General features: G+C 60.7%; 54 protein-coding genes and 4 tRNA genes. 21 read left to right on the plus strand and 37 right to left on the minus strand.

Features of this window, described 5'->3' with window-relative positions:
* The 13 genes from BLU25_RS23640 to ccoN (BLU25_RS00065) form a co-directional block, all read right to left on the minus strand.
* Positions 1 to 1578 (minus strand): heavy metal translocating P-type ATPase (locus BLU25_RS23640; RefSeq protein WP_414860514.1); only part of this gene is annotated, 1578 nt, incomplete at its 3' end.
* A gap of 106 nt (positions 1579 to 1684) precedes the next feature.
* The gene (locus tag BLU25_RS00010; RefSeq protein ID WP_083369455.1) at positions 1685 to 2227 is read right to left on the minus strand and encodes a FixH family protein; all 543 of its coding nucleotides are present in this window, start codon (positions 2225 to 2227) and stop codon (positions 1685 to 1687) included.
* Positions 2228 to 2238: 11 nt separating this feature from the next.
* Entirely contained in the window at positions 2239 to 3654 is a 1416-nt protein-coding gene (gene ccoG / locus BLU25_RS00015; protein ID WP_016780300.1) for a cytochrome c oxidase accessory protein CcoG, read from the minus strand.
* 215 nt (positions 3655 to 3869) lie between these two features.
* The gene (locus BLU25_RS00020) at positions 3870 to 4280 is read right to left on the minus strand and encodes a type II toxin-antitoxin system VapC family toxin (RefSeq protein WP_016780301.1); all 411 of its coding nucleotides are present in this window, start codon (positions 4278 to 4280) and stop codon (positions 3870 to 3872) included.
* The gene (locus BLU25_RS00025; RefSeq protein WP_016780302.1) at positions 4280 to 4531 is read right to left on the minus strand and encodes a type II toxin-antitoxin system Phd/YefM family antitoxin; all 252 of its coding nucleotides are present in this window, start codon (positions 4529 to 4531) and stop codon (positions 4280 to 4282) included. Before BLU25_RS00025 ends, BLU25_RS00020 begins: the two co-directional genes overlap by 1 nt.
* A gap of 142 nt (positions 4532 to 4673) precedes the next feature.
* Positions 4674 to 5651 (minus strand): cytochrome-c oxidase, cbb3-type subunit III, encoded by a 978-nt coding sequence (ccoP, locus tag BLU25_RS00030; protein ID WP_016780303.1) that lies wholly within the window; start codon positions 5649 to 5651, stop codon positions 4674 to 4676.
* Entirely contained in the window at positions 5648 to 5839 is a 192-nt protein-coding gene (locus tag BLU25_RS00035; RefSeq protein WP_003447209.1) for a CcoQ/FixQ family Cbb3-type cytochrome c oxidase assembly chaperone, read from the minus strand. Before BLU25_RS00035 ends, ccoP (BLU25_RS00030) begins: the two co-directional genes overlap by 4 nt.
* A gap of 5 nt (positions 5840 to 5844) precedes the next feature.
* Positions 5845 to 6456 carry a cytochrome-c oxidase, cbb3-type subunit II gene (gene ccoO, locus BLU25_RS00040; RefSeq protein ID WP_016780305.1) on the minus strand — a complete coding sequence of 204 codons (612 nt, stop codon included), beginning with the start codon at positions 6454 to 6456 and terminating at the stop codon, positions 5845 to 5847.
* Positions 6456 to 7898: a cytochrome-c oxidase, cbb3-type subunit I gene (ccoN, locus tag BLU25_RS00045; RefSeq protein ID WP_016780306.1), complete on the minus strand. Its 1443-nt coding sequence runs from the start codon at positions 7896 to 7898 to the stop codon at positions 6456 to 6458. The genes ccoO (BLU25_RS00040) and ccoN (BLU25_RS00045) overlap by 1 nt, the downstream gene beginning before the upstream one ends.
* 468 nt (positions 7899 to 8366) lie before the next feature.
* Complete coding sequence (ccoP, locus tag BLU25_RS00050) at positions 8367 to 9305, minus strand: cytochrome-c oxidase, cbb3-type subunit III (protein WP_016780307.1); 939 nt, start codon at positions 9303 to 9305, stop codon at positions 8367 to 8369.
* Positions 9302 to 9493: a cbb3-type cytochrome oxidase subunit 3 gene (locus BLU25_RS00055; RefSeq protein ID WP_029611342.1), complete on the minus strand. Its 192-nt coding sequence runs from the start codon at positions 9491 to 9493 to the stop codon at positions 9302 to 9304. Before BLU25_RS00055 ends, ccoP (BLU25_RS00050) begins: the two co-directional genes overlap by 4 nt.
* A gap of 15 nt (positions 9494 to 9508) precedes the next feature.
* Positions 9509 to 10117, minus strand: coding sequence for a cytochrome-c oxidase, cbb3-type subunit II (gene ccoO, locus BLU25_RS00060; protein ID WP_083369456.1), 609 nt, complete (start codon positions 10115 to 10117; stop codon positions 9509 to 9511).
* Between the two features lie 10 nt (positions 10118 to 10127).
* Positions 10128 to 11552: a cytochrome-c oxidase, cbb3-type subunit I gene (ccoN, locus tag BLU25_RS00065; protein WP_016780310.1), complete on the minus strand. Its 1425-nt coding sequence runs from the start codon at positions 11550 to 11552 to the stop codon at positions 10128 to 10130.
* Positions 11553 to 11624: 72 nt separating this feature from the next.
* Here ccoN (BLU25_RS00065) and BLU25_RS00070 point away from each other — a divergent pair, with 72 nt between their 5' ends.
* Positions 11625 to 12311 (plus strand): alpha/beta family hydrolase, encoded by a 687-nt coding sequence (locus BLU25_RS00070; RefSeq protein ID WP_016780311.1) that lies wholly within the window; start codon positions 11625 to 11627, stop codon positions 12309 to 12311.
* A gap of 166 nt (positions 12312 to 12477) precedes the next feature.
* Here the strand turns inward: BLU25_RS00070 and BLU25_RS00075 are convergent, their stop codons facing one another.
* From BLU25_RS00075 to acnA, 3 genes are all read right to left on the minus strand, one after another.
* Positions 12478 to 14043, minus strand: coding sequence for a methyl-accepting chemotaxis protein (locus tag BLU25_RS00075; RefSeq protein WP_016780312.1), 1566 nt, complete (start codon positions 14041 to 14043; stop codon positions 12478 to 12480).
* 80 nt (positions 14044 to 14123) lie between these two features.
* Positions 14124 to 14915 (minus strand): CPBP family intramembrane glutamic endopeptidase, encoded by a 792-nt coding sequence (locus BLU25_RS00080; RefSeq protein WP_016780313.1) that lies wholly within the window; start codon positions 14913 to 14915, stop codon positions 14124 to 14126.
* A 239-nt stretch (positions 14916 to 15154) separates the two neighbouring features.
* Entirely contained in the window at positions 15155 to 17899 is a 2745-nt protein-coding gene (gene acnA, locus BLU25_RS00085) for an aconitate hydratase AcnA (protein ID WP_083369457.1), read from the minus strand.
* A 204-nt stretch (positions 17900 to 18103) separates the two neighbouring features.
* Between acnA and rlmM the strand changes: the two genes are divergently transcribed.
* Together rlmM and tusA are read left to right on the plus strand one after the other, a co-directional pair.
* A complete protein-coding gene (gene rlmM, locus BLU25_RS00090; protein WP_016780314.1) occupies positions 18104 to 19183 on the plus strand; it encodes a 23S rRNA (cytidine(2498)-2'-O)-methyltransferase RlmM in 1080 nt (359 codons plus the stop codon).
* 14 nt (positions 19184 to 19197) lie between these two features.
* Positions 19198 to 19446 (plus strand): sulfurtransferase TusA, encoded by a 249-nt coding sequence (gene tusA / locus BLU25_RS00095; protein WP_016780315.1) that lies wholly within the window; start codon positions 19198 to 19200, stop codon positions 19444 to 19446.
* A gap of 245 nt (positions 19447 to 19691) precedes the next feature.
* Here the strand turns inward: tusA and BLU25_RS00100 are convergent, their stop codons facing one another.
* Positions 19692 to 21092 (minus strand): MATE family efflux transporter, encoded by a 1401-nt coding sequence (locus BLU25_RS00100; protein ID WP_016780316.1) that lies wholly within the window; start codon positions 21090 to 21092, stop codon positions 19692 to 19694.
* A 174-nt stretch (positions 21093 to 21266) separates the two neighbouring features.
* On the opposite strand from BLU25_RS00100, the gene pdxB reads away from it, so the two are divergent.
* On the plus strand, positions 21267 to 22409 hold the full coding sequence (gene pdxB, locus BLU25_RS00105) for a 4-phosphoerythronate dehydrogenase PdxB (protein WP_016780317.1): 1143 nt from the start codon (positions 21267 to 21269) through the stop codon (positions 22407 to 22409).
* A 73-nt stretch (positions 22410 to 22482) separates the two neighbouring features.
* Here the strand turns inward: pdxB and BLU25_RS23510 are convergent, their stop codons facing one another.
* Entirely contained in the window at positions 22483 to 22659 is a 177-nt protein-coding gene (locus BLU25_RS23510; protein ID WP_016780318.1) for a PA1571 family protein, read from the minus strand.
* A 245-nt stretch (positions 22660 to 22904) separates the two neighbouring features.
* On the opposite strand from BLU25_RS23510, the gene BLU25_RS00110 reads away from it, so the two are divergent.
* Positions 22905 to 24668 (plus strand): ABC transporter transmembrane domain-containing protein, encoded by a 1764-nt coding sequence (locus tag BLU25_RS00110; RefSeq protein WP_169716030.1) that lies wholly within the window; start codon positions 22905 to 22907, stop codon positions 24666 to 24668.
* Between the two features lie 98 nt (positions 24669 to 24766).
* Here the strand turns inward: BLU25_RS00110 and ppnP are convergent, their stop codons facing one another.
* The gene (gene ppnP, locus BLU25_RS00115) at positions 24767 to 25048 is read right to left on the minus strand and encodes a pyrimidine/purine nucleoside phosphorylase (RefSeq protein ID WP_016780320.1); all 282 of its coding nucleotides are present in this window, start codon (positions 25046 to 25048) and stop codon (positions 24767 to 24769) included.
* A 78-nt stretch (positions 25049 to 25126) separates the two neighbouring features.
* Positions 25127 to 25669, minus strand: coding sequence for a 3'-5' exonuclease (locus BLU25_RS00120; RefSeq protein ID WP_016780321.1), 543 nt, complete (start codon positions 25667 to 25669; stop codon positions 25127 to 25129).
* A 188-nt stretch (positions 25670 to 25857) separates the two neighbouring features.
* Here BLU25_RS00120 and BLU25_RS00125 point away from each other — a divergent pair, with 188 nt between their 5' ends.
* Positions 25858 to 26649, plus strand: a complete 792-nt coding sequence (locus BLU25_RS00125; RefSeq protein WP_016780322.1) for a substrate-binding periplasmic protein — start codon at positions 25858 to 25860, stop codon at positions 26647 to 26649.
* Positions 26650 to 26735: 86 nt separating this feature from the next.
* Here BLU25_RS00125 and BLU25_RS00130 read toward each other — a convergent pair whose 3' ends face one another.
* From BLU25_RS00130 to BLU25_RS00150, 5 genes are all read right to left on the minus strand, one after another.
* Positions 26736 to 27284, minus strand: a complete 549-nt coding sequence (locus tag BLU25_RS00130; protein WP_016780323.1) for an RNA polymerase factor sigma-70 — start codon at positions 27282 to 27284, stop codon at positions 26736 to 26738.
* 204 nt (positions 27285 to 27488) lie between these two features.
* A complete protein-coding gene (gene dsbG / locus BLU25_RS00135) occupies positions 27489 to 28262 on the minus strand; it encodes a thiol:disulfide interchange protein DsbG (protein WP_016780324.1) in 774 nt (257 codons plus the stop codon).
* Entirely contained in the window at positions 28241 to 29113 is an 873-nt protein-coding gene (locus BLU25_RS00140; RefSeq protein ID WP_016780325.1) for a TlpA disulfide reductase family protein, read from the minus strand. The genes dsbG and BLU25_RS00140 overlap by 22 nt, the downstream gene beginning before the upstream one ends.
* Positions 29114 to 30856 carry a protein-disulfide reductase DsbD gene (gene dsbD / locus BLU25_RS00145; RefSeq protein ID WP_083369458.1) on the minus strand — a complete coding sequence of 581 codons (1743 nt, stop codon included), beginning with the start codon at positions 30854 to 30856 and terminating at the stop codon, positions 29114 to 29116.
* 92 nt (positions 30857 to 30948) lie between these two features.
* The gene (locus BLU25_RS00150) at positions 30949 to 31992 is read right to left on the minus strand and encodes an SEL1-like repeat protein (protein ID WP_016780327.1); all 1044 of its coding nucleotides are present in this window, start codon (positions 31990 to 31992) and stop codon (positions 30949 to 30951) included.
* 177 nt (positions 31993 to 32169) lie between these two features.
* On the opposite strand from BLU25_RS00150, the gene BLU25_RS00155 reads away from it, so the two are divergent.
* The 7 genes from BLU25_RS00155 to lipA all read left to right on the plus strand — a co-directional run bounded on the left by BLU25_RS00155 (position 32170) and on the right by lipA (position 40645).
* Positions 32170 to 32850 carry a response regulator gene (locus BLU25_RS00155; RefSeq protein WP_016780328.1) on the plus strand — a complete coding sequence of 227 codons (681 nt, stop codon included), beginning with the start codon at positions 32170 to 32172 and terminating at the stop codon, positions 32848 to 32850.
* Positions 32847 to 34175, plus strand: coding sequence for an ATP-binding protein (locus BLU25_RS00160; protein WP_029611344.1), 1329 nt, complete (start codon positions 32847 to 32849; stop codon positions 34173 to 34175). Before BLU25_RS00155 ends, BLU25_RS00160 begins: the two co-directional genes overlap by 4 nt.
* A 393-nt stretch (positions 34176 to 34568) precedes the next feature.
* Positions 34569 to 35978: a D-serine/D-alanine/glycine transporter gene (cycA, locus tag BLU25_RS00165; RefSeq protein ID WP_016780330.1), complete on the plus strand. Its 1410-nt coding sequence runs from the start codon at positions 34569 to 34571 to the stop codon at positions 35976 to 35978.
* Positions 35979 to 36062: 84 nt separating this feature from the next.
* Entirely contained in the window at positions 36063 to 37592 is a 1530-nt protein-coding gene (locus tag BLU25_RS00170) for a sigma-54-dependent transcriptional regulator (RefSeq protein WP_083369459.1), read from the plus strand.
* Positions 37593 to 37961: 369 nt separating this feature from the next.
* Complete coding sequence (gene gcvH, locus BLU25_RS00175) at positions 37962 to 38339, plus strand: glycine cleavage system protein GcvH (RefSeq protein ID WP_016780332.1); 378 nt, start codon at positions 37962 to 37964, stop codon at positions 38337 to 38339.
* Between the two features lie 49 nt (positions 38340 to 38388).
* Entirely contained in the window at positions 38389 to 39642 is a 1254-nt protein-coding gene (glyA, locus tag BLU25_RS00180) for a serine hydroxymethyltransferase (protein WP_016780333.1), read from the plus strand.
* A 25-nt stretch (positions 39643 to 39667) separates the two neighbouring features.
* Positions 39668 to 40645: a lipoyl synthase gene (gene lipA / locus BLU25_RS00185; protein WP_016780334.1), complete on the plus strand. Its 978-nt coding sequence runs from the start codon at positions 39668 to 39670 to the stop codon at positions 40643 to 40645.
* 114 nt (positions 40646 to 40759) lie between these two features.
* On the opposite strand, the gene BLU25_RS00190 is transcribed toward lipA, so the two are convergent.
* The 11 genes from BLU25_RS00190 to BLU25_RS00245 form a co-directional block, all read right to left on the minus strand.
* The gene (locus BLU25_RS00190; protein ID WP_016780335.1) at positions 40760 to 41647 is read right to left on the minus strand and encodes a metal ABC transporter solute-binding protein, Zn/Mn family; all 888 of its coding nucleotides are present in this window, start codon (positions 41645 to 41647) and stop codon (positions 40760 to 40762) included.
* Positions 41648 to 42547, minus strand: coding sequence for a metal ABC transporter permease (locus tag BLU25_RS00195; protein ID WP_016780336.1), 900 nt, complete (start codon positions 42545 to 42547; stop codon positions 41648 to 41650).
* Positions 42547 to 43299, minus strand: a complete 753-nt coding sequence (locus tag BLU25_RS00200) for a metal ABC transporter ATP-binding protein (protein ID WP_016780337.1) — start codon at positions 43297 to 43299, stop codon at positions 42547 to 42549. Before BLU25_RS00200 ends, BLU25_RS00195 begins: the two co-directional genes overlap by 1 nt.
* A complete protein-coding gene (locus tag BLU25_RS00205; RefSeq protein WP_016780338.1) occupies positions 43296 to 44234 on the minus strand; it encodes a metal ABC transporter substrate-binding protein in 939 nt (312 codons plus the stop codon). The genes BLU25_RS00200 and BLU25_RS00205 overlap by 4 nt, the downstream gene beginning before the upstream one ends.
* Before the next feature lie 34 nt (positions 44235 to 44268).
* Positions 44269 to 44823 carry a DUF6162 family protein gene (locus BLU25_RS00210; protein WP_083369460.1) on the minus strand — a complete coding sequence of 185 codons (555 nt, stop codon included), beginning with the start codon at positions 44821 to 44823 and terminating at the stop codon, positions 44269 to 44271.
* Complete coding sequence (locus tag BLU25_RS00215; RefSeq protein WP_016780340.1) at positions 44820 to 45143, minus strand: hypothetical protein; 324 nt, start codon at positions 45141 to 45143, stop codon at positions 44820 to 44822. Before BLU25_RS00215 ends, BLU25_RS00210 begins: the two co-directional genes overlap by 4 nt.
* The gene (locus BLU25_RS00220; RefSeq protein WP_016780341.1) at positions 45140 to 45682 is read right to left on the minus strand and encodes a hypothetical protein; all 543 of its coding nucleotides are present in this window, start codon (positions 45680 to 45682) and stop codon (positions 45140 to 45142) included. Before BLU25_RS00220 ends, BLU25_RS00215 begins: the two co-directional genes overlap by 4 nt.
* Complete coding sequence (locus tag BLU25_RS00225) at positions 45679 to 46878, minus strand: PepSY-associated TM helix domain-containing protein (RefSeq protein WP_083369461.1); 1200 nt, start codon at positions 46876 to 46878, stop codon at positions 45679 to 45681. The genes BLU25_RS00220 and BLU25_RS00225 overlap by 4 nt, the downstream gene beginning before the upstream one ends.
* A gap of 373 nt (positions 46879 to 47251) precedes the next feature.
* A complete protein-coding gene (locus BLU25_RS00235; protein WP_016780343.1) occupies positions 47252 to 48202 on the minus strand; it encodes a siderophore-interacting protein in 951 nt (316 codons plus the stop codon).
* A 69-nt stretch (positions 48203 to 48271) separates the two neighbouring features.
* Positions 48272 to 49597 (minus strand): Nramp family divalent metal transporter, encoded by a 1326-nt coding sequence (locus BLU25_RS00240; RefSeq protein WP_016780344.1) that lies wholly within the window; start codon positions 49595 to 49597, stop codon positions 48272 to 48274.
* Positions 49598 to 49612: 15 nt separating this feature from the next.
* Complete coding sequence (locus tag BLU25_RS00245; RefSeq protein WP_016780345.1) at positions 49613 to 50563, minus strand: 2-hydroxyacid dehydrogenase; 951 nt, start codon at positions 50561 to 50563, stop codon at positions 49613 to 49615.
* Between the two features lie 202 nt (positions 50564 to 50765).
* On the opposite strand from BLU25_RS00245, the gene gltX reads away from it, so the two are divergent.
* From gltX to BLU25_RS00285, 8 genes are all read left to right on the plus strand, one after another.
* Positions 50766 to 52247: a glutamate--tRNA ligase gene (gltX, locus tag BLU25_RS00250; RefSeq protein ID WP_016780346.1), complete on the plus strand. Its 1482-nt coding sequence runs from the start codon at positions 50766 to 50768 to the stop codon at positions 52245 to 52247.
* Between the two features lie 348 nt (positions 52248 to 52595).
* A tRNA-Ala gene (locus BLU25_RS00255) sits at positions 52596 to 52671 on the plus strand.
* Between the two features lie 76 nt (positions 52672 to 52747).
* Positions 52748 to 52823 (plus strand) — tRNA-Glu (locus tag BLU25_RS00260).
* A gap of 50 nt (positions 52824 to 52873) precedes the next feature.
* Positions 52874 to 52949 (plus strand) — tRNA-Ala (locus BLU25_RS00265).
* Between the two features lie 77 nt (positions 52950 to 53026).
* Positions 53027 to 53102: transfer RNA gene (locus BLU25_RS00270), tRNA-Glu, on the plus strand.
* Positions 53103 to 53253: 151 nt separating this feature from the next.
* A complete protein-coding gene (locus BLU25_RS00275; RefSeq protein WP_016780347.1) occupies positions 53254 to 53688 on the plus strand; it encodes an acyl-CoA thioesterase in 435 nt (144 codons plus the stop codon).
* A gap of 73 nt (positions 53689 to 53761) precedes the next feature.
* Positions 53762 to 54721, plus strand: a complete 960-nt coding sequence (locus BLU25_RS00280; protein ID WP_083369462.1) for a tRNA dihydrouridine synthase — start codon at positions 53762 to 53764, stop codon at positions 54719 to 54721.
* Between the two features lie 122 nt (positions 54722 to 54843).
* A complete protein-coding gene (locus BLU25_RS00285; RefSeq protein ID WP_016780349.1) occupies positions 54844 to 55296 on the plus strand; it encodes an Hsp20 family protein in 453 nt (150 codons plus the stop codon).
* Between the two features lie 140 nt (positions 55297 to 55436).
* Here the strand turns inward: BLU25_RS00285 and pbpG are convergent, their stop codons facing one another.
* Complete coding sequence (gene pbpG / locus BLU25_RS00290) at positions 55437 to 56375, minus strand: D-alanyl-D-alanine endopeptidase (RefSeq protein ID WP_016780350.1); 939 nt, start codon at positions 56373 to 56375, stop codon at positions 55437 to 55439.
* Positions 56376 to 56447 lie beyond the last annotated feature (72 nt).

Below are 56447 nucleotides of genomic sequence, written 5' to 3' on the forward strand. Positions count from 1 at the left end.
GCGAATGGCGCGCAGGGCCAGACGGCCTTCGGTCAGGGTGCCGGTCTTGTCGAAAATCACTGTATCAATCTGGTTCAGGCCTTCGATCACATGGCCGCGGGTCAGCAGCAAGCCCAGCTTGTGCAGGGTGCCGGTGGCAGCGGTGAGGGCGGTCGGGGTGGCGAGGGATAAGGCGCACGGGCAGGTGGCCACCAGCATCGCCAGGACAATCCAGAAGGCCCGTGATGGATCAAGTTGCCACCACAGCAGGCCGATCCCGGCAGCGGCTATCAACGAAAACAGCAGGAACCATTGCGCGGCCTTGTCGGCGATTTCCGCCAGGCGTGGTTTTTCGCTTTGCGCGCGATCGAGCAGGCGCACGATGGCGGACAGGCGTGTGTCCTGGCCCAGGGCCATGACCTCGACGGTCAACGCGCCTTCCACATTCAGGGTGCCCGCAGTGACAGCATCGCCAGTCCGGCGCGGCTGCGGCAGGTACTCGCCGGTCAGCAGGGACTCGTCGATGCTGGACTGGCCATCGAGGATCTTGCCGTCGGCCGGCAGGATTGCACCGGGGTGAACCAGTACGCGGTCGCCGACCTTCAGTTCGGTCAGCAGGATACGCTCGCTCTGGCCATCAGCGCTCAGGCGCAGGCACGAGGCGGGTAGCAGGTTGACCAGTTGCGCAGTGGCGGCGGCAGTGCGCTCCCGGGCGCGGCGCTCCAGATAGCGCCCGGCCAGCAAGAACAGGGCAAACATGCCCACGGCATCGAAATACAGTTCGCCAACACCGGTGATGGCGGTCCAGATCCCGGCGATATAGGCCCCGCCGATGGCCAGGGACACCGACACATCCATGGTCAGGTGGCGGGTGCGCAGGTCGCGCATGGCGCCTTTGAAAAACGGTGCGCAACTGTAAAACACGATAGGCGTTGTCAGAAACAACGCCACCCAGCGCAGGATGGTATGCATCTCGGGGCTGAGGTCGATATTGAATTCGGGCCAGGTGGCCATGGTTGCCATCATTGCCTGAAACCACAGCAGCCCGGCTACGCCGAGCTGGCGCAAGGCCAGGCGGTTTTCGCTGGCCAGTTGTTCGGTGGCTCGGTCAGCCTGGTAGGGGTGCGCGGCATAGCCGATATGGCGCAGTTCGCTGAGCACTTCACTCAATGGCAACTGGCTGTCATCCCAGCGCACCTGCAGACGGTGGTTGGACAGGTTGAGCCGGGCTTCGCTGACCGCAGGCAGATGGCGCAGGTGCTTTTCGATCAGCCAGCCACAGGCTGCGCAGCTGATGCCTTCGATCAGCAGGGTGGTTTCGGCTTGCTCGCCCTCATGTCTGACAAAGGGCTTTTGCACGTCGGGGCGGTCATACAACGCCAACTCTTCGACCAGTTGCACAGGCAACGCTTCGGGGTTGGCGGAGGCTTCACTGCGGTGCTGGTAGTAGCTTTCCAGGCCGCCGGCGACGATGGCTTCGGCCACGGCCTGGCAGCCCGGGCAGCAGAACTCGCGCACTTCGCCCAGGACAACGGCGGTAAACCGGCTGCCGGGCGGGACGGGCAGGGCGCAGTGATAGCAGGGAACGGGAGTGGTCATGGCGCTCTATCGCGATATGGTGTCGCCGGAAAATACCTCATCGCGGGCAAGCCCGCTCCCACAGGGTTCGCGCATCCCTGTGGGAGCGGGCTTGCCCGCGATGGGGTTATTTCGACGTGTGGTCTTCAGCGCCCTGGATAGGCTCGTCGCCCAGCAGCAGGTCCTTGTCGTGGCCGACCAGCTCTTCTTCAAACAGGCGCCAGGTCTTGCCGTCTTCGACACCCAGCAGCTCGACAAAACGGCGGCCTTCGATCTTGTCATCCAGTTGGCCGATATAGCGCCCCGGTTCTGACGCGCTCTGGCTCAGGCTGATCTTGCGGTCTTTTTCCGGCTGGGTCGGAGAGATCAGGTTCAGCTCCAGCACCTGTGGCTTGCTGTTGCCTTCCAGCAGCAGCACGACTTCACCGGTCATTTCGTCCAGGCGCAGTTTGGCTTTGAGCTGTAGGGTCTGGCCCAGCAGTTCGCGGTCCAGTGCACGGTTGATGCCTTTGCCTGCCTCGTAGTAATTGTCGTTGACCAGGTTGTCCGGGTTGTTCACGGCAATGGTGACCATCGACAGGGTCAGGGTCACCGAGCAGGCCAGGATGGCAATGATAATCCAGGGCCAAATGTGCTTGTACCAGGGGCTGGAAGCGTTTGCTGCGGGCATGTCGAATTCTCTTATCTGATTTGTGGGCCGATGAATCGGCTCTTGGCTTTAACGTTGACGTCGTTGTTGTCAGCGTCCTTGAGGATAAAGAACACCTCGTTGGTGCTTGACGGCAGTTTCTCGGGAGCAATCGACAGCTCGACCGGCAGGCTGACGATATCGCCGGCTGCGACCTTGATCTCGCGCTTGCCCTGCAGCTTGAGGTCCGGCAGGCCGGTGGCCTCCAGCACATACGTGTGGTCGTGCTGGTCCTTGTTCATGATCTTCAGGCTGTAGACGTTTTCGATCCGCCCTTCGGCGTTTTCGCGGTAAAGCACACGGTCCTTGCTGACATCGAAGCCCACCAGCGTACGGGTAAAGAACGCAGCGGCCAGCAGCCCCATCATGGTCAGCAAGACCAGTGCATAGCCAATCAGACGCGGGCGCAGCTTGTGGGTTTTCTGGCCTGAGAGGTTGTGCTCGGTGGTGTAGCTGATCAGGCCGCGGGGGTAGTTCATCTTGTCCATGATACTGTCGCAGGCATCGATGCAGGCGGCGCAGCCGATGCATTCGATCTGCAGGCCGTCGCGGATATCAATGCCGGTGGGGCATACCTGCACGCACATGGTGCAGTCGATGCAGTCGCCCAGGCCCATAGCCTTGTAGTCGGCGTCCTTTTTGCGCGGGCCACGGACTTCGCCGCGGCGCGGATCGTAGGAAACGATCAGGGTGTCCTTGTCGAACATCACGCTCTGGAAGCGCGCATACGGGCACATGTAGATGCACACCTGCTCGCGCAGCCAGCCGGCGTTGCCATAGGTGGCGAGGGTGAAGAAACCGACCCAGAAATACGCCCAGCCATCGGCCTGGCCGGTGAAGAAGTCGATCACCAACTCGCGGATGGGCGAGAAGTAGCCGACAAAGGTCATGCCGGTGACAAAGCCGATCAACAGCCAGAGTGTGTGTTTGCTGAATTTGCGCACAAACTTGTTGGCACTCATCGGTGCCTTGTCCAGCTTGATGCGCTGGTTGCGGTCGCCTTCAGTGACCTTTTCGCACCACATGAACACCCAGGTCCACACGCTTTGCGGGCAGGTATAGCCACACCACACGCGCCCGGCATATACGGTAATAAAGAACAGGCCAAAGGCTGCGACGATCAGCAGCCCCGACAGCAGGATGAAATCCTGTGGCCAGAAGGTGGCACCAAAAATAAAGAATTTACGCTCGGGAAGGTTCCACCACACAGCCTGGTGGCCGCCCCAGTTGAGCCACACCGTACCGAAATACAGCAGGAACAATATCGCCCCGCCGCCGATACGCAGGTTGCGGAAAAGTCCGGTAAAGGCGCGGGTGTAGATCTTTTCCCGGGCCGCGTAGAGATCGGTACTTTCAGCGGGTTTCTTGGCAGGCGGAGTGACGTTGTGTACTGGAATCTGATTGCTCATTAGTGCGTCCCACGGCAGTGGAAAATGCCTCGGTCAGTACGTGCCGACCGCGGTCAGAAGGTGTTGCGATAGCGTAATGATACCCCTGTGACTCTAGCTCAAGGGTGCGACCTTTGGTCGCGTTCCGGAAAATGGCAAGTTGGTATAGGAGTTGTAACAAGTCATGACATGGATCAATTGACTTACACTTGCAGGCAGGTTGCGTCCTGGCTGAGTCAAAGCTCCCAAGGGTTGAGCACAGGAGCGCCGCTAAAGGCAAAGTCCCGGGTATTGCGGGTAACCACGGTCATGTCATGCACCAGTGCAGTGGCCGCGATGAGGGCGTCGCACTCATTGCTGCGGTCAGGCACATGCAGGCGGGCGCAGCGCCTGGCAACGGCGCCATCGACTGACAGCACGCGCCCGGCAAAGGCAGCCATAACATGTACTTCAAGCCAGTTGCGCAAGGGGGCGGCCTGCCCTGGATCGCGGCGCTCCAGGCGCAAGATGCCAGTTTCGATTTCCAGCAGGGTAATGGCCGAGATATACAGTTTGTAAGCCGGGACGCTGCGGGCCCAGGCCACCACTGCAGGGTCGGCCTGGGTTTTGCGCAGTTCAGAAACAACGTTGGTATCGAGCAGGAACATTAGAAATCCACTGGGCGCGGCGTGATGACTGCGCGTTCGGGTTCGAATTCAACCGGCGTTGTGTCGGGCATCACCAGCAGGTCGACAATGCTGGTGTCCAGGCCGGTTAGCCGTTGGTACTCCTCCATGCATAGCAGTACATGGGCGGGGCGGCCACGGTCAGTGATGTAAACAGGGCCTTGTTGCGATGCTTTTTTGGCACCGCTTGTGTCCTGGTTGAATTCGCGGCTGGAAATGGTGGTGATGGTCATGGGCTGATCCTCCCAAAAATACAATGTAGAAACGTTACTACCTTGCGGGTGAGTACGGCAATAGCGGCTGCAGCCCTGAAACAAAATGGCCCCGGCAACTTTCGTTGGCGGGGCCATTTTTTGCAGCGTTCAAACTACCGCGTTACTCGTCTGCCTTGGCCTCATCGCCATGGGACAGGCTGTAAACATAGGCGGCCAGCAAGTGAACCTTGTCGTTGCCTTGCAGGTCAGCCTGGGCAGGCATCTGGCCCTGACGGCCGTAACGGATGGTCTGCTGCAGTTGAGCAAAGCTCGAACCGTAGATAAACGCCCCGGGGTGAGTCAGGTTGGGCGCGCCCATCAGCGGGTTGCCCTTGCCTTCAGGCCCGTGGCAAACCGCACAGTTGGTCGCATAGATTTCCTTGCCTTTGGCAGGGTCGGCTTTCGCGCCTTCCGGCAGCTTGCGCCCGTCGAGGCTGGTCAGCACATAGGCGGCAACGTCGCTGACGCCTTGCTCGCCGATCACTTCCGACCAGCCCGGCATGACCGCGTGACGGCCGGCCATGATGGTGGTCTTGATGTCGGCCGGTGTACCGCCCCAGCGCCAGTCGGCGTCGGTCAGGTTAGGAAAGCCGTAAGCGCCCTTGGCGTCGGAACCGTGGCACACCGAGCAGTTGGAGGCGAACAGGCGGCCACCCATTTTCAGTGCTTGCGGGTCCTTGGCCACTTCTTCAATGGGCATGGCTGCGAATTTGGCGAAGATCGGCCCAAACTTGGCGTCCGACTTGGCCATTTCCTTTTCCCACTCATGCACCCCGGTCCAGCCGGTCTGGCCATTGGCAAACGGCGTCTGCTCTTTGGTGTCCAGGTACTGATAGCCTGGCAGCAGGCCTTTCCAGTTGCCCAGGCCCGGGTACAGCACGAGGTAGCCGAGGGCGAAAATCACGGTGCCCACAAACAGCATGAACCACCATTTCGGCATTGGGTTGTCGTACTCTTCGATGCCGTCGAACGCGTGGCCGACTTTCTCGTCGGTCTGCTCGCTGCGCTGGCCCTTGCGGGTGGCCAGCAACAGCCAGGTCAGGGCGAAGATGGTACCCAGAGTGAGGACTGTAACGTACAGACTCCAGAACGTAGTCATTCTTTGTTACTCCTAGAAGCTTGCTCTTGCTCGACGTGCTTGATGGCTTCGGGATCATCCTTGAACGGCAACAGGGTCGCGTCGTCAAATTCTGACTTGCGTCGCGGGCTGAAGACCCACAATGCCAAACCGATAAAAGCCACCATCACGACGACAGTGCCCAGGCCACGAATCATCCCGATATCCATTCAGATCACCGTTTGCTTTTGATGATGGTGCCCAAGCCCTGGAGGTAAGCCACCAGTGCGTCCATTTCGGTTTTGCCCTTCACTGCATCCTTGGCGCCGGCGATGTCTTCGTCGGTGTAAGGGACGCCGAGCGTGCGCAAGACTTCCATTTTTTTCGCGGTGTCCTTGCCGTCCAGCTTGCGCTCAACGAGGAACGGGTACGCCGGCATGATCGACTCGGGCACGACGTTGCGCGGGTTGTACAAGTGCGCACGTTGCCAGTCATCGGAGTAACGCCCGCCAACACGGGCCAGGTCCGGGCCGGTGCGCTTGGAGCCCCACAGGAACGGGTGGTCCCATACGCTTTCACCGGCCACCGAGTAGTGACCATAACGTTCGGTTTCGGCGCGGAACGGACGAATCATCTGCGAGTGGCAACCCACACAGCCGTTGGCGATGTAGATATCGCGGCCTTCCAGCTCCAGCGCGCTGCGCGGCTTCATGCCCTCGACCGGGGTGTTGGTCACGTCCTGGAAGAACAGCGGAACGATTTGCGTCAGGCCGCCAATGCTCACGGCAATGACCATGAAGAAGGCCATCAGGCCGATATTCTTCTCGATTGTTTCGTGCTTGATCATCAGTGGGCTCCAACTACAGCGATCTTGCTCGCCGCTTCAGCTTCTACCGGGTTCGAGGCACGAACGGTACGGAACACGTTGTAGGCCATGAACAGCATGCCGCTGGCGAAAATGGCACCGCCAAGGGCGCGAACGATAAAGCCCGGGTGGCTGGCTTGCAGCGCTTCCACGAACGAGTAGGTCAGCGTGCCGTCGTCGTTGATCGCACGCCACATCAGGCCCTGGGTGATGCCGTTGACCCACATCGACGCGATGTAAAGCACGGTACCGATAGTCGCCAGCCAGAAGTGCACGTTGATCAGGCCGGTGCTGTACATCTGCTTCTGGCCGTAGACTTTGGGGATCATGTGGTACATGGCGCCGATCGAGATCATCGCCACCCAACCCAGAGCGCCGGCGTGTACGTGGCCGATGGTCCAGTCGGTGTAGTGCGACAGCGCGTTGACGGTCTTGATGGCCATCATCGGGCCTTCGAAGGTCGACATGCCGTAGAAGGCCAGGGACACCACGAGGAAGCGCAGGATCGGGTCGGTGCGCAGCTTATGCCAGGCGCCCGAGAGGGTCATCATGCCGTTGATCATGCCGCCCCAGCTTGGAGCCAGCAGGATGATCGACATCGCCATGCCCAAAGACTGGGCCCAGTCCGGCAGCGCGGTGTAGTGCAGGTGGTGAGGACCGGCCCAGATATACAGGGTGATCAGCGCCCAGAAGTGCACGATGGACAGGCGGTAGGAGTAGATCGGACGCTCGGCCTGCTTGGGCACGAAGTAGTACATCATCCCCAAAAAGCCGGTAGTCAGGAAGAAACCTACGGCGTTGTGGCCATACCACCACTGGATCATGGCGTCAGTCGCACCGGCGTAAGCCGAGTAGGACTTGAAGAAGCTCACCGGCAGGGACGCGTGGTTGACGATATGCAGCATTGCCGTCACGACAATGAACGCACCGTAGAACCAGTTACCCACATAAATGTGCTTGGTTTTGCGCTTGGTAATGGTGCCGAAGAACACAATGCCGTAGGTCACCCAGACAATCGCCAGCAAAATAGCCAGTGGCCATTCCAGCTCGGCGTATTCCTTGGTCGTGGTGTAACCCAGTGGCAGGGTGATGATCGCGCCGACGATTACCGCCTGCCAACCCCAGAAGGTAAACGAGGCCAGCGAATCGGAGATCAGTCGTGTCTGGCAGGTTCGCTGCACGACGTAGTAAGAGGTGCCAAACAATGCACAGCCACCAAAGGCAAAGATCACAAGGTTGGTATGCAGGGGGCGCAGACGGCCGAAGGTCGTCCACTCGAGGCCAAGGTTCAATTCAGGCCACACAAGCTGTGACGCGATGAAAACCCCGAGCCCCATGCCAAGGATCCCCCAGACCACCGTCATGATGGCGAACTGGCGGACTACCTTATAGTTATAAGCAGTCGGGCTGATTGCTGTGCTCATTCTAAGGTTCCACGGTTTAGGTATTTTATTAGGATAAAAATCGGTCGCAAGTATGTATAAAGCGTAGGGCTATTGCAACGAACCATGACCCCGGTCAATGCTTTCCAAGGCTTGTTCTGCGGCCTTTCCATGCGGGAAGTAAGGTCAAAGTGACCTCGCCAAAAACGCCGCATGCAGGGCAAAAGTGAAGGGGTCGAGGCGGGCGGGTTGAGGTGGGGGCAAGGCGCGGCAAACATCGTAATGCACGATAGCCGGTGCAAACCCACCATTGTGGCCCGTAACGCTGCCCTTCAACTTACCGGTTAGTTTCACTTGACGTGGCGCTGCACAGATCCGGCTCACACAAGCGTTGAGCTTAGTCTTGAATGGCGGGAGAGCAATGGCGGGGCAGAAAGAGGTGCGACACTTGGTCGCGCTTTGAGGCGGGAACTGCCGCACCAAAATGATGCGGCAGGAAATGTCCGGTAATTATTCGGCAGTTTTTTCCTCTTGATTACCGTGTGACAAGCTGAACACATAAGCCGCCAGCAACTGCACCTTGTCGTTGCCCAGCAACTCGTTTTGCGCCGGCATATGGCCCTGGCGGCCGTGGCGAATGGTTTGCTGCAATTGCGCCAGGCTGGTGCCGTAGATAAAACCGGCCGGTTGGGTCAGGTCGGGCGCGCCCATCATCGGCATGCCTTTACCGTTTGCCCCGTGGCAGGCCACGCAGGTGGTATCAAACGCTTGCTTGCCGGCCGCCAGGTCGACAGCGGCGCCTTCAGGCAGCGGCAGGCCTGCCAGGTCGTGGCGCACATAGGCGGCGACGTTTTTCACCCCGTCCTCACCCAGTACTTCGCCCCAGGCCGGCATGGCCGCGATGCGCCCGCCCATGATGGTGGTCTTGATCGTGTCGGCATCGCCGCCCCAGCGCCAGGTGCTGTCGGCCAGGTTAGGGAAGCCGAACGCGCCCTTGGCATCCGAGCCGTGACACACCGAGCAGTTGGAGGCAAACAGGCGCCCGCCCATTTTCAGCGCTGCCGGATCTTGTGCCACTTGCTCAACGGGCATGGAGGCATATTTAGCGTAGATGGGTCCGAATTTGGCGTCCGCCTTGTCCATCTCCTTTTCCCACTCATGAACACCGGTCCAGCCGTTCTCATAACCGGGCAGCAGGCCCTTCCAGTTGCCCAGGCCCGGGTACAGGATCAGGTAACCCACCGAAAACACCAGGGTGCCCACGAACAGCATGAACCACCATTGTGGCAGCGGGTTGTCGTACTCCTCGATGCCGTCAAAGCTGTGGCCCATGGTTTCGACGGTATCGCTTTTGGTTTCGCCCTTGCGCGTACTGACCAGCAGCCAGGTCAGGCCGATCAGCGTGCCGATAGTCAGCACGCATATGTACAGACTCCAGAAGGTGGTCATGCTTTGTTACTCCTAGACGCTTGTTCTTTCTCGACGTGTTGAATCGCCTCTGGATCGTCCTTGAATGGCAGTAAGGTCGCGTCTTCAAACTCCGATTTGCGCCGCGGGCTGAACACCCACAGCGCCAGACCGATAAACGCCACGGCCACCACCACGGTGCCCAGGCCGCGAATCATTCCACTACTCATCTCCAAGACCATGACTCACCTCTTGCTCTTGATGGCAGTGCCCAGCACTTGCAGGTAGGCGACCAGAGCGTCCATCTCGGTCTTGCCCTGCACGGACTGCTTGGCATTGGCGATGTCTTCGTCGGTGTAAGGAACGCCCAGGGTGCGCATCACTTCGAGTTTTTTCTCGGTATGGCTGCTGTCCACCGGCGCCGCGACCAGCCACGGGTAGGCGGGCATTTTCGACTCGGGTACGACGTTGCGCGGGTTGTACAAGTGCGCGCGGTGCCAGTCATCCGAGTAGCGGCCGCCGACGCGGGCCAGGTCCGGGCCGGTGCGCTTGGAGCCCCACAGGAACGGATGGTCCCACACGCTTTCACCGGCTACCGAGTAGTGACCATAACGCTCGGTCTCGGCCCGGAACGGGCGAATCATCTGCGAGTGGCACTGCACACAGCCTTCACGGATGTAGATGTCGCGACCTTCCAGTTGCAGCGCGGTGTAAGGCTTCATGCCCTCCACCGGGGTGTTGGTCACGTCTTCAAAGAACAGCGGGACGATTTGGGTCAGGCCGCCCACGCTTACGCACAGGATCATCAGCAACAGCATCAGGCCGATATTTTTTTCAACGACTTCGTGTTTCATTGCCAACTCCTCAGGCCATCTGCGCGGCGGCTACGACTTCAGCGGGCTCGGCGTTACGCACGGTGCGCCAAGTGTTGTAAGCCATCAGCAACATGCCGCTGAAGAAGATCGCCCCGCCGACCAGTCGCACGACAAAGCCGGGGTGGCTGGCCACCAGGGTTTCGACGAAGGAGTAAGTCAGCGTGCCGTCTTCGTTGACTGCGCGCCACATCAGGCCCTGGGCGATACCATTGACCCACATCGAAGCGATGTAGAGCACGGTGCCGATGGTGGCCAGCCAGAAGTGCGCGTTGATCAGGCCCAGGCTGTACATCTGCGGGCGGCCGAAGATTTTCGGGATCATGTGATACAGCGCGCCAATCGAAATCATCGCCACCCAGCCCAGAGCGCCGGCGTGTACGTGGCCGATGGTCCAGTCGGTGTAGTGGGAGAGGGCGTTGACGGTCTTGATTGCCATCATCGGGCCTTCGAAGGTCGACATGCCGTAGAAGGCCAGGGACACCACCAGGAAGCGCAGGATCGGGTCGCTGCGCAGCTTATGCCAGGCCCCCGACAGGGTCATCATGCCGTTGATCATGCCGCCCCAGCTTGGGGCCAGCAGGATCAGCGACATCACCATGCCCAGCGACTGTGCCCAGTCTGGCAGCGCGGTGTAGTGCAAGTGGTGAGGGCCGGCCCAGATGTACAGGGTGATCAGCGCCCAGAAATGCACGATGGACAGGCGATAGGAGTAGATCGGACGCTCGGCCTGCTTGGGTACGAAGTAGTACATCATCCCCAAAAAGCCCGCCGTCAGGAAAAAGCCCACAGCGTTGTGGCCATACCACCACTGCACCATAGCGTCAGTGGCGCCACCGTAGAGTGAGTAGGACTTGGTGAAACTGACCGGGATTTCCAGGTTGTTGACGATATGCAAAATCGCCACGGTCACGATAAACGCGCCGAAAAACCAGTTACCCACATAAATGTGTTTGGTCTTGCGCTTCATGATCGTGCCGAAAAACACGATGGCGTAAGCGACCCAGACGATGGTGATCAAAATGTCGATCGGCCATTCCAGCTCGGCGTATTCCTTGGAGCTGGTGTAGCCCAATGGCAAGCTGATGGCCGCAAGCACAATCACCAGCTGCCAGCCCCAAAAGGTAAACGCCGCGATTTTCGGCGAGAACAGGGTAGCCTGGCAGGTGCGTTGTACCGAGTAGAACGAGGCCGCGAACAGGGCGCAGCCGCCGAAGGCGAAAATCACGGCGTTGGTGTGCAATGGGCGCAGGCGCCCGAAACTGGTCCAAGGCAAATTGAAGTTGAGTTCTGGCCAAACCAACTGCGCAGCGAGAAAAACGCCGAGCCCCATACCGACGATGCCCCAAACCACCGTCATAATGGCAAATTGGCGGACCACCTTGTAGTTGTAGGCGGTACTTGTAGAAGTGTTCATGGTTCCCCATCCACGGTTCAGGCGCGTCAAACGCGCGCCTGGAGTTATAAGCAGACTAAAAGCGAGGCAAGCATGGTCGTAGCGGGCAAGGCCGGTATTGACGGGGATCAATGGGCGCAGTGCGCGCGGGAACGGGGCTGGCTGTGGAATGACGCTGGCGGGGGCGCATTCGCGACCCTGATCCTGGCCCACGGTGCGGGTGCGCCGATGGACAGCAACTGGATGGGCGGCATGGCTGAACGCCTTGCTGCGCGCGGGGTGAGCGTATTGCGCTTTGAATTCCCGTATATGGCACAACGCCGTCTCGATGGTGGCAAAAGGCCGCCTAATCAGCAGGTCAAATTGCTCGAAAGCTGGCGAGAAGTTTTCACCGAGGTGCGACGGCATGTCGCTGGGCCGTTGGCCATTGGCGGCAAGTCAATGGGCGGGCGCATGGCCAGCCTGGTGGCGGATGAGCTCAACGCCGACGCACTGGTGTGTCTGGGTTATCCGTTCTATGCCGCAGGCAAGCCGGAAAAACCGCGGGTGGCGCACCTGGCGCAATTGAAAACCCCGACCCTGATCGTGCAGGGCGAACGTGATGCGCTGGGCAACCGTGCGGCGGTGGAGGCCTACACACTGGCGCCGGGTATTGAGTTGATGTGGCTGGAGGCGGCTGATCATGACCTCAAGCCGCTGAAGGCCTCAGGGTTCACCCATGAACAGCATCTGGATGCGGCGGCGGACAGGATCGCGGGGTGGTTGCGCAAGGCCCTGTAGCAGCTGCCGAAGGCACGAGGCTGCGTTCGGCGGCTAAGCCGTCGTAAAATCTGATATCTCGGTCTTCCAGTCAGACCGCGGACTCAGGTTTACGACCGCTTCGCGCTCGAACGCAGCCTCGTGCCTTCGGCAGCTGCTACGGGCGGGGTAGGTGTATTCGATGACCTTAGCGGTTAAACCGCTCCACCAACGAATACTGGGTATTCACGGTCTGAGTCAGCTCCTCGCTCAACAGCGCCGAATGCTGCGCCTGCTCTGAGGTCTGGTCAGCCAGGTCGGCAATGGTGCTGATGTTGCGGCTGATTTCCTCGGCCACGGCACTTTGCTCCTCGGTCGCTGCCGCGATCTGGGTGGTCATGTCGGTGATATTGGCCACCGCTTCGCTGATGCCCACCAGTGCCTGGTCGGCTTCCAGTACCCGCGCCACACCTTCTTCGGCCTGACGGTGACCGGCGTCCATGGTTTGTACCGCCGTGGCGGCGGTCTGCTGCAGCTTGGCGATCAGGCTGTGAATCTGCCCGGTCGAAGCGCTGGTGCGTTGCGCCAGCTGGCGAACTTCGTCAGCCACCACGGCAAAGCCCCGGCCCATTTCCCCGGCCCGCGCCGCTTCGATGGCGGCGTTCAGGGCCAGCAGGTTGGTCTGGTCGGCAATGCCCTTGATCACGTCAACAACGCCACCAATCTCGTCACTGTCCTTGGCCAGCTGCGTCACTGTGGCACCGGTTTCACCCACTACCACCGACAGGCGCTGGATCGCTTCGCGGGTTTCCCCGGCAATATCGCGGCCGCGGCTGGTCAGGCGGTTGGCTTCCTGGGTGGCGTCGGCGGTGCGTTGCACATGGCTGGCCACTTCCTGGGTGGTGGCGGCCATCTGGTTGACGGCCGTGGCCACTTGCTCGGTCTCGACGCGCTGGCGCTCCAGACCTGTGGAGCTTTTGTGCGCGAGGATGTCGGACTGACGCGCCTGGCCACTGAGGTGCTCGGCAGTGTCCTGCAAACGTGTCAGACAGGTCTTCAGGCGTGCTTCCTGGCTCAGGATGGACATTTCCAGACGCGCTTGCGGGCCGCGGCTGTCGGTGTACATCTGCGCAATCAACGGGTCGGAGGTGGTTTGCTCGGCCAGGCGCAGCAGGCGCTTGACCCCGCGTTGTTGCCAGCTCAGGCCCAGCAGGCCCAGCGGAATCGACAGCAGGGCCGCCAGGGCAAAACCCCAGCTGGAATTGAGCGTGGCGCCAATCATGAAGCTCAACTGGCTGACCAGAATAAACGGCAGCCAGTCCTGCAGCACCGGCAGCCACTTGTCGCGTTGGGGCACCGCCGACTTGCCGCGATTGAGGCGTAAGTACAGGGCTTCGGCGCGGCGGATCTGCTCGGCCGTCGGCTTGACCCGAACCGACTCGTAACCCACCACACGCTCGTTTTCGAAAACCGGGGTTACATAAGCGTTGACCCAATAGTGGTCGCCGTTCTTGCAGCGGTTTTTGACGATGCCCATCCACGGTGAGCCCTTTTTCAGGGTGCTCCACATATGCTCGAAGACTGCGGGCGGAACGTCAGGGTGGCGCACCAGATTGTGCGGCGCACGTATCAGCTCCTCACGCGAAAATCCGCTGATTTCCCTGAACGCATCGTTGCAGTAGGTGATGACGCCTTTGGCATCGGTCGTGGAAATCAACCGTTGCTGCGCGGGAAATGTGCGTTCGCGTTGAGTGATGGGCTGGTTATTACGCATGTCGTTTCAATCCGCAAGACTTTGACAGGCTGTCGGCATGGGTCAGGAATTGTTTAATTTATATTTCAGGCGCCGGGCCTTCAGGGCGTGAGCATCGGGTAAGTAAAAAACACCAAGTGCAGCACGTTAAGCCCAAAGTGCGTGGCGATCGCAGCACTCAGCCCGCCAAAGCGATAGGCCAGGCCATAGCCAATGCCTGCCAGCCCTGCCAGCAACATCCATTGCCAGCCTGCTGGCGCATGTGCCAGGCCAAACAGAACCGAGGCCACGACCAGCGCTACGGTCTGGCCATAGGGCAGCAACTTGAGCTTGCGGCTTAACCCGCCCTGGATATAACCGCGAAACAGCGCTTCTTCAACCAGGGTTACCAGCAGCAGATTATTCAACAGCCAGAGGGTGCCCTGATGAGGCCATTTTGGTGCCCAGGCCACCATGCCCAACAGCATTGCGCCGCCCAGCGCGGCAATGGCAGCCAGGGCCAGACCCATCGCGGTGGCGCGCAAAGACACGCGCCAGGCAAACCGTGGCGCAATCCACGGGCATACCAGCAGCAGCCAGAAGCCAATCAGCGGTTTGTCCAGGTTGAAGTACATCGAGAAGGGTACGGCATCCGGGGTCAGGCGCGTGGGGGTGATGGCGCGGCCGTTATGGAAGCCTGGCAGCCAGTGCAAGGCCAGCGCCAGCGCCAGCAGCACAAACAAGGCGTGCCCGGCATAACGCAGGTAATGGCTTTTGCGCTGCAGAACGGCAAGCCCGCTGACAGTCAGCAGGGCCAGCGCGATCAAGGTTTGAACACCCAGTTGCCCGTAGCTCAGGGCAAGGCCGTAGCCCAGGGTTAGAAGGGCCAGGTAAGGCCAGGGCAAAGCGATCATGTGAATCCTTGCAATCGTTAAAAAACACCCCGGATCCAGTCCGGGGTGCGCAAGTATAACGATTCGTGGCCCTGTGGGAGCGAGCCTGCTCCCACAATGATCCTGCACATCGCAGCTTAATGTGGCACAGCACTACCTGTGGGAGCTGGCTTGCCGGCGATGCAGACGGCGCAGTCCGTTCAGGCAAACCGCGTCGCTGCCATCGCGAGCAAGCCCGCTCCCACAAGGGGAAGGTGCGTTTATGAAGCAATCAGCTGGCGCAGCACGTAGTGCAATATCCCTCCAGCCTTGAAGTATTCCACCTCGTTAAGCGTATCGATCCTGCACAGCACCTCGACCTTTTCCTGGCTGCCATCTTCGCGGGTGATTACCAGGGTCAGGTTCATTCGCGGTTGCAGTTCGCTGCCGGTCAAGCCGAGGATATCCAGGGTTTCCTTGCCCGTCAGGTTCAGGCTCTTGCGGTTCTGGTCGAGCTTGAACTGCAAGGGCAATACGCCCATGCCCACCAGGTTGGAGCGGTGGATACGCTCGAAGCTCTCGGCAATCACCGCCTTGACCCCCAGCAGGTTGGTGCCCTTGGCGGCCCAGTCACGGCTTGAGCCGGTGCCGTATTCCTGGCCGGCGATCACCACCAGTGGCGTGCCTGAAGCCTGATAGCGCATGGCCGCATCGTAGATCGGCAGTTTCTCACCGGTGGGGATATAGATCGTGTTGCCACCTTCTTCGCCGCCGAGCATTTCGTTGCGTATGCGGATATTGGCAAAGGTGCCGCGCATCATCACTTCATGGTTGCCACGCCGCGAACCGTAGGAGTTGAAGTCCCGTGGTTCTACGCCTTTTTCCCGCAGGTAGCGCCCGGCGGGGCTGTCTGCCTTGATATTGCCGGCAGGGGAAATGTGGTCGGTAGTTACCGAGTCGCCGAGCAGTGCCAGAATATTCGCGCCCTTGACGTCAGCAATTACCGGTAACGGCCCGCTGATCTGGTCGAAGAAGGGTGGATGCTGGATGTAGGTCGAATCCTCTTGCCAGACATACGTCGCGGCCTGCGGTACTTCGATGGCTTGCCATTGTGCGTCGCCAGCAAAGACTTCGGCGTATTCCTTGTGGAACATGCCGGTAGTCACTTGGGCCACGGCATCGGCGATTTCTTTCTGGCTAGGCCAGATATCGCGCAGGTACACCGGTTTGCCGTCCTTGCCGGTGCCCAGCGGGTCACGGCTGATATCTATTCGTACAGTGCCTGCAAGGGCATAAGCGACAACCAGTGGCGGCGAGGCCAGCCAGTTGGTTTTCACCAGCGGGTGAACCCGCCCTTCAAAGTTGCGGTTACCGGACAGGACCGAGGCTACGGTAAGGTCGGACTGGGTAATGGCTTTTTCAATCGGCTCGGACAGTGGCCCGGAGTTGCCGATACAGGTAGTGCAGCCATAGCCAACCAGGGCAAAGCCCAGCTGGTCGAGGTACGGGGTCAGGCCAGCGGCCTTGTAGTAATCGGTGACCACCTTGGAGCCGGGCGCCAGGGAGGTCTTGACCCACGGTTGGCGGGTCAGGCCTTTTTCCACGGCTTTTTTCGCCACCAGGCCTGCGGCCATCATCACGCTGGGGTTGGAGGTGTTGGTGCAAGAGGTGATGGCAGCAATCACCACCGCACCATTTTTCAGGCGGTAAGTTTGGCCTTCATAGCTGTAGTCCGCTTCGCCGATCAGATCCGCATTGCCTACGGCTACACCGCCACCGCCTTCACTTTCAAGGCGGCCTTCTTCTTTTTTCGTGGCCGGTTTGAATTGCAGGCTGAGAAAGTCGTCGAATGCTTGCCCGACATTGGGCAGCGCAACCCGGTCTTGCGGGCGTTTTGGCCCGGCCAGGCTGGCTTCTACGGTGCCCATGTCCAGGGCCAGGGTTTCGCTGAAAATCGGCTCCTGGCCAGTGACCCGCCACAGCCCCTGGGCCTTGCAGTAAGCCTCCACCAGCTTGACCGTGGCTTCAGGACGACCTGAGAGGCGCAGATAATCCAGGGTGATTTCATCCACCGGGAAAAACCCGCAGGTGGCACCGTATTCAGGGGCCATATTGGCAATGGTGGCGCGGTCGGCCAAGGGCAGGTCCGCGAGGCCATCACCATAAAATTCAACGAATTTGCCGACCACCCCCTTGCTGCGCAGCATTTGCGTGACCGTGAGCACCAGGTCTGTGGCGGTGATGCCTTCCTTGAGCTTGCCGCTGAGCTTGAAACCCACCACTTCCGGGATCAGCATCGATACCGGCTGGCCGAGCATTGCCGCTTCCGCTTCAATCCCGCCCACGCCCCAGCCCAGCACACCGAGGCCATTGATCATGGTGGTGTGGGAGTCGGTGCCGACCAGAGTGTCGGGGAACGCGTAAGTACGACCATCTTCGTCCTTGGTCCACACGGTACGGCCCAGGTATTCGAGGTTTACCTGGTGGCAAATCCCGGTGCCCGGCGGGACCACGCTGAAATTATCGAAGGCATTTTGCCCCCAGCGCAGAAACGCATAGCGCTCGCCGTTGCGCTCCATCTCGATATCGACGTTTTGCTCAAAGGCGCTGGCGCTGGCAAACCGATCGACCATCACCGAGTGGTCAATCACCAGATCCACGGGGGACAGCGGGTTGATACGTTGCGGGTCGCCGCCGGCCTTGGCCATGGCGGCGCGCATGGCGGCCAGGTCCACCACTGCCGGCACACCGGTAAAATCCTGCATCAGTACCCGGGCAGGGCGGTACTGGATTTCCCGGTCGCTGCGCCGCGCCTTCAGCCAGGCGGCCAGCGCCTTGAGATCGGGTTCGGTGACGGTCTTGCCGTCTTCCCAGCGCAGCAGGTTTTCCAGCAGCACTTTGAGCGACATGGGTAACTGGCTCAAATCGCCCAGAGAGTTGGCGGCGAGCGCAAGGCTGTAATAGTGATAAGTCTTATCGTCGACTTTCAGTGTGGCGAGGGTGTTCAGGCTATCGAGGGAGGACATGAAATGACTCCTTTAGACGGATCACGTGGCACAAGCAGAGCTTCTAACCTAGCTCTGATTAGGGGCTGTGGCTAATAACTGGACTGTCTATGCGGGTTCAAGGTTCCGAACTCGGCTATCATGCCGACCTTTTCGTGACAGTCCTTGCGCCAAATCAAGGATGCGCAGCCGGCCAATTCCTGCCCGCTGCCCAGGAGTAATTCAATGAACACCGTTTTTATGCACTGCCGGCCCGGGTTTGAAGGCGAAGTTTGCTCGGAAATTGCCGAGCATGCCGCCCGCCTTAATGTGTCTGGCTACGCCAAGGCCAAACCGGGCACTGCCTGTGCCGAGTTTGTGTGCACTGAAGAGGGCGGCGCCGAACGCCTGATGAACAATCTGCGTTTCGCCGAGCTGATCTTCCCGCGCCAATGGGCCCGTGGCGGCTTTGTCGACCTGCCGGAAACCGACCGGATCAGCGTCATTCTCGAGCACATGGCCGACTTCCCGGTGTGTGGCAGCCTGTGGCTGGAGTTGGTCGACACCAACGACGGCAAGGAACTGTCCAACTTCTGTAAAAAGTTCGACGGCCACCTGCGCAAGGCCTTGATCAAGGCCGGCAAGCTGACGGAAGAAGAGGACGCCAGCAAGCCGCGCCTGTTGCTGACCTTTAAAAGTGGCCGCGAAGTGTTTCTTGGCTTGGCTGCGGCCAACAACTCGGCCATGTGGCCGATGGGCATCCCGCGCCTGAAGTTCCCCCGCGAAGCGCCGAGCCGTTCGACCCTTAAGCTGGAAGAAGCCTGGCACCACTTTATTCCCCGCGATCAGTGGGACGAACGCCTGCACAGCGATATGACCGGCGTTGACCTGGGCGCTGCGCCGGGTGGCTGGACTTGGCAACTGGTTAACCGCGGCATGATCGTGACCGCCATCGACAATGGCCCGATGGCCGAGAGCCTGATGGACACCGGCCTGGTGCAGCACTTGATGGCCGATGGCTTTACCTTCAAGCCCAAGCAGCCGGTGGACTGGATGGTCTGCGACATCGTCGAGAAACCGGCGCGTAATGCGGCGATGCTTGAAGAGTGGATCGGCGAAGGCCATTGCCGCGAAGCGGTGGTCAACCTGAAACTGCCGATGAAACAGCGCTACGCCGAAGTGCGCCGCCTGCTCGACCGCATTGCCGACGGCTTCAAGGCCCGGGGCATCCAGGTTGAAATCGGCTGCAAGCAGCTGTACCACGACCGTGAAGAAGTAACCTGCCATTTGCGTCGAATCGACGTTAAAAAACCTAAATCTCGCTGATCGGGGAGTAACAGATGAGTTTTACCGACCTGCCGGTTGACGGCACCCTGGACGCTACCGGGCTGAACTGCCCAGAGCCGGTGATGATGTTGCACCAATACATCCGCGACCTGGCACCGGGCGGCTTGTTGAAAGTCATTGCGACGGATCCTTCGACCCGCCGCGACATCCCCAAGTTCTGCGTGTTTCTGGACCATGAGCTGGTGGGGCAGCAGGAAGAGGCGGGCAAGTACCTGTACTGGATTCGCAAGAAGCAGGATTGACAGGCTCCCACAGACATTGCACCGCACTTGTGGGAGCGGGCTTGCTCGCGATGCAGGCGCCACGGTCTGTCAGGCAAACCGCATGGAAGCCATCGCGGGCAAGCCCGGCTCCCACAGACATTGCACCGCACTTGTGGGAGCGGGCTTGCTCGCGATGCAGGCGCCACGGTCTGTCAGGCAAACCGCATTGAAGCCATCGCGGTCAAGACAGGCTTCCACAGGAATTGCGCCGTTCCCACAATCATTTATTTACTACGGCGGATATGCCTTTTCGCACTGCGCGCCAACCGCACGCCCAGCATCAGCGCAGCGCAGGTCAGGCCCACGATCAAACCCTGCCACAGCCCGCTCGGGCCATTGGCCGGGCCGAACCAGTCGGTCAGCCCCAGTGCATAGCCCACCGGCAAGCCAATCCCCCAATAAGCAAACAAGGTCAGGATCATCGTTACCCGCGTGTCCTGATAACCGCGCAGGGCACCGGCCGCAGTCACCTGGATCACGTCCGAGAACTGATACAGCGCGGCAAACATCAGCAGCATGGTCGCCACCTCGATCACCAGCGGGTCGGCGGTATAGACGGTGGCAATCTGTTGGCGCAACAGCAGGATCAGACTGGCAGAAATCGCCGCCCACACCAGTGCGGTGCCCATGCCCACGCCCGCCACAAAGCGTGCTTCGCGCGGCTGTTCACGGCCCAGGGCCTGGCCCACGCGTACGGTAATCGCCATGCCCAATGAGTACGGAATCATGAATACCAGCGAGCTGAAGTTCAGGGCGATTTGATGGCCCGCCACCACCGTGGCACCCAGGCTGCCAATCAACAGCGCAATCACCGCAAATATGCTCGACTCGGCAAAGACCGCGATGCCGATCGGCAAGCCCACGCTGAGCAAGCGCTTGAGGATCGACCAGTTTGGCCATTCAAAATGGCTGTAGACCTTGCTCGATTGGTAGATGGCGCCTCTATAAGTCCAGGCCACCATGCCAAGCGCCATAAACCACATCACAATGGCCGTGGCCCAGCCGCAGCCCACGCCACCCATTGCCGGAACGCCAAAGTGGCCATAGATAAAGATGTAGTTGATCGGGATATTCAGGGCCAGGGCGCTGAGCCCCAGGATCATGCTTGGCCGGGTTTTGCCCAGGCCATCACTGAAATTGCGCAACACGCAATACAGGCCCACGGCAGGCATGCCGCTGGCGATCCCGTGCAGGTACCCCATGCTGGGTGCAATCAGCTCCGGATCGACCTTCATCAGGTGCAACAGCGGTTCTGCGCCAATCAGGATCAGCGCCGCACACAAGCCGGTGATCAGGGCCAGCCACAAGGCCTGGCGTACGATCGGGCCGATTTCGCCGTGGGTATTGGCGCCAAAACGCTGGGCGACCTTGGGGGTGGTCGCCAGCAAAATACCCGACATCAGCAAAAACACTGGCACCCAGATCGAGTTGCCCAGTGCCACGGCGGCCAGGTCCCGCGGGCCGACGCGCCCGGCCATCACCGCATCGACAAAGCCCATGGCCGTGGTGGCGATTTGCGAAATGATGATGGGGAGCGCCAGCGCCAGCAGCGCGCGCACTTCGGTGCGCACCCGGGCCGGGCGGCTGACAGCAATGGAGGAGGAGGGTTGGGTCACAGAGTTCACAGGCTTGCATCCACAGGGTTAAACGCGCAAAGCCGGGGATTGTACGCCTGACCAAACGGTCAGTTAACACCGAGTTGTAGGCGCTTTGTAAACGTGCCGGCAAGTACCTGCACACCCGGCTGGCCCATTGCGCGTAACAACGCCTACACTGCCACTCCGCGAAAGGAGCCTGCCATGTTGATTGTTGCTGACGAAAATATTCCGCTGATTGAAGAATTTTTTGCTGACTTCGGTGAAATACGCCGCCTGCCGGGGCGCCAGATCAACCGCGCCGACGTCCACGATGCCGATGTTTTGCTGGTGCGCTCGGTGACCAAAGTGGACCGCGAGCTGCTCGAAGGCAGCGCAGTGCGGTTTGTCGGCACTTGTACCATCGGCACCGATCACCTGGCGCTGGACTACTTTCAGCAAGCCGGTATCCAGTGGTCCAGCGCCCCTGGCTGCAATGCGCGTGGGGTAGTGGACTATGTGCTGGGTAGCCTGCTGACCCTGGCTGAAATCGAAGGCGCCGACTTGACCCAGCGTACCTATGGCGTGGTTGGCGCCGGCGAAGTGGGCGGGCGGCTGGTTAACGTCCTGCGTGCATTGGGCTTCAATGTGCTGGTGTGCGACCCGGTGCGCCAGGCCGCTGAAGGCGGTGACTACGTCAGCCTTGAACAGATTATCGAGCAGTGCGATGTGCTCAGCCTGCATACGCCCCTGGACAAGGGCGGCGATTACCCGACCTGGCACTTGCTCGATCAGCAGCGCCTGGAGCAGTTGAAACCCGGCACCTGGCTGATCAACGCTAGTCGTGGGCCGGTGGTGGACAATGCCGCGCTGCGTGAAGTACTAACCCGCCGCGATGACCTGCAAGCGGTGCTGGACGTGTGGGAAGGCGAGCCGCAAGTGGACGTCGAACTGGCGGACTTGTGTGTGCTGGCGACCCCGCATATTGCCGGCTACAGCCTGGACGGCAAACAGCGCGGCACGGCGCAGATTTATCAGGCGTTGTGTGATTTCCTGGGCCATAGCCCAGAGGTCAAATTGGCCGACCTGTTGCCTGCACCCTGGCTGGCCAAGGTCGAACTGAGCGCCAGCAGCGACCCGGCCTGGGCCTTGGCGATGCTGTGCCGTGGCGTGTATGACCCGCGCCGTGACGATGCCGATTTTCGTCGCAGCCTGATCGGTACCGTGCAAGAGCAGAAGCTGGCCTTCGACGGCTTGCGCAAGCACTACCCGATTCGCCGTGAAATCGAAGGCTTGCAGGTGCATATCGAGGGCGAGTCAGTAGCCTTGAAGCAACTGGTAAAGGCCTTGGGCGCAGTGCCGGTCTGAGCCTGCGGGCATAAAAAAACCGGCCTTGGGTAACCAGGCCGGTCAGTGAAACGAATGCTGTGTGATCTTGGGATCAGTCTTTGCGTGAAGGCTTGACCAGACGTTGCTCCAGCTCGTGGCAGGCGTCCTGGATCATCGCTTCAGTGATCAGCACTTCCTGACCATTTTCGTCGATAAACGCGCACCCCAGAGATTGCTGTGGCTGGGTGCGAATAACCGGTACGGCTTGAGCGTTCTGTTGCAAATCCATGGCCTGTCTCCTCATCAGGGTGTAGCGCTACTGTAGATCCGTTTAATGACCAAGCTGTGACAAACTTGGCGACCACCCCAGTCCAACAGAAATATCCTGAAACTTCCAGCCCGACTTTAGAACATTACCGTCTAGGCTTTGTGGTTGCGGGTCATATTCAAAACGAGTGAGAAAGGTTTACCGGCCCGGGGCGAACTTCGTTGTAGGCTGTGCAGGCTTTTTACGCTTGTCCACTCTCTGGATACCTGCCGATGCTGTCTTCCCGTCACCGCCGCGCCATTCGTCTGGCCACCCATTTTATTGCGCCCTATCGCTGGCAAGCCTTTGGTGCGCTATTGGCTCTGATTGTCACGGCAGGCATCACCTTGTCGATGGGGCAGGGTATCCGGCTGCTGGTCGACAAGGGGTTTATGACCCAGTCGCCGCACCTGCTCAACCAGAGCATCGGATTTTTCCTGGTACTGGTGCTGGGTTTGTCTGTGGGTACCTTTGTGCGCTTTTATCTGGTGTCGTGGATCGGCGAGCGGGTGGTCGCCGATATCCGGCGCCAGGTGTTCAATCACCTGATCGGCTTGCACCCGGGGTTCTACGAGAACAACCGCAGCTCGGAAATCCAGTCCCGCCTGACGACCGACACCACTCTGCTGCAATCGGTGATCGGTTCTTCACTGTCGTTGTTCCTGCGCAACAGCCTGATGGTGATCGGCGGCGTGATCCTGTTGTTTGTCACCAACCCCAAGCTCACCAGTATCGTGGTGGTCGCTTTGCCGCTGGTACTGGTCCCGATTCTGTTTTTTGGCCGTCGGGTGCGCAGCCTGTCGCGCCAGAGCCAGGACCGGATCGCCGATGTCGGCAGTTATGTGGCCGAGGCCCTGAGCCAGATCAAGACGGTGCAGGCCTACAACCATCAACAGCAAGACCAGCAGCGCTTTGCCAGCACCGTCGAGCATGCGTTTGCCACTGCCCGCAAACGTATCCTGCAACGGGCCTGGCTGATTACCCTGGTGATCCTGCTGGTACTGGGGGCTGTGGGAGTGATGCTGTGGGTGGGCGGCATGGACGTGATCGCCGGGCGCATCACCGGCGGCGAGCTGGCCGCCTTTGTGTTTTACAGCCTGGTGGTTGGCAGTGCGTTCGGCACCTTGAGCGAGGTGATTGGCGAGCTGCAACAGGCGGCGGGGGCGGCTGAGCGGATCGCCGAACTGCTGCAGGCAAAAAGCCTGATCCTGGCACCGAGCACGGATTTGCGCGTGTTGCCCGCGCGGGTGGAAGGTCATCTTCAGCTGGAAAACCTGCGTTTTTCCTACCCCTCACGGCCAGAAAGCCATGCCATTGACGGCTTGAGCCTGACGGTCAATGCGGGAGAAACCCTGGCGCTGGTCGGGCCTTCGGGGGCAGGCAAGTCGACATTGTTTGACTTGTTGCTGCGCTTTTACGACCCCCAGCAAGGCCGGATTCTGCTGGAAGGCCAACCGATCACCCAGCTTGACCCGCAGGACTTGCGTCGCTGCTTTGCCCTGGTGTCGCAAACCCCGGCGCTATTTTTTGGCAGCATTGAAGACAACATTCGCTACGGCAATGCCGGGGCCAGTGACGAGCAAGTCCAGGCGGCGGCCCGCATTGCCCATGCCCACGACTTTATCCTGCAAATGCCCGAGGGTTATAAAACCCATTTGGGAGATGGCGGCCTGGGGTTGTCGGGAGGGCAACGCCAGCGTCTGGCAATTGCCCGGGCGTTGCTGGTGGATGCGCCGATCCTGTTGCTGGACGAGGCTACCAGTGCGCTTGATGCCCAGAGCGAGCATTTAATCCAGCAGGCTTTGCCCAGCCTGATGCGGGGGCGTACAACGCTGGTGATCGCCCATCGTCTGGCCACTGTGCAGAATGCTGACCGTATCGCGGTGATGGACCAGGGCAAACTGGTTGCCATCGGCACCCACGCCCAATTGATCGCCAGCAACCCGCTGTATGCGCGGCTGGCGGCGTTGCAGTTCAATGCGACGGTCTAGTGTGGGAGTTGGCTTGCCTGCGATGCAGGCAATGCGGTCTATCAGTGAAATCGCGGTGCTGCCATCGCGAGCAAGCCCGCTCCCACAGGGGTTTGGCCTTAGCGGTACTCACACAGGTAAGCGGTATCCACTGCGACCTTGAGCTGGAACTTGCTGTTGGCCGGCACATTGAACTGGCTGCCGGTCTTGAAGGTTTCATACTCGCTACTGCCCGGCAGCTTGACGCTCAGCTCGCCGGAGACCACATGCATGATTTCACGTTCGGCAGTACCGAACTCGTATTCGCCCGCAGCCATGACGCCAATAGTGGCCTTGCCTTCGGTTTGGGCGAAGGCAATCGACTTGACGGTGCCGTCGAAGTATTCGTTGACTTTAAACATGGCGATTCCTCGGAATGGGCTAAAAAGGGCTGGCCAGTATGCAGAAGCGGTTTTATCCCGTCACGCCCTTTTGTGGCCCTAGCCCTTGAGCACCAGCGGCAATAAACGCGCGGTATTACGCGCGTCTTCCAGCGCCCGGTGCTGCTGGCCACTGAACTGCATCCCGGCCAGTTGCAGGGCGCTGTTAAGGCCCAGCGGCTGCTTTAACTGGCGGGCCCTGGCAAATTGCTGCTTGAGGTTCATGTGCGGCAATTGCTGCAGGGCGCTGTGCAGTTGCTGTTGGCGCCATTCCTGCTCCAGCTGTTTGCGGTCGTATTCGCCCCAGCTGGCCCAGCCTTCCAGTTTGGGCAGGTGCTGGCCCAACCAGCGTTCGAACTGTTCCCACACCTGCGTCATCGGTGCCCCCGCATCAATATTGGCCTGGGTGATGCGGGTCAGTTGGCGGCAAAAAGGCGTCAACAGGGGGCGCCGTTGCGGGCGAATGAAACGCTGGAAATGATCCACCTCACGCCCCGCGCGGGTGACCACGCTGGCGCCGATTTCAATCACTTCCATTTCCTCCAGGGGCCAGCCGCCATCATCGGTAGTGGCTTCCAGGTCAATTACCAGCCAGTGAGGCATGTGCAGCTTCCTTTAACAGCATCGGCGTGAAGTGGGAGCGTAGCTAAAACCCGGGGCCAGGCGCTTATTTTGTAGTGGGCCGGCAGGGGGCTTGCTTGCTAGTCTATATGCGCTTTAATGATGTGCGTGCCCGATCTCAGGTCGCGTGTCGATCAATAAGTTCCAGCCCGGGGCGGCGTCAGGTGCGTATGGTTTTGAAGTGTTCGCCGCTACAGTTGGCCCACAGCCTGTTGCTGACCCTCGGTATGGTCTGGCTGACACCGGTGTGGTGCGCCCAGGAAGTACGGGTGGGTGCTGCGCATTTTCCGCCGTATACCGTACGCCCCGAACGCGGCGTCGACACCGGCTTGCTGTCGCAACTGCTCGATGCCCTCAACCAGTTGCAGGACGACTACCGATTTGTCCTGGTACCCAGTTCTGTGCCGCGACGTGTGCGCGATTTCGAGCGGGGGCGGGTGGACATGCTGATGTTCGAGAACCCGGCCTGGGGCTGGCAGGCGTTCTCTTACGTTGCCGTTGATATGGGGCTGGAAGACGCTGAAGTGTTTGTTGCCCGCCAGCAGCCTGATCGTCAGCAAAGCTATTTTGATGATTTGAGCGGCAAGCGCCTTGCGCTGTTCAGCGGCTATCACTACGCCTTTGCCGGGTTCAACCCGGCACCCAAGTACCTTGCCGAAACGTTTGCGGCAACCCTGACCTATTCCCACGAAAGCAATCTGTTGATGGTGTTGCGCGGTCGTGCGGATATTGCCTTGATGACCCGCTCCAACCTGATCGAGATGTTGCGCAGCGACCCTGAGACCCGTTCGCGGGTGATGGTGTCCGAACGGGTCGACCAGACCTATCGTCATTACGCCTTGCTGCGGCCAGAAGCACCAATCCAGAGCCGCAATTTTGCCCAGATGATGCAAAAGCTGCGTGACAACGGCCAGCTGCAAGCTATTTTTGCACCTTACAAGATTGCCGTGGTGGGGATGTAGGGAGGGGATTTTGCGCCGGCTTCGCCGCCGATCGCAGCCTTCGGCAGCGGCTACAGGTTATGTCAGCCTTTGTTGGCGCAGCAGTATCAACGCCGCGCGTAGGTATCGGCGTGAGTGCCCGACACTTCGCGGCAATGGATCAAGGCATCGCGAATCATGAAGTTGACCAGGGTCGGCGACACGCCCAGTTCCTTGGCGATGTCCTTTTGCTGCACGCCGTGCAGGCGATACATCTCGAAGGCATAGCGGGTGCGGCTCGGCAATTCGGTGAGCGCCACTGCGATATGTTCCAGGGTCGAGAAATTGATCAGCGAGGCTTCCGGCGAAGCGCCGTGGATCACCACATTGAGGCCTTCTTCTTCGGTGCCCGAGTATTTTTGCTCCAGCGCCTGCTTGCGGTAGTGGTCGATCGCCAGGTTACGCACGATCTGGAACAGGTAGCTGAGCTGGGCCTTGAAGGACGAGGTGATCTGCGGTGCGGACTGCAAACGGAAGAAGGCATCCTGCACCACATCTTCAGCCCTGTAGCGGCAGCCGGTGATGCGGGCTGCAATTTTGACCAGCACCAGCCGGTTATCGACAAAGGCTTGAAGTAGGGGTGAGTCGCACTTGCCTGTGGACATGGGTTCCGTCATGGAGATCACCTGCTGCGAATGAGTGAGTGAGGACCTCTTCGTGGGAGGCGTCCTACACAGCTGTTCACAAGCTAGGCTTAATGATAATGATTGTCAATTGAGAAACAGAATTAATCGCACCTTAAAAGGGCGAACTGAGACCTGGCTCACGCCGGCGCTGGCGAGGCTGCGATCCCGTGCCCCGGCGATCGCAGCCTGCGGGTTTTACTTGGGCCCGAGGATCTGCACCAGCTTGTCCGGCGACGGCGCGCCTTGCTGCTGTTGCAGGTTGCCTTTTTCGTCGAGATAGAAAATGGCCGGGGTGGCCGCCACATCCAGTTCCTCCATCAACTGCGCGTTGGCATCGAGCTTGGCCTGTACGTCAGCCGGGATTTTCGCCAGGGGCTTGAGGGTGCTGGCCTTGCCGGCTTTCTCGTGTTCGTGAAGGGCTTGCTGCGGGTCTTTGGCGGCCAGTAGAGCCGCGGATTTGGCCGGGCTGTCTTCGCGGATGATGCCTACCATGATATGGCGCAGTTGCACCTTGCCCGAGTCGACCCAGGGGCGGGCCTGCTCCCAGAACATGTTGCAGTACGGGCAGTTCGGGTCACTGAACAGGTACACGATGCGCGGCGCATCGGCCTTGCCGTCAGCAATCCAGTTGCTCTTTTCCATCTCGGCCCACACCTGCTTGGCCATTGGCTCGTACACCAGTTTTTGCAGGGGGGCCAGGCTCAAGTCCTTGCCGTCGGCGTCATACAGGTTGCCCACCAGTACGTTGCCGTCGGGGGTCAGGTACAGCGCCATGCCACGGTTCTGGTACTGGGCGGCGTAACCACGCAAGCCGCCGGGGGCATCGAAACTGCCGATGATCTTGGCGCCCTTGGCTTCAATCTTCTTGATTGCCGGCGGCAGCTCTTCGGCTTGCAGCGCAGGCGATTGCAGGAGCGCGGCACCCAGCAGGGTAGCCATGCTCAGGGTTAGCAATTTGCGGTTAAACATGTGTGCTGATTCCTGGCAGGGTCGGCCTGTTGGGCCGACATTGAAGTGTTCAGGTTGAAAGGCTCCATCGCCCGGGCCAGGCTGGCTTTTGACAGCTCGCCCAAATGGCTGCCCAGCAGCCGGCCATCCGCGCTATAGAACAGCGTAGTCGGCAGGGCCATGGAGCCGACCTTTTGTGCCAGTTGACCGCCGCTGTCGAACAGCACGTTGCTCAGGTTCAAGCCCTGGGTTTCAAGGAAGGTGCTGACACTCTGCATGCTTTCACCCTGATTGACGAACAGGAACGTCACGTTCTGATGCTCGTGCTGGGCGTTTTGCAGCACCGGCATTTCCCGGCGGCATGGCGGGCACCAGGTGGCCCACAGGTTGATCACCAGCGGGCCGCCCTGATAGCTGCTCAACTGCACCGACTCGCCATTGGCATTGCGCAACACCAGTTCTGGCAGGCGCGTGCCTTTTTCGTAGAGGTTGCTTGAAAGGCTGGCCAGCAGCCAGAACGCCAGGCCGCTGGCCAGCCCCCAGCCCAGGGGGCGGCGCAACCCGGCGCGGCGCCAGCCCCAGATGAGCGCGCCGACCAGCACTGCCAACAGCCCTGGCCACAGTAAAAAACCGCCATCGCGCAGGTCGAGAATTTGCAGCGGGTCGTCCTTGAAGTAGCGCCAGTAGCTGAGCACAAAGCCGATGCGTGCGCTCAGCAAACCCAGTAAAAACAGGCTGAACAGCACTGACTCCGGGTTTTCACCACCGCGCTTGGCCACCCGCCAGCCCACCAGTGTCGCCAGGGCAAGGGCCAGGATCAGCAGCAAGTGATTGATGGCCAGCGCAAACGAACCGATGGTCAGGGTGAGCATTTAGAGGAGTTCCCGAGTGGCGTTCCAGTTATTCAAAAAGGTCTGGGCGTTGACTTCGCCAGTGATGCGTTGCCCGCGACGCTCAACGCCATTGGGGCCGATCCAGATAAAACTGGGCGGGCCGGGTACTTGATAGCGGCTGAGCAGCTCGCGGCTGGCGACATTATCGGCGGTTACGTCAAGACGCAACAGGCGCACGCCTTGCAGGGCATCCATCACCTGGGGTTTGGCAAATACCTGTTTTTCCATGACCTTGCACGACACGCACCAGTCGGCGTAGTAATCGAGCATTACCCATTGGCCTTCGGCCTTGGCGCTTGCCAACTCGCGGTCCAGGCTGGCCGGGTCCTTGATGGTGATAAAGGTGTAATGGGCGGTATTGGCCGAAGCGCCTGCCACGGTTTTGGCGGTATACACCTGCAGCGGTTGCCACAGTTCGGTGCCGCCCCCCGCGGCGCCCACCAGCAGCAGGCTGCCCCACAATCCTGCCAGCAGGCTGAGCGGGCTGAACAGAGGTCTGGCGCGCAGGAATACCTGCGCCTGCTGCCACAGGCTGCAGGCCAGCACGATCAGCAGCACGCCCCACAGGCCCAGCCACAACGACTCGGCGAGCACCGGACGCACCAGCAACAACGCGGTGCCCAGGAACAGGAAACCGAACAGGCCCTTCATCAGGTTCATCCACGCACCTGGCTTGGGCAGGAAACGGCTGCCCACGGTCACCAGCAACAACAGCGGTACGCCGATGCCCAGGCCCATTACAAACAGCACCAAGCCGCCTTCAACCGCATTGCCGCTTTGCGCGATATACAGCAGGGCACCCGCCAGCGGCGCGGTCATGCAGGGGCCTACCAGCAAGCCCGAGAGGGCCCCCAAAATACCTGCACCCAACAGGCTGCCGCCTTTGCGGCCGCGCCCGGCAGTTTCCAGGCGGTCGCGCAGGGCGGCGGGCAATTGCAGCTCGAAAAAGCCGAACATCGGCAGCGCCAGTATCACGAACAGCGCGGCGAAACTGCCCAGCAGCCAGGGTTGTTGCAGCAGGGCCTGCAAATTGGCGCCCAGCAGCGCTGCCAGTACACCCAGCCCGGCATAGACCAGTGCCATGCTGATCACATAACTGCCGGCCACGGCAAAACCGCGCCCGGGTGTGGCGCCACTGCCCACTACCAGCCCGGCCAGAATCGGCAGCATGGGCAGCGAGCACGGTGTAAAGGCCAGCAACAGGCCCAGGCCGAAGAACAGCAGCAGGCTCCAGCCCAATGAGCGCTGTTGCAATGTGGTCGCCAGTGACTGGTCCTGGGCCTGACCCTCCACGCTAGCTGCCTGGGTGCCACCCAAGTCGACAGCCTGGCTTTGTGGCGGGTAGCACAGGCCGGCATCGGCGCAGCCTTGCCAACTGACCTTGACCTGACCGCTGGCTCCCGCCGGGATCACGATTGCAACGCTGTCACGATAAACCTGGGTGGCGCCAAAAAACTCATCACTGTGCTCCAGCCCTTGTGGCAATACAGGCGTGTGCGCGGCGTCGAGCCCGTCAAATCTGAAACGTTTTTTATACAGATAGTAGCTGTCGGCAATCTTCCACTGCAGGCGGGTCTCGCCGGAGGGCAGGTGCTCGCTGCTGAATACAAACGCCTTGCCTACCGGCAAAAAGTCAGCTTGTTGTGCAAACGGGTCTTCACTGGCGTATGCCTGGCTAAAACCCGTGAACATCAACAAGAAAAAGATAAACAAACGAGACATGCGCCAGACCTTGGTGTTTACGAATAGAGCCCACCTTGGGGGGTGTCGATTAACCGAGTGTTAATGCTTGGTCGGCCGAGGTTATTGCAGGGTCAGCGTAAACAGGTGCGCAAGCGAAACTCGGATAGCAGCGGGTATTGTTGGCGCCACTCATGGGCAGCTCTTTTGGCAGCAGCAATCTGCTCAGTGCTCAACTCGGATTCGAGGTGTGCAAGTTTGTTCGGGATATTGTAGGGGTTGTGGCCTCGACCCTTGATCTGGTTAACCAGCCATAAAAGGGCATACCCCTTTACATAGTCGGCCTCGAATCCGCTGAGGGTGTCGTTATGGGAGTCATCGCTGTTCATGCCGCTCAATGCCAGACCATACTGTTGAACCGCATTGATGCTGCCTGCCTGGGCCTCCCTGATTCGCCATTGTTGAATAAACGGATAATTATTGCGGTTTTCAATGTGGTTCGCGTACCAATACATGGCAGGCGGGTATCCGCCATTGGCCGAGCTGGCGATCAATTCGTATACGGTGTCTAGCGGATCTGCTCCGTCCGTCACCAGTGCCGGGTCTTTATCGTAGAGAGTGGCCAACAGATATTGAGCAATGGCATGCCCGGTTGCAGCAGCATGTTTTAGCCAGGCCAGATCTCTGGTTAGCGCATACATGTTCAAGATTGCCTCGGGGTCGTGGTTGCGGACGCCGCTTTCGAGTTGCCTGTGTGCTCTTGCTTCCCAGGCATTACCTCTCAGGCGCAGCATCGCGTCTATATTTCCTTGCTCGGCAGATGCTTCATAAAGAGGCAAGTACCGGGCCTTTTGGTTGTCCTCCAGCGTTTCGATCAGCTGTGTAGCCCGTGCAACCAGTTGCGAGTAAAACTCCCCCGGACGATCAATTTGCAAGATTCTCTCAATCTGCTGTTTGAGCGTAGTGATTTGGTTCGAGTTTTCAGAAGGGGTGTGTTCAATGATATCGGCCAGCGCAAACTGAGCGTCGGCATTACCTGTTGTTGCAGGCAACTGTAAAAACTGTTCGGCATGCTTCAAAGCTCCGAGGTTATAAAGGCGCATGCCTTTTTCATGTAGCAGGGTGTAGGTGGGTAGCCCTTCGAGGAGCCAGGAAAATTCATCAGTGAATACCTGCATACAAGTACCTTTTAAGTGTGGATGGACAGGCGTTCAGGGTAGGGCTGCATCTGAGATGCTGTGCACTACATATATAACGCCGGGTGGCGTAGTCAGGAGGCATGATGTCTGGCTCCACGGCATAATCCGCCCTTAATCCCACGACCTTTTAATCGGCTCATTTACGCGGGTATCAGCATGCATGTACTGGTTTGCGAAGACGACGAACTGATTGCCAGCGGCATCAAGGCCGGGCTGACGGCCCAGGGCCTGACGGTGGAACATGTGGCCAGTGCCGGCGCGGCACGGGCCATGCTCAAGGCCGCCGAGTTCGATGTGATGGTGCTCGACCTGGGCCTGCCCGACGAAGATGGTCTCAAGCTGCTGCAACAGTTGCGTCAGCAGGGCCTTGAGTTGCCGGTGCTGATCCTGACCGCCCGTGACTCGGTCACCGACCGCGTGGACGGCTTGCAGGCCGGGGCCGACGACTACCTGCTCAAGCCATTTGACCTGCGCGAGCTGGCTGCCCGCCTGCACACCCTGCTGCGCCGTGTCGCAGGCCGCAGTGTCAACCTGATCGAGCATGGCCCCCTGAGCTACGACCCCAGCAGCCGCGTGACCTTGCTGGCGGGCCAGCCGGTAGACTTGTCCCGCCGTGAACAGGCGCTGCTGCAAGCCTTGCTGCATAACCGCGGGCGGGTACTGTCCAGCGATCAGCTCAAGGACAGCATCTACGGCTTTGGTGATGAACTGGAGAGCAACGCCCTGAACGTACATATCCATCATCTGCGGCGCAAATTGGGCAACGGTATTGTCGAAACCGTGCGCGGCCTGGGCTATCGCCTCGGCCCTGCCGATGGCGCAGAGCCCCAAGCTTGATGAGCCTGCGCCTGCGGTTGAGCCTGACCATCGGCTCGGCGTTTGTGCTGGTCTGGGCCCTGGCGGCGGCCTGGATGCTCAGCGACCTGCGTCAGCAGATGATGTTTTCCCTTGACCAGCGCCTGGTGGCTTCGGCACGCATGGTCGCCGGGTTGCTGGAGCAGTTGCCGCAATTGCCGGTAAAAGGTGAGGGCACCCATTTCAGTGCCGAGCAACTGACCATCCCTGGCGGCATGGCCTGCCAGGTCAGCTCCTTGCGCGGCGAGATCCTGGCCCGCAGCCACAACAACCCGGACCAGCCGATGCAGTCCCAGGCGGCGGGCTTTCATGATCAGGTCATCGATGGCGCCACCTGGCGCACCTTCACCCTGGACCGTGGTGATGTACGCATCACCACGGCTGACCGCCAGGTCGAGCGCGAGGCCTTGAACCTGTCGGTGCTGCTGGCGGCCTCGGTGCCGGTGGGCATGGCGCTGATCGTCTGCCTGCTGCTGCTGTGGCTGGGGATTGGCCAGGGGCTGGCGCCGCTCAGCCGAATGCGTGATGCCCTGATGCGCCGCGACGCCGACTCCTTGCAGCCGTTGAACATTTCACCGCTGCCCAGTGAGCTGAAGCCGCTGCTCGATTCCCAGAACCAGTTGTTTGCCCGTATCGCCAGGACCATCGAGCGCGAGCGTCGCCTCACCGGGGATGCCGCCCACGAACTGCGTAGCCCGCTGACCGCGATCAAGACCCACCTGCAAGTGGCGCGCATGACCGAGGGTGAGGCCCGTGAACAGTCGCTGGCCCATGCCGAAGCAGGCGCCGACCGCCTGCACCGCACCCTGGAGCAATTGCTCCTGCTGGCGCGGGTCGAGGGTAGCCTGTCGTTTGATGACGGGGTCAATTGCTCGGCAGGGCAAGTGGCGCATTTCGCGGTTCATGATGCGGCGGCGGGCGAGGGTGAGCGGATCCGCCTGCACCTGCCGCCCGAGCTGCCGGACACGGCGCTTGAAGTGCCTTCGGTGCTGGCCATCGCTGCGCTGCGCAACTTGCTGGACAACGCCTTGCGCCACACCCCGGCGGGTACCCAGGTCGAGTTGACGGTGAGCGTTGACGGCCCGCAGGTCAAATACCAGGTGCGCGACCACGGCCCCGGCATCCCTGCCGAAACCCTGCAGCACATGACCCAGCGCTTCTGGCGTAATGGCAACAGCAATGGTTGCGGCCTGGGCCTGGCGATCGTGCAGGCGATTGTCGAGCGTTGCCGCTGTGAACTGAGCTTCGACAGCCAGCCCGATGGCTTGCGGGTTGAATTGCGCATGCCGCTGAAAAGGAGCGCGTGAGGCGCATCATCTGTGGGAGCGGGCTTGATCGCGATACAGGCAACGCGGTCTTGCAGGTCGGTCGAGGCCATGCCATCGCGAGCAAGCCCGCTCCCGAAAAAAAGCCCCTCAGGCCGGCAACGGTACGAATACGCTCCAATGGACTGATTTCGTTACAACTTCAGTTGGAGCATGGTTTACAGTACCCGCGCTCCAGCGAATCATCCATAAACGGTATTTGGTGGAGTGATTCCTTTACACCCAAACACAGACTCCACGGCGCATAAACGGCCCGCTTGACCGCTTGTACGAGGCTGGCACAGAACGTGCTCATGTCCCTTGGTCCGCTCCTGATAAACATGATGTTTATCGGGTCCAGGGACCCCGTACAAGAACAATAAAAGAGGATGATTCATGCAAAATCACCGACCTGATACCCCAGAACCGGAACTGCAACGCAGCCTGTCCAACCGTCATATCCAGCTGATTGCCATTGGCGGTGCCATCGGTACCGGTCTGTTCATGGGCTCGGGCAAGACCATCAGCCTCGCAGGTCCTTCGATCATCTTCGTCTACATGATCATCGGTTTCATGTTGTTTTTCGTGATGCGCGCCATGGGCGAGCTGCTGTTATCCAACCTCAAGTACAAATCTTTCATCGACTTTTCCGCAGACCTGCTGGGCCCGATGGCCGGCTACTTCACTGGCTGGACCTACTGGTTCTGCTGGATCGTGACCGGTATCGCCGATGTGATTGCCATCTCCGGCTACACCCACTTCTGGTTCCCCGACATCCCGCTTTGGCTGCCGGCCATCGGCTGCGTTGCGCTGCTGCTGTCACTGAACCTGATCACGGTGAAGATGTTCGGCGAGCTGGAATTCTGGTTCGCCATGATCAAGATCGTGGCCATCTGCGCGTTGGTCTGCACCGGGCTGTATATGGTGACCACGGCGTTCCAGTCGCCCACCGGCAACTCGGCCTCCATGGCCAACCTGTGGAATGACGGGGGCATGTTCCCCCACGGCCTGATGGGCTTCTTTGCCGGTTTCCAGATTGCCGTATTTGCGTTCGTGGGCATTGAGCTGGTGGGCACCACCGCCGCTGAGACCAAAAACCCGGAGCGCAACCTGCCACGGGCGATCAACTCGATTCCGCTGCGCATCATCATGTTCTATGTGTTTGCATTGATTGCGATCCTGGCGGTCACCCCGTGGCGTGATGTGGTGGCGGACAAGAGCCCGTTCGTGGAGCTGTTCATGCTCGCCGGTCTGCCCGCCGCCGCAGGCATCATCAACTTCGTGGTGCTGACCTCGGCGGCGTCTTCGGCCAACAGCGGCGTGTTTTCCACCAGCCGCATGCTGTTCGGCCTGGCAATGGACGGCGATGCCCCAAGCAAGTTCAAGAACCTGTCGCGCCGTGCAGTGCCGTCCAATGGCCTGATCTTCTCCTGTATCTGCCTGCTGGCCGGGGCGCTGGTGATTTATGTGGTGCCCAACCTGATGGAGGCCTTCACCCTGATCACCACGGTATCGGCTACCTTGTTCATGTTCGTGTGGACCATGATCCTGCTGTCCTACCTGGCCTATCGCAAAAAGCGCGATCACCTGCACCGTGCCTCGAAGTACAAGATGCCCGGCGGCAAGGTCATGGTCTGGGTATGCCTGACCTTCTTCGTGTTTATCCTGACCCTGTTGGCCCTGGAAGATGACACTCGCCAGGCGCTGTACATGGTGCCGCTGTGGTTCGTGGTGCTGGGCCTGGGCTATCGCTCGGTGCTGCGCAACAAGCAGGAGGCTGCGGACCTGGCTTGCCAGACCGACTGATGGCCGCTTCACGACATTGATTCTGCCTGGGGGGCGGCACAGGGTGTGCCGCCCCTCGTTGTTTGTTGTCAGGGAGCGATAGCCATGCGAATTCACGTTACGTTCAAAGACCGCGTCGGCATTACCCAGGAAATCCTGATGCTGCTGGGCGCGCGCAATCTCAACCTGGACGCGGTGGAGATGAGCCCGCCGAATGTCTATATCGATGCCCCCACCCTGTCGCAAAAGGTGCTGGACGAACTCCACCACGCTTTGCTGGGGGTAACAGGAGTGCAGGCTGTTGATCTGGTGGACATCCTCCCCGGGCAGCGCCGCCGCCTGCAGCTGGAGGCCCTGCTGGCCGCCATGAGCGACCCGGTGATGGCGGTGGATCCCGATGGCTGCGTGCTGCTGGCCAACCCCGGGCTGACGGATCTTTATGGCAGCGACCCCACCGGTGAGCCGCTGTCGAATCTGTTCGCAGCCCCTGACCTGGCCCGCACCCTGATCGATAAAGGCTTTCGCCTGCCCATGTGCGAAGTCAGCTTCAAGGGGCGCGACCTGCTGCTCGATGCCACGCCCATCAGCGGCGGCGCGGATGTTCTGGTGGGCGGTCTGCTGACCCTGTACCCGCCGAGCCGTATCGGCGAGCGGTTGGCGTCCTTGTTGCGCGATCCGGCAGAAGGGCTGGAAGCCTTGCTGGGCAAGTCGGCGGTGCTGGAAGAGCTCAAGATCCGGTTGCACAAAGTGGCGAGCCTGGATGCGCCGTTGCTGATCCAGGGCGAAACTGGCACGGGCAAAGAGCTGGTGGCTCATGCCTGTCATGCCATGAGTGCCCGCCGCGATGCGTCGTTCCTGGCCTTGAACTGTGCCGCGCTGCCCGAGAGCCTGGCCGAAAGCGAGCTGTTCGGTTACGCCGCCGGGGCCTTTACCGGTGCCCAGCGTGGCGGCAAGCCGGGGCTGCTGGAGTTGGCAGACCGTGGCACGGTGTTTCTCGACGAAGTGGGGGAGATGTCCCCGTACCTGCAAGCCAAGCTGCTGCGGTTTCTCAGTGACGGCTGCTTTCGGCGGATCGGCGGCGAACGTGAAGTGCAGGTCAATGTGCGGGTGCTCTGCGCGACGCACCGCGACCTGGAGCGCATGGTGCGCGAAGGCACCTTCCGCGAGGATCTGTATTACCGCCTCAACGTCCTCAACCTGCTGGTGCCGCCGTTGCGCGAGCGCGGCATGGATATCCTGCTGCTGGCCGAGCACTTTTTGCGCCAGGCCTGCGAGCAGATCCACCGCTCACCCTGTCAACTGGCTGTGGCGACCCATCCGCTGCTGCTGGGCAATCGCTGGGCGGGCAATGTGCGGCAACTGCAAAACGTCATCTTCCGCGCGGCAGCCACCAGCGAGGGCGACATGATTGATTGCGGCGATCTGGAACTGGCGGGCACCGAGCTGACCGCGCATAAGTCAGCCAGCGCAGAAGTGACCAGCCTGGAGGAGGCGATGCAGGGGTTTGAAAAAGCCTTGCTGGAACGTTACTACACGGCCTATCCATCGACCCGGCAGTTGGCCTCGCGCTTGCAGACGTCGCATACCGCTATAGGCCAGCGGTTGCGCAAGTACGGGATCGCCTCGCGCTCCTAACCCGCACTGCTGAACTGTAGCCGCTGAGGAGCGGAGCGAGGCTGCGATGGCGTGGTGCGGCACTCCGGCGCAGCCGTCGTAAAACCTTTCAGTTCAGGTAGTTTGCGCTGGTTCCAGTGGTGTGATTCTGCTCCAGCGGAATGATTTCGCTCCGTGCCCGCCCTGACCCCGCCCTTGTGGGACCGACCTGCCAGATCCTCTCCAGGGCTGGAGCAGTTTCGCTCCACCGCCTTCATCACAAGGGTTTCTTTTTTATTTAAGTGATTGATATTAAAAGTTTTTTAAAAGTTGGCATTGCCCTTGCTCTTGTCCTGTCAGTTGCGCCTGTCCGTCCTGCATCAGGACACACTGATAACAAGAGAAATGTCCATGAGCACTCTGCGCTTTACCCCTGAACACGAATGGCTGCGCCTGGAGGCGTCTGGCGAGTTGACTGTCGGTATTACCGACTTTGCCCAGCAGGCATTGGGCGATGTGGTGTTTGTGCAGCTACCCGACTTGGGGGCTTTCAACGCCGGTCATGAAGTGGCGGTCGTGGAGTCGGTAAAGGCAGCCAGCACGATCGCCATGCCCCTGACCGGCGAGGTGGTGGCCGTCAACGCGGCACTGCTCGATGACCCCGCACGGGTCAATACCTCGCCGCTGGGCGAAGGCTGGTTTTTCCGTATGCGCATCGAAGACATGTCGGCTTTCAACGACCTGCTGGACCCGCAGGCCTATGACGCCTTCGTCGCCGCAAACAGCTGATATCGCCCCGCAGGCATTGCTTGAACCTCTAATAAAAAGGAAACTTCCCATGTTTCATAAAAGCCTGACCCTGTCCGATTTCGACCCGGCCCTGTTCGCTGCCATCACCCGCGAGGCGCAACGCCAGGAAGAGCATATCGAGCTGATAGCCTCGGAGAACTACACCAGCCCGCAAGTGATGCAGGCCCAGGGCACCGAGCTGACAAACAAGTACGCCGAAGGCTACCCGGGCAAGCGTTATTACGGTGGCTGTGAACATGTTGATGTGGTCGAGCAACTGGCCATCGACCGGGCCAAGGAACTGTTCGGCGCAGGCTATGCCAACGTTCAGCCGCACTCCGGTTCACAGGCCAACGCTGCGGTGTATCTGGCATTGCTGCAAGCGGGCGACACCCTTCTGGGCATGAGCCTGGCCCACGGCGGCCATCTGACCCACGGCGCCAGGGTCAGCTCCTCGGGCAAGTTGTACAACGCGGTTCAATACGGCATCGATGCCAATGGCCTGATCGACTATGACGAGGTCGAGCGCCTGGCCCTGGAGTACCAACCAAAAATGATTGTGGCCGGGTTCTCGGCCTACTCCAAGACCCTGGATTTCCCGCGTTTTCGTGCCATTGCCGACAAGGTCGGGGCCTATCTGTTTGTGGACATGGCCCATGTCGCCGGGCTGGTGGCGGTTGGCTTGTATCCCAACCCGCTGCCTTACGCCGATGTGGTCACCACCACTACCCACAAGACCTTGCGCGGCCCTCGGGGTGGGCTGATATTGGCCAAGGCCGACCCCGACCTGGAAAAAAAGCTCAACTCTGCGGTGTTCCCCGGTGGGCAGGGCGGGCCGCTGATGCATGTCATCGCGGCCAAGGCGGTGTGCTTCAAGGAGGCGCTGGAGCCGGACTTCAAGGACTACCAGTTCCAGGTGATCAAGAACGCCCAGGCGATGGCCGAAGTGTTCAAGCAGCGTGGCTATGACGTGGTTTCGGGTGGTACCGACAACCACCTGTTTCTGGTCAGCCTGATCCGCCAGGGCATTACCGGCAAGGACGCCGACGCAGCGTTGGGCCGTGCCCATATCACCGTCAACAAGAACGCCGTGCCCAATGACCCGCAGTCGCCGTTCGTGACCTCGGGCCTGCGTATCGGCACCCCGGCGGTGACCACTCGCGGCTTGCAGATCCCCGAGTGCCGTGCGCTGGCCACCTGGATCTGCGACATCCTTGACCACCCTGGCGATGCCGCCATTGAGGCCCGGGTTGCCCGCCAGGTCGGCGAACTGTGTGCCCTGTTTCCGGTGTATTCGGCTTGATTGCAGACCTGTGTGGAGCCACGCCATGAATGCACAACAGCCCGTAGCCAGCCACCCGCAGCCCCTGCAGGCCGGGGTCAAATTGCGCGGTGCCGAGAAGGTCGCGCGTATTCCGGTGAAGATCCTGCCCACCGAAGATATCCCGCGTAAACCCGAGTGGATCCGCGTGCCCCTTGCCACCTCACCCGAGGTGGCACGGGTCAAGGCGCTGCTGCGCAAACACAAGCTGCACAGCGTGTGCGAAGAAGCGGCCTGCCCGAACCTGGGCGAGTGTTTTTCGGGGGGGACTGCGACCTTTATGATCATGGGCGATGTCTGCACCCGGCGCTGCCCGTTCTGCGACGTGGGGCACGGGCGGCCGAAACAGCTGGATATGGACGAACCGAAAAACCTCGCCATCGCCATTGCCGACCTGGGCCTCAAGTATGTGGTGATCACTTCGGTGGACCGTGATGACTTGCGCGACGGTGGCGCGCAGCACTTTGTCGACTGCCTGCGCGAAATCCGCAAGCTGTCGCCGGGGGTGCAACTGGAAACCCTGGTGCCTGATTATCGTGGGCGCATGGACGTGGCCCTGGCGATCACCGCGCAGGAGCCGCCCGATGTGTTCAACCACAACCTGGAAACCGTGCCACGGCTGTATAAAGCCGCGCGGCCGGGATCGGATTTCGAGTGGTCACTGGACTTGCTGCAACACTTCAAGCACCGGGTGCCCCATGTGCCTACCAAGTCGGGGTTGATGCTGGGGTTGGGTGAGACGGATGAAGAGGTGCTCGACGTCATGCGGCGCCTGCGCGAGCATGAGGTCGACATGCTGACGCTGGGGCAGTACCTGCAACCCTCGCGCAGCCACCTGGCGGTGCAGCGGTTTGTGCACCCGGACAGCTTTGCCTGGCTTGCCGAAGAAGGGTTGCGCATGGGCTTTAAAAACGTCGCGGCGGGGCCGTTGGTGCGCTCGTCCTATCACGCGGACAAGCAGGTGCAAGGGGGCATATCGGCTTAGCGGGGCGCCACAATCCCTGTGGGAGCGGGCTTGCTCGCGATGCAGGCGGCGCGGTCAGCCAGCCACACCGCGGTGCTGCCATCGCGGGCAAGCCCGCTCCCACAGGTACAGGGTTTACTTCTGAGCAAGTGCCTTGATGATCGCAGCAATATTGCCCTGCAACTCGGCCACGGGGTCGGTGCCATCGGCAACGATCACCACCAGCGTGCTGTCGCCCTCGGCAATAGCTTTTTTCACCTCAGCTGAAGGCTCACGGTGGTCCAGCACCAGCGCCACACCCTGGTCTTTCAAGGTGTGGCTCAGCGCTTGCAATGCCTCAGGCGTCCAGGTCTCGTCGCCTTTGTGGTCCACCTCAACCCGTTCCAGATTCAAGCCGCCAATCAGGTAATCGAGCCGGTCGGACAAGCTCACCACAGTCAAGTTGTCTGCCTTGGCCAGTTGCGCTTCGCTGTCGGCGCTGAGCTTGAGCAAACGCTGTTTGAGGCTCGCCAGGTTGGCTTCGATTCGGGGTTTGGCATCCGGTGCCAAGCGCACAAGATCCGCTGCGATGACATCCGCCATGCGCCCCATATTGTTGCTGGTCAGCCACGGCTGGCTGTTCAGGCCATCGCCGTGGGCACCCGGCTGCACGGCAATGCCCGGCAGGCTGCCGTCCACCGGGCGCGCCGCGTCCACTTCTACAATGCGGATATTGCTGCGCCGTGCCATCGGGTACAGCGGGTCGTCGCTCCACAGCGAGCGCAGGCCGATCACCGCGTCGGCCCCGGTGGCCAGCGTGTGCAGGGCCGGGGCGCCTCGGCCGCTGAAGTAGGCACTCTGGCGGCTGCCCGGCAGGTTGGCCGGGGCTGCCCGTTGCAGTTTCACGCCGCTGTCCTTGAGCAGCAGTTCGCTCAAGCCAAAGGTAATCGGCAGGCTGGCCAGTACGGTGGTTTCGGCCAGTACCGGAGTGCTCAACAGGCCGGTGAGGGCCAGGGCTAGGGTCAGTTTGCGCAGAGTGAACATTTATCCAATATTCCCTTTCAGGCTGGGCACCACGCCGCGGGCGATGGCAGCGAGGGCGAAGGCGATGCCGGCCATCAGAATGATCGCGGCACCGGACGGGATCGGCAGGTCAAACACGATGGGCAGCAGGATGCCGCACAGGGTGCTGACGGTAGCGATCAGCACCGATATCCAGAAAAACCCCTTCAACGACTGGCTGAGCAATCGTGCTGCCGCCGCCGGAATCACCAGCAGGGCACCGACCAGAATCGCGCCGATGACTTTAACGGCGGCTACGGTGATCAGCGTCACCAGAATCACAAACAGATAATCCAGCGCCTTCACTGCCACTCCGCGCACCGCGGCCAGTTGCGGGTTGAAGCTGGCCAGCATGATGCGGTTGTACAGCGGCAGGCTCAGCCCCAGTACTAGCGCGCCGACCACCGCCAGCACCAGCAGGTCGTTGCCGTTGACCGTCAGTACCGAACCGAACAGCACGTTCTCAAGGATATGCACGTTGATCTTGCCGGCCAGAATCAGCAGCAGGCTGGCGCCCAGGGCCAATGACACCGAGAGGAACACGCCGATCAGCGTATCCGGTGCCAGCCCGGTGCGGTTGCGCAGGTAATTGAGCGAGATGCCGAATAACAGGCAATAGCCGAACAGGCTGCCATAGGGCCCGGTGTAGGGCTCGCCGAGCAGGATGCCGATGGCCACGCCGGTCAATGCGGCATGTCCCACGGCTTCGGAAAAAAACGCGAAACGCTTGACCACCACCAGTGTGCCCAGCCCGCCCAGCACCGGGCCGATCAGCAGGCCGGCGAGCAGGGCGTTGACCACAAAACCATAGGCCAGCACTTCGGGCAGATAACCGGCAGATGCCCAGCCCTGAACCATTAAACGGAAGGCTTCGTAACTCATCAAAGGGTGCTCCCGTGCGCCTTGGGGTGGGTCGAAAACAGCGTGAGCAAGCGTTCCGGGCTCAGGGTTTGCTCTGGCGGGCCGTCGAACAGCACCTGGCGGTTGAGGCCGGTGACGCGCTCGGCCAGGCGCTTGACCGCCGCCAGGTCGTGCTCGATCCACACCACCGTGACCCCGGCCTGGCGCCAGTCCGTCAGCAGGCGTTCAAACACCTGGGCGCCGGCTTCGTCCAGGGCCGACATGGGTTCATCCAGCACCAGCAATTGCGGTGCAGGAATCAGGCCCTGGGCCAGCAGCACGCGCTGGCGTTCACCGCCGGACAGCGCGCCCATGCGCCGCTTGCGCTTGTCTTGCATGCCCACCCGTTCCAGTGCTTCGCCGATGGCCGGAGCGACCTTGCGCGACAACCCCATAAAGGCCGGGCGACGCTGGCACATGGCGGCCATAAAATCATCCACGGTCATCGGCAAGCCGCGATCAAACTCCAGCGCCTGGGGTACATAACCGATCAACCCCGGCTCACCGGGCCAGTTCAAGCACAGGCGGCCCTGATGGGGCATTTGCCCCAGCAAGGTCTTGATCAGCGAGCTTTTGCCGCCTCCATTAGGGCCGACCAGGGCATGCACGCTGCCGGGGCGGATGCTGAAACTGACATGATCGAGAATGGCGGTGCGGCCCAGGGTCAGGGACACCTGGTCAAATTCCACCCCCGGCCCGCAAGCCGTGACTGACAGGCGTTCAGCGACAGTCATGCGCCGGCCTCCTGGATTGCCCGGACTACGGTATCGAGGTTGCCGGTCATTTCTTTTTCGTACTTGTCGGCGCTGTAGTCGCCATAGGAAATATGCGACAGCGGGTACAACTTGACCCCGGACTCACGTTGGATGGTGTCGACGTAAGTGGACGGGAAATCCATTTCGGAGAAGATCACCTTCACGTCCAGTTCGCGCAGTTGGTCGATGGTTTTTTTCAACTGGCTGGGGCTGGGCTCGATGCCGTGGGCAGGTTCGACCACAGCGGTCACTTCCAGGCCAAACTCGCGCAACAGGTAGTCGTATGCCGCATGCACCGTGGCGACGCGCAGGTCGGCGTTGGGCGCCTGGGTCAGCTTGGCCAGGGCATCGGCGCGCATCTGGCGCAGGCGCTTGCCGTAGGCGCGGGCATTGGCGGTGTAGGTTTTGGCGTTGGCCGGGTCGAGCTTGCCCAGTTCACGGGCAATGTTGTTGACCTGGGCAATCGAGGCGCTGATCGACAGAAAGGTGTGCGGGTTGACCACCTTGCCCGCACCCCGCGCCGCGTTGCCGGTGGCGGCCAGCAAGGGCACGTTCTGGTTGGCCTCGATCACCGGGATCTGCGGTTTTTCGCTGGCCTCGATCATGCGGTCGGCGAAGTCATCGTGGCCCACGCCGTTGAGCACGATCACATCCAGGGTGCCGATGCGCTTGATATCTTCGGCGCGGGGTTCGTAGGCGTGAGGGTTGAACCCGGCCGGAATCAGCGGCACCACCTCGGCCTTGTCGCCGACGATGTTTTTCACATAGCTGTAGTAGGGGTGCAGGGTGATGCCGATGCGCAGCGGTTTGGCCAGGGGTGCCGGGGTGTCGGCAAAGGCCTGCGGTAACAGGCAACAGGCAAGCAGGGCCGCCAGCAGCAGGGTGCGGCGGCGCAGAACAGATGAAATCGACATGGCGAGCAGTCTTCTCTCAGGTCAGGCAGTGGGTTCAGTGACGATGCTGGCGGGTGACCCCGGCATCGAATTGCGCGATCACTTGCTGCCAGCCACTCTGGTTGAGGGCGGCATCGCTCAGATCAGTGACGGGCCTCACATCGTGCTGACGGTTAAGCCAGATATCGGGCTGCTCGCCGAGGCGCAGCAGAAACGAGCCCGCCACTTCGGGATTAGGGCTGATGCCCAGATAAGCCTGCTCGCCCAGCATCTGCCAGGTGTGGTTGCCCCGGCTGATCGAACTGGCATCGTGAGCAAAGGGCGCAAAGCCTTCTTCAGCCAGTTGCGCGGGCGGCGGCAGGGTGCCGGCCTCTTCGCGCAGCAACTGGACTTCATCCAGGGTGACCCGCAGGTCGGCGTAGATGCCCTGCTCGGCGGCGCTCAGGTCGCGGCGCGCATCCAGCTGGTGGGCGGCCACCGAGGTCACTGCCTGCGACTCATGTCGCCAGGCCACCACTGAGCCTGCCACGGCCACAATCAGCAGGCACAACAGCAGCACATACAGGGTTTCATGCCCGGCACCGGCCGGGCGCATGACTTGAGTGCTCATGGGGCCTCGATATCGGCTTGGTCGATCTCAACGATATGCCCGGGGCCGGCGTCGAACAGCACATAGAATTCGGCCTCCGGGCGTTTGAAGGTCAGGGTCGAGTCGGCGCCCAGCTTGCCGGGCACCAGGATGGTTTCGTCGTAGCCGATCACGTCCAGCGTCACTCCCGGTGCGCCGCTGCCATCGGAAAACCCGCCGGTGCAGCGGATTTGCCCGTCCTCGATGGCCTTGCAGTCGCACATCGGGTTGTGGGCCAGGGCCTGGCTGCTGAAGGCCAGCACTGCGGCAATGGCCGGGATCTTTAACAGGCGCCAGGTCATGGTTTGCCTCCTCGTTGGGCCAGCCAGGCGACCGTCGCCGGTGAGGCCTGGCTCAGGGGAATGGAGGCCTGATGCATGGAGCCGTCCCACCCCTCAAGGGTGATCCACAGCTCGGCATCGGCCTTTGTGCGTTCCGGGATCGGCATCGTCGCGCCCATGCGGTACGGCGTGCCGAAAAAGATCACCCCGGCGGCGCGCAGGCTGCGCGGCTTGCCGATGCGCAGGTAGGCGGCCTTGACCTGATCGATACAGGTGTCGCACAGGGCCGCGTTAAAACTCTTCATGTAGCCGGCCGGGCCGTCGGGGCGCGGGGCTTCGTTGCGCAGCTCGGCCAGTTGCAGGCTCCAGGGGCCGACTTGCACGGTACCGATGTCGCGCTCGCCCAGGCCGCTGTCGCCGCGAAACAGCGAGGCATCGGCAAAGTACTTGGGCATAAAGCCCAGGGGCACCAGCAACAGCAAAATATTGATGTGAAAGCGCCATTTGTGCCACAGCCGGCTCAGGGCGGACGAGGGCGGTACAGCCACTGCCTTGCTCATACATTGGCCTCTTCGGGCTGTGGGCTATGTGCCGTGACGGCGGCTGGCCGCCGGGGTTTTTCGCTGCGCTTGAGGGCGTTGGCGGTGGCCAGGGCGGTGCGTTTGGTCCAGATCAGCAGACCGCTCAAGACCATCATGCTCAGGATCAAACCGAAGAAGAACCAGATCAGCTTGACCCACAGCCCGCCAAAGTCGCCGGTGTGCAGCGGGCGCATGGACTCGGTCACCAACTCCAGCCCGGAGCGGTCGGCAATCATCCGCGAGCCTTCGATGGCGCCGTTGTACGGGTTGATGTCGGCGGTCTGGAACAGCAGCGGGTACCAGCCCGGGCCGCCGACTTCGATATGCCCATAGGCATTGCTCGGCAGGCTGACAAAACTGGCTTCCAGCCCCGGGATGTTTTCGGCGGCGATCTGCACGGCCTGGTCGAGGTTGATCTGCGGCGCGGGCTTGCCGTCGGGCGTGACCGGCACATCCTGGCGAGCCACCACGGGCGGGTTGCCAGCGGTGGAGATGGAAATCTGGTTATCGAACATGAAAGCCTGGATCAGGAACCACAGGCCGGTGATGGAAATCACCGCGATAAACCAGATCGACCAGATACCGCACAGGCGATGAAAATCACCCCAGAAAATCCGTGCCCCGTGCTTGAAACGCAGGTTGGGCTTGAAAAAGCCCTTCCAGAATTTCTTGTAGACCACCAGTCCGGTGATCAACGAGCCCAGCAACGGCAGGCCGAGGAACGACACCAGGTACCAGCCCCAGCTATAGCCGTTGGTAAAGGGCACCAGCCACCAGCCGTGCAGGGCGCGGGTAAAGGCCTTGAAGTCAAAGCTGGGGCTTTCACCCTGGATCGCCCCGGAGTAGGGGTTGATATACAGCGACGGCGAGCGGCCGTCGGGGTACACCACACTGGCCACCAGGGCAAAGTGCGACTCGTCGGGGCGGCTGATGGACTGCACGGCCAGCGTCGGCTCGGCCTGGTGAATGGCGCTCAGCACCTGCTGGTAAGTCAGCAGTGGCGCATCATCGGACGGTTGCGTGGCGCGGGCCTCGGGGGTGGCCAGCCACACGATCTCCTGGCTGACCACGGCCAGCGTGCCGGTCACGCAGACAATCAGCACAAAGAACCAGATGGGCAGGGTCAGCCAGCTGTGAACCAGAAACCAGAGTTTTGAACGGGACTTTTTGGACATGGGAAACGGCAAACTCGCGGCAGGGCGGGTGTGTAATCGCCATTGAGAAGCGATTGCTTATCCATGTAGGACGAATGAGATGTTTAAAACCCGAACCTCGACATGTAAAAAATTGTTTCTTAGTTCCTGTAGCCGCCATCGCAGCCTCGCTGCGTTTGGACTTCTGTGAGGGGCATTCCCGTGAACACAGCAAAAACAAACAACACCAATCCCTTGTGGGAGCGGGCTTGCTCGCGATGCAAGCGGCGCGGTATTTCAGTTGAAACGCGCCGATGCCATCGCGAGCAAGCCCGCTCCCACAATTGAAGTTTCCTTCAGACCCTGTAGCCGCAGCCTCGCTCCGCTCGTCAGCGGCTACGGGTCGTTGGGTGCCTTAGCCCAGCGAGCGCCCCAGTTTCCAGTACCCCATCAGGGTCAGGCCCTTGCGGTCCAGGCCGCATTCATTGACGAAAAACCGCCTGATGGTCATCACCGCCATCGATTCCCCGGCCACCCAGGCGTAGAACTCGTTGTGCCTGGCACTGGCCCGCTCCCACAGGCGCTGGTTGTCCAGGTCCAGCTCCTGCAGTTCGGCACAGGCCCGAGCCTGCATGCGTCTTGGTGGCAAGCTGGCCAGCTCGCGGGCGGCGAGGATCATGCCGTCGCCGTGCTGTTTGCCCAGGCTGGCACGGGGCAGCCAGTGCACTTTGGTGTTCGCGCCGCAGTGCAGCGCCTGGCAGTCCGCCTCTTCAGGCACTTCGATAAAAGCCTGCACCTGGGGGGTGTCAGGGTGCAACGCCAGTGTTTCGAGGATGCCGGCAATGGCCGGCAGGGCGGTTTCGTCGCCGATCAGCAACACTTTGCGCATGCCTTGGGGTGGTTGCCATTCGTAGCCGCCGGGGTCGTCGGTATAAGCGCCATTGGGTGCCGCGATCTGCAGGCGATCACCCGCCCTGGCCTGGCTGGCCCAGCGTGTGGCGGGGCCGGTGACACCGTGCAGGACAAAGTCGATATCCAGCTCGCCCGCTTCCGCGCGCAGGTTGCGAATGGTGTAGGAGCGCATGGGCGGCACCTGTTCTGGGCTCATGTCCCGCAGGGGCGCTCGCCAGTCACCCTGTTTGGGCAGGTTGGCGGCGGCGCCATCGGCACTGGGGAACAGCAGCTTGACCCGTTGGTCGGGGGCCAGGGTGCGCATCAGCGCCACATCGCTGCCGCTGAACACAAAGCGTGTCAGCGATGGGCTCAAGGTGATGCGGTGCTTGAGCCGGATATCGAACAATCGATAGGCCGTGGGTTTGCTCAGACGATTGCGCAGGTTTTGCACCAGGGTGGCAGCGGCGGACATGTCAGCACCTCAATAGCAGGAGTCGTCTTGTATAACGAGCCACCGGGCGCTGGAATTAAGGGCGCAGGTTCAGCCCCCGAAGCCGATCTGCGCAATCAGCCAGACATTGGCGCAACTGATGACCGCGAACAGAAACCACGCCAACAGTCGGGTCGGCAGGCGGTTAACGAAAGGCCCCATCAGTTTTTTATCGCCGGTCATGCGGATCAGCGGGTACAGCGCGAACGGCAGTTGCAGGCTGAGCACCACCTGGCTGAGGATCAGCAACTTGCCCACCGCGTCGTCGCCCATCAGCCACACACCGAGGAACGCCGGTACCAGCGCCAGCCCGCGGGTGATCAGGCGCCGTTGCCAGCAGGGGATTTTCAGCTCCAGGTAGCCTTCCATAATCACTTGCCCGGCGATGGTCCCGGTGAAGGTCGAGCTTTGCCCCGAGGCCAGCAGCGCCACGCCGAACAGGACGCTGGCCATCGCGCCGCCCACCAGCGGGTCGAGCATGCGGTAGGCGTCCTGGATTTCGACCACGTCGGTATGGCCACTCTGGTGAAAGGCGGCAGCTGCGAGAATCAGGATCGCGGCATTGACCAGCAGCGCCAGGGCCAGGGAGCCGATGGTGTCGATGCGCGACAGGCGTACGGCGTCCAGTTTGCTGGCGTAGTCCTTGCCGGTCAGGCGGGTTTGCACGATGGAGCTGTGCAGGTACAGGTTGTGTGGCATCACCGTGGCGCCAATGATCCCGATGGCGATGTACAGTGGCGCGGCACCGCTGATCGCAGACAACGACGGTTTGAAGCCGTCGAACACATCCGGCCAATAAGGCTTGATCAGTACCAGTTCAACGAAAAAACAGCCGACGATGGTCATTACCAGCGCCAGCATGATCGCTTCAAGCCGACGAAACCCCCTGCCTTGCAGGGCCAGCACGAGCAGGGTGTCGAGGGCGGTGAGGGCGATGCCGGTGGTCAGCGAGCAGCCCAGCAAAAGGTGGAAGGCCAGGGCACAACCGAGCACTTCGGCCAGGTCGGTGGCGATGATCGAGATTTCTGCCAGCAGCCATTGCACCCGCGCCGAGCGCTTGCTGTAGCGCTCACGGCACAGCTGCGCCAGATCGCGGCCAGTGGCAATGCCCAGGCGTGAACACAGGCATTGCACGGCCATGCCCGCCAGGCTGGCGAGCAGCACCACAAACAGCAGGTTGTAGCCATAGCGCGAGCCGGCTTCAATGGCGGTGGCCCAGTTACCGGGGTCCATATAGCCGATGCTGATCAGCAGGCCGGGGCCGGCAAAGCGCAGCGCGCGCTTGAAAAACGGCGCGCGGGCGTCGACGGGCACGCTGCCACTGACTTGCGAGGGGCAGAAGGGCGCAGTGGCGGTTGTTGGCAGGCTGAATTTCAAGCGCAGGCTCCGGGGTCAGACGGGGTGCGGCAAGGGCACGGGGGTGAGCACCGGTTTGCCGGCATGGAAGGCCCGCAGGTTGTCGACCACCAGTTGCACGGTGGCCTCGACGGCATCGGGCGACTGGCCGGCTACATGCGGGGTCATGACCACGTTGCCCAGGCTTTTGAGCGGGTCGGGCACCAAAGGCTCGTCTTCAAACACATCAAGCCCGGCCCCGGCGATCTTGCCTGTGGCGAGGGCGGCGATCAGGGCGTCGGTGTCGACCACGCTGCCGCGGGCAATATTGATCAGGTAACCATCAGCGCCCAGGGCGTCCAGCACGGGGGCGTCGACCAGATGGTGGGTGGCACTGCCGCCCGGGGTGGCGACGACCAGGAAATCCACCTGGCTGGCCAGTTCAAGCACGCTGGCGCAGTAGGTGTAAGGCGAGTCAGAGTGCGGCTGGCGGCTGTGGTAGCTGATGCTCATGTCAAAGCCGTGGTCCGCACGTTTGGCGATGGCAGCGCCGATGGCGCCGAGGCCGATAATCCCCATGCGTTTGCCCGACAGTGATGGCTGGCGCACCTTGACCCATTCGTTGCGCCGGATGCTAGCGTCGGCCTGGGGGATGCCGCGCACCACGGACAACAGCAGCGCCATCGCATGATCGGCAACCGACGAAGCATTGGCTCCGGCGCCAAAAGTCACGGTAATACCCAGGTTACTGGCGGCCTGCAGGTCGACCTGCTCAAAACCGGCACCAATCACGCAGATAATGTTGAGCAGGGGCAGGGCGGCCATTTCATCGGCATGCAGGCCCAGCGGGCCGCGGGTCAGCACCGCGTCGATCCGGGCGCCGTGGCGGGCAATGGCCTCGGCGCGGCTGGCGGGGGTGGGCGCAAGGATCAGTTCGTAACCCTGGTGTTCCAGCATGTGCAGGTAATCGTTAACGCTCTCTACCAGCACCAGCACAACGTGGGACATGGTTATCTCCAGCCAGGGAATGTCAAGAATGAGCCGAGATTAACACCGGTCTTGGCTGCTTTTCCCTGTATCAATTCGATACAAGCGCTCTATTACAGCTTTTTTCAACCGTGTGGCGGTCGGGTCGAGTCCTGTGCTGGAGCCGGGCCGGGTCGGCCTGTTACCATTCGCCCTTTGTTTTATCTCCATTTCGAGACCGCCCATGACCACCGTTCGCACGCGCATTGCGCCATCGCCTACCGGCGACCCCCACGTCGGCACCGCTTACATCGCTTTGTTCAACTACTGCTTTGCCAAGCAGCATGGCGGCGAATTTATCCTGCGCATCGAAGACACCGACCAGTTGCGTTCGACCCGCGAGTCCGAGCAGCAGATCTACGACGCCCTGCGCTGGCTGGGTATCACCTGGAGCGAAGGCCCGGACGTAGGCGGCCCGCACGGCCCGTACCGTCAAAGCGAACGCAGCGACATCTACAAAAAGTACACCCAGCAACTGGTGGATATGGGCCACGCCTTCCCGTGCTTCTGCACCGCTGAAGAACTGGACCAGATGCGCGCCGAGCAGATGGCCAAGGGCGAGACCCCGCGCTACGACGGTCGTGCGCTGCTGTTGTCCAAGGAAGAAGTTGACCGGCGCCTGGCCGCTGGCGAGCCTCACGTGATCCGCATGAAAGTGCCGACCGAAGGCGTGTGCGTGGTACCGGACCTGCTGCGCGGCGACGTTGAAATCCCGTGGGACCGCATGGACATGCAAGTCCTGATGAAAACCGACGGCCTGCCAACGTACTTCCTGGCCAACGTGGTCGACGATCACCTGATGGGCATCACCCATGTACTGCGTGGCGAAGAGTGGCTGCCGTCGGCACCCAAGCTGATCCTGCTGTACGAATACTTCGGCTGGGAACAACCGCAGCTGTGTTACATGCCGCTGTTGCGCAACCCGGACAAGAGCAAGCTGTCCAAGCGCAAGAACCCGACCTCGGTGACGTTCTACGAGCGCATGGGCTTTATGCCTGAAGCGATGCTCAACTACCTGGGCCGCATGGGCTGGTCGATGCCGGACGAGCGCGAGAAGTTCTCGCTGCAGGAAATGGTCGACAACTTCGATCTGAGCCGTGTGTCCCTGGGCGGGCCGATTTTCGACGTTGAGAAGCTGTCCTGGCTCAACGGCCAGTGGCTGCGTGACCTGCCGCTGGACGAGTTTGCCAGCCGCGTGCAGCAGTGGGCGCTGAACCCTGAGTACATGATGAAGATCGCGCCGCTGGTACAGGGCCGGGTCGAGACTTTCAGCCAGATCGCACCCCTGGCCGGGTTCTTCTTCTCGGGTGGCTTGCAGCTCGATGCCAAGCTGTTTGAGCACAAGAAGCTGTCCAACGAGCAAGTGCGCCAGTTGATGCAGTTGATCTTGTGGAAGCTCGAGAGCCTGCGTCAGTGGGAAAAGGACGCTATCACCGGCTGCATCCAGGCCGTGGTTGAAAGCCTGGAGCTGAAGCTGCGTGATGCCATGCCGCTGATGTTCGCCTCGATCACGGGGCAGGCCAGCTCGGTGTCGGTACTGGACGCGATGGAGATCCTAGGGCCGGACCTGACCCGTTTCCGTCTGCGTCAGGCGCTGGACCTGCTGGGCGGCGTGTCGAAGAAAGAAAACAAGGAGTGGGAAAAGCTGTTTAGCGCGATGGGTTAACCAGAGTTTAATAATCCGTAGCAGCTGCCGAAGGAACGAGGCTGCGTTCGATTGCGAAGCAATCGTAAATTCTAAATGCACGTTTTTTCAGGCAAATCGAGCATTCTGCATTTACGGCGGCTACGCCGCCGGACGCAGCCTGCGGCAGCTGCTACAAGGTTTTGCTTGGGGTTTGGCCCCGTATTTACGGGGCAGGAAGGGTAAGTGGTTGTTCTCACGGCAAATTTTTTTAAAAAAGTTTAAAAATAAGTTTGACAGCCTACCGATCCAGTCTTAATATGCGCCCCGTCAACACAGCAACACGAAACAAGCAGAACGCAACACAGCAACACCCAACACGGTTAGTTTGGGGCTATAGCTCAGCTGGGAGAGCGCTTGCATGGCATGCAAGAGGTCAACGGTTCGATCCCGTTTAGCTCCACCAAATTTACTGTTCAATGCCTGGCCACACCGGCATTGAATCGACCAGCACTCAGCGCTGGTCAAGTTAGAAGGTTTGTGTCCCCTTCGTCTAGTGGCCTAGGACACCGCCCTTTCACGGCGGTAACAGGGGTTCGAGTCCCCTAGGGGACGCCAGTTTTACAGAAGCAGCACTTCGGTGTTGCTCCGCCGCCAGGCGATAAATCGGGGCTATAGCTCAGCTGGGAGAGCGCTTGCATGGCATGCAAGAGGTCAACGGTTCGATCCCGTTTAGCTCCACCAATTTACAGTTCAATGTCGGGCCACACTGGCATTGAATCGATCAGCACTCAGCGCTGATCACTGTTAGAAGGGTTTGTGTCCCCTTCGTCTAGTGGCCTAGGACACCGCCCTTTCACGGCGGTAACAGGGGTTCGAGTCCCCTAGGGGACGCCACGATTACCCGCTTTGCGGGATTTATAAGGGTCATTCGATTATTGAATGGCCCTTTTGTTTGTCTGCAGTTTTTTAATTCCTGCTCTTCAAGTTTCCCGTCGCCCCCTCTGCGTTACACTGCGCTCCTTATTTATGTACAGGGAGACAAGGCATGAGTTGGGATTTGGCAGCACCGTTCATCATTGACCTGCAGGTGCAGGCTGAAGACATCGACGGGTTTGGCCATGCCAATAACGCAGCCTATGTGGTCTGGCTCGAACGCTGTGCCTGGCGCCATTCGCAGCGCCTGGGGCTGGATCTTGCCGAGTACCGTCGCCTCGACCGCGCCATGGCCGTTTCCCGCCATGAGATCGACTATCTAGCCAGCGCCTACGAAGGCGACGAACTGCAACTGGCCACCTGGATTGTCGATTGCGACCAGCGCCTGCGCATGACCCGCCACTTTCAGCTGGTACGCCCCAGCGACGGGGTCACCCTGTTGCGTGCGCAAACCACCTTTGTCTGCATCGAGCTGTCGACCGGCAAGGCCAGGCGCCTGCCTGCCGAGTTTCTCGAAGGTTACGGCCCGGCTGTCGTGACGGCCTGAGTCTGAGCCCCTGCACATACCGATTGCCTGCAGAACCGCGTAAACTGCCGCACGTTTTTCATGAGAGTCACCCATGCAAATTGCTTTGGCGCCGATGGAGGGGTTGGTCGACAACATCCTGCGTGATGTCCTGACCCGCACCGGCGGTATTGATTGGTGTGTGACCGAATTTATTCGGGTCACCGAGCGGCTGTTGCCTGAAGCCTACTTCCATAAACTCGCCCCCGAGTTGCAGCACGGTGCGCAGACGCGCTCCGGCGTGCCGCTGCGGGTGCAGTTGCTGGGTTCCGACCCGGCGTGCCTGGCCGACAACGCTGCGCTGGCGGTGGAACTGGGGAGCGGGGTGATCGACCTCAACTTTGGCTGCCCGGCCAAGACCGTAAACAAGTCCCGTGGCGGGGCAGTGCTGCTCAAGGAGCCTGAACTGCTGCACGCCATTTTGCTGCAAGTGCGCCGCACCGTGCCTGCGCATATCCCGGTCACCGCCAAGATGCGCCTGGGCTTCGATACGCCGGACAGCGCCAACGAGTGCGCGATTGCTCTGGCCGAGGGCGGCGCCAGCCAGATCGTGGTGCATGCGCGGACCAAGATGGATGGCTACAAGCCACCCGCGCATTGGGAATACATCGCCCAGGTGCAGGAAGCGGTCAAGGTGCCGGTGTTTGCCAACGGTGATATCTGGTCGGTTGAAGACTGGCGCCGATGCCGCGAAATCAGCGGGGCCGAAGACATCATGCTGGGCCGTGGGCTGGTGTCGCGGCCTGATCTGGCCGCGCAAATTGCCGCTGCCCGCGCCGGTGTTGAGGTAGTGCCTATGACCTGGGCCGATTTGCAGCCCATGATCCGCGACTTCTGGGCCCAGGCCGAAGCCCAGCTGACCCCGCGCTCGGCGCCGGGGCGGCTCAAGCAGTGGCTGGCGATGCTGACCCGCAACTACCCTGAAGCGGTGGTGCTGTTCAATGCCATGCGCCGTGAAACCGACTGTGAGAAGGTCCGGCACCTGGTCAACAACCCGCCTGCCGATGCTGCCTGAAGCACCTGAAAAAATTTCAAAAAAAGCCCTTGAAATGATTTTGCCGGTCCCTATCTAAGGGGTACGCGATGCCGAAACCGGGTCGCGTAACAAAATCTCGCTGAAATCAGGAGGATGAAATTATGAGCAACGCTTTTTCAATGGCGCCACTGTTCCGTAATTCTGTCGGCTTTGACCGTTTTAGTGATCTGTTTGAAACCGCACTGCGCAACGATTCAAGCGGCGGCTACCCACCTTACAACGTTGAAAAACGCGGTGAAGACAGCTATCGCATCGTGGTTGCGGCAGCAGGCTTCCAGCAAGATGATCTGGACCTGCAAGTAGAGAAAGGCGTGCTGAGCGTGAGCGGCAGCAAACGCGAAAGCACCAGCGAAGAAGGCGTGACCTTCTTGCATCAAGGTATTGCACAGCGGGCATTCAAATTGTCCTTCCGTCTCGACGACCATATCGAGATCAAAGGCGCAAACCTGAGCAACGGTTTGCTGAGCATCGACCTGCAGCGGGTGGTGCCGGAAGAGGCAAAAGCCAAACGCATCCCGATCAATGGGGATTCGCAGCCTGCCCTGCAAAACTGATCTGAGCATGTGCCAGGCAAGAACCCCGTCCAGGTGACGGGGTTCTTTCTATCCGCAGTTTGTAACGAGCAGTACGCAGGCATTTGTCCCCGATCCTCTCCCCGGGGCAAGTGCCTGCATTTCACCTCACTCGCAATCCTTCACTTGCCCGCCTGACCTGCCGTCAGCTGGTTTTTTTGCAGGTTTTTTTCGGCTTTGTAGCGCAAGGCTACGTCGGGTACGCCGCCACTTTTGCCGGTTTCCACCCAGTTGCGAATCCGCCCGGCATCGGCGAAGTGAGTGTATTTGCCAAAGGCATCCAGAATCACCAGGGACACCGGGCGACCGCCCATTTCAGTGACCAGCACCAGGCAATGGCCAGCCTGGTTGGTAAAGCCGGTCTTGGTGATCTTGATATTCCATTTGTCTTTTCTGACCAGGTGATCGGTGTTGCTGAAACCCAGGCTGTAGTTGGGTTTGCGGAACGCCACGGTCTTTTCCTTGGTGGTGCTCAACTGGCTGAGCATCGGGTAGTGCCGCGCCGCGGCCAGCAGCTTGCTCAGGTCGCGGGCAGTGGACACGTTGTGGATCGACAGCCCGGTGGGCTCTACATAGTGGGTGCTCATCATGCCCAGGCTTTTGGCCTTGGCATTCATCGCCGCGATAAACGCCACATAACCGCCCGGATAATGGTGGGCCAGGCTGGCGGCTGCGCGGTTTTCCGAGGACATCAGGGTGATCAGCATCATTTCGTGACGCGACAGCTCACTGCCAATCTTCACCCGCGAAAACACCCCCTTCATCTCCGGCGTGTCGCTGATATTGACCGAAATGGACTCATCCATTGACTGCTTGGCATCCAGGACCACCATAGCGGTCATCAGTTTGGTGACGGAGGCAATGGGCACGATGGCGTCCGGGTTGCTGGCAAAAATCACTTTGTTGGTTTGCAGGTCCACCAGCAGCGCGCTGCCTGAGGCGATATGCAGTTTTGAGGTATCCCGTGGGGCCGAGGTGCTTTCAGCCGCTGCGGCGATTGAAGAGGCGCTGGTGCCTGCCAGAACTAAACACAGGCTTAATATGGAAAGATGAATTTTCACGCAGAATGACTCAAGAATGGTTGGGAAGTACCTGGCTGCAACGGCTGTTATACACATGACGTTACATTTAGT

The organism is Pseudomonas fragi (assembly GCF_900105835.1).
In the GTDB taxonomy this organism is placed as follows: Bacteria; Pseudomonadota; Gammaproteobacteria; order Pseudomonadales; family Pseudomonadaceae; genus Aquipseudomonas; species Aquipseudomonas fragi.

Bases quoted from the DNA above. Each gene is read 5' to 3' on its own strand.
- BLU25_RS00010 (WP_083369455.1), bottom strand. From the start codon at position 2,227: ATGCCCGCAGCAAACGCTTCCAGCCCCTGGTACAAGCACATTTGGCCC.
- ccoG (WP_016780300.1), bottom strand. From the start codon at position 3,654: ATGAGCAATCAGATTCCAGTACACAACGTCACTCCGCCTGCCAAGAAA.
- BLU25_RS00020 (WP_016780301.1), bottom strand. From the start codon at position 4,280: ATGTTCCTGCTCGATACCAACGTTGTTTCTGAACTGCGCAAAACCCAG.
- BLU25_RS00025 (WP_016780302.1), bottom strand. From the start codon at position 4,531: ATGACCATCACCACCATTTCCAGCCGCGAATTCAACCAGGACACAAGC.
- ccoP (WP_016780303.1), bottom strand. From the start codon at position 5,651: ATGACTACGTTCTGGAGTCTGTACGTTACAGTCCTCACTCTGGGTACC.
- BLU25_RS00035 (WP_003447209.1), bottom strand. From the start codon at position 5,839: ATGGATATCGGGATGATTCGTGGCCTGGGCACTGTCGTCGTGATGGTG.
- ccoO (WP_016780305.1), bottom strand. From the start codon at position 6,456: ATGATCAAGCACGAAACAATCGAGAAGAATATCGGCCTGATGGCCTTC.
- ccoN (WP_016780306.1), bottom strand. From the start codon at position 7,898: ATGAGCACAGCAATCAGCCCGACTGCTTATAACTATAAGGTAGTCCGC.
- ccoP (WP_016780307.1), bottom strand. From the start codon at position 9,305: ATGACCACCTTCTGGAGTCTGTACATATGCGTGCTGACTATCGGCACG.
- BLU25_RS00055 (WP_029611342.1), bottom strand. From the start codon at position 9,493: ATGAGTAGTGGAATGATTCGCGGCCTGGGCACCGTGGTGGTGGCCGTG.
- ccoO (WP_083369456.1), bottom strand. From the start codon at position 10,117: ATGAAACACGAAGTCGTTGAAAAAAATATCGGCCTGATGCTGTTGCTG.
- ccoN (WP_016780310.1), bottom strand. From the start codon at position 11,552: ATGAACACTTCTACAAGTACCGCCTACAACTACAAGGTGGTCCGCCAA.
- BLU25_RS00070 (WP_016780311.1), top strand. From the start codon at position 11,625: ATGGTCGTAGCGGGCAAGGCCGGTATTGACGGGGATCAATGGGCGCAG.
- BLU25_RS00075 (WP_016780312.1), bottom strand. From the start codon at position 14,043: ATGCGTAATAACCAGCCCATCACTCAACGCGAACGCACATTTCCCGCG.
- BLU25_RS00080 (WP_016780313.1), bottom strand. From the start codon at position 14,915: ATGATCGCTTTGCCCTGGCCTTACCTGGCCCTTCTAACCCTGGGCTAC.
- acnA (WP_083369457.1), bottom strand. From the start codon at position 17,899: ATGTCCTCCCTCGATAGCCTGAACACCCTCGCCACACTGAAAGTCGAC.
- rlmM (WP_016780314.1), top strand. From the start codon at position 18,104: ATGAACACCGTTTTTATGCACTGCCGGCCCGGGTTTGAAGGCGAAGTT.
- tusA (WP_016780315.1), top strand. From the start codon at position 19,198: ATGAGTTTTACCGACCTGCCGGTTGACGGCACCCTGGACGCTACCGGG.
- pdxB (WP_016780317.1), top strand. From the start codon at position 21,267: ATGTTGATTGTTGCTGACGAAAATATTCCGCTGATTGAAGAATTTTTT.
- BLU25_RS23510 (WP_016780318.1), bottom strand. From the start codon at position 22,659: ATGGATTTGCAACAGAACGCTCAAGCCGTACCGGTTATTCGCACCCAG.
- ppnP (WP_016780320.1), bottom strand. From the start codon at position 25,048: ATGTTTAAAGTCAACGAATACTTCGACGGCACCGTCAAGTCGATTGCC.
- BLU25_RS00120 (WP_016780321.1), bottom strand. From the start codon at position 25,669: ATGCCTCACTGGCTGGTAATTGACCTGGAAGCCACTACCGATGATGGC.
- BLU25_RS00125 (WP_016780322.1), top strand. From the start codon at position 25,858: ATGGTTTTGAAGTGTTCGCCGCTACAGTTGGCCCACAGCCTGTTGCTG.
- BLU25_RS00130 (WP_016780323.1), bottom strand. From the start codon at position 27,284: ATGACGGAACCCATGTCCACAGGCAAGTGCGACTCACCCCTACTTCAA.
- dsbG (WP_016780324.1), bottom strand. From the start codon at position 28,262: ATGTTTAACCGCAAATTGCTAACCCTGAGCATGGCTACCCTGCTGGGT.
- BLU25_RS00140 (WP_016780325.1), bottom strand. From the start codon at position 29,113: ATGCTCACCCTGACCATCGGTTCGTTTGCGCTGGCCATCAATCACTTG.
- dsbD (WP_083369458.1), bottom strand. From the start codon at position 30,856: ATGTCTCGTTTGTTTATCTTTTTCTTGTTGATGTTCACGGGTTTTAGC.
- BLU25_RS00150 (WP_016780327.1), bottom strand. From the start codon at position 31,992: ATGCAGGTATTCACTGATGAATTTTCCTGGCTCCTCGAAGGGCTACCC.
- BLU25_RS00155 (WP_016780328.1), top strand. From the start codon at position 32,170: ATGCATGTACTGGTTTGCGAAGACGACGAACTGATTGCCAGCGGCATC.
- cycA (WP_016780330.1), top strand. From the start codon at position 34,569: ATGCAAAATCACCGACCTGATACCCCAGAACCGGAACTGCAACGCAGC.
- BLU25_RS00170 (WP_083369459.1), top strand. From the start codon at position 36,063: ATGCGAATTCACGTTACGTTCAAAGACCGCGTCGGCATTACCCAGGAA.
- gcvH (WP_016780332.1), top strand. From the start codon at position 37,962: ATGAGCACTCTGCGCTTTACCCCTGAACACGAATGGCTGCGCCTGGAG.
- glyA (WP_016780333.1), top strand. From the start codon at position 38,389: ATGTTTCATAAAAGCCTGACCCTGTCCGATTTCGACCCGGCCCTGTTC.
- lipA (WP_016780334.1), top strand. From the start codon at position 39,668: ATGAATGCACAACAGCCCGTAGCCAGCCACCCGCAGCCCCTGCAGGCC.
- BLU25_RS00190 (WP_016780335.1), bottom strand. From the start codon at position 41,647: ATGTTCACTCTGCGCAAACTGACCCTAGCCCTGGCCCTCACCGGCCTG.
- BLU25_RS00195 (WP_016780336.1), bottom strand. From the start codon at position 42,547: ATGAGTTACGAAGCCTTCCGTTTAATGGTTCAGGGCTGGGCATCTGCC.
- BLU25_RS00200 (WP_016780337.1), bottom strand. From the start codon at position 43,299: ATGACTGTCGCTGAACGCCTGTCAGTCACGGCTTGCGGGCCGGGGGTG.
- BLU25_RS00205 (WP_016780338.1), bottom strand. From the start codon at position 44,234: ATGTCGATTTCATCTGTTCTGCGCCGCCGCACCCTGCTGCTGGCGGCC.
- BLU25_RS00210 (WP_083369460.1), bottom strand. From the start codon at position 44,823: ATGAGCACTCAAGTCATGCGCCCGGCCGGTGCCGGGCATGAAACCCTG.
- BLU25_RS00215 (WP_016780340.1), bottom strand. From the start codon at position 45,143: ATGACCTGGCGCCTGTTAAAGATCCCGGCCATTGCCGCAGTGCTGGCC.
- BLU25_RS00220 (WP_016780341.1), bottom strand. From the start codon at position 45,682: ATGAGCAAGGCAGTGGCTGTACCGCCCTCGTCCGCCCTGAGCCGGCTG.
- BLU25_RS00225 (WP_083369461.1), bottom strand. From the start codon at position 46,878: ATGTCCAAAAAGTCCCGTTCAAAACTCTGGTTTCTGGTTCACAGCTGG.
- BLU25_RS00235 (WP_016780343.1), bottom strand. From the start codon at position 48,202: ATGTCCGCCGCTGCCACCCTGGTGCAAAACCTGCGCAATCGTCTGAGC.
- BLU25_RS00245 (WP_016780345.1), bottom strand. From the start codon at position 50,563: ATGTCCCACGTTGTGCTGGTGCTGGTAGAGAGCGTTAACGATTACCTG.
- gltX (WP_016780346.1), top strand. From the start codon at position 50,766: ATGACCACCGTTCGCACGCGCATTGCGCCATCGCCTACCGGCGACCCC.
- BLU25_RS00275 (WP_016780347.1), top strand. From the start codon at position 53,254: ATGAGTTGGGATTTGGCAGCACCGTTCATCATTGACCTGCAGGTGCAG.
- BLU25_RS00280 (WP_083369462.1), top strand. From the start codon at position 53,762: ATGCAAATTGCTTTGGCGCCGATGGAGGGGTTGGTCGACAACATCCTG.
- BLU25_RS00285 (WP_016780349.1), top strand. From the start codon at position 54,844: ATGAGCAACGCTTTTTCAATGGCGCCACTGTTCCGTAATTCTGTCGGC.